We start from the raw sequence: 57,671 nt of genomic DNA on the forward strand, positions 1-57,671 counted from the left end.
CGCATCCAGTTTTCAATGTGTAATTCACATCGGAACGTTAGCTTTAAATAACAAGCCTGCCACTATTCATGTGGCAGGCTTGTTTATTTTTAAACGAAAACGAGTTTACCATTTGCCTAACTTTATACATAGCCGATATTGTATGAAAACACTCGTTAACGTTCAATAAATAGCTTAAACCCCCATGAAACGGGCGTACAACAGCATTTAAGGCTGTTTTCCAAACCGTTAACGCTTTCAGGCAACGTCTGATCGTCTGGCCCTTGTGCTAAAATGAACGGGAAAGATGAAGTTCATGTAAATAGAGAGAGGCAGGGACAGTATACATATGCGAACATGGCCGAGATTGGACTATTTTTTCAGCAGGGGAGCGACTATTCCACCTGAGAGAAGGCTAGGCAGGGAGGCCATTATCTCGATTGCCATTCATGGTTGTTTTCAATTTGGTGCATCCATGTCTGGATTGTTTCTTAATTTGTACTTGTGGCGGTTAACGCAGGATCTAACGGTAAATGCGCTCTACAACATTATTGTATTTATAATGACACCGATTACGTTTGCAGTTGGGGGCTGGATCGCAAAACGCAAAGACCGAATGGTGACTTACAGAATTGGCATCGTTTTAATAGCTGTCTTTTATTTAATGGTCGTTATTACTGGTGAGCAGGTTGTTAATTATTATGTTTTGTTCGCCATATGTAATGGTATTGCAGGGGGATTATATTGGACCGGATATTTAGTCATCCAATATGATGTTTCTACAGAGGCGAATCGGATTCGTTTTCTAGCGTTGAATATGATTGTGTTCAACACGGCGGGATTACTGGGCCCGGCACTGGCCGGATTTATTATTTCCCGTAATGAAGGGCTGCAGGGATATGTTACTATTTTTTTACTAGCCTTCGTTATGTTTGTTATAGCGGCTATTGTGAGCTTCCGGATTCCCATTGTGAAATCGCATCACCGTGCTTATTATTTAAAATTTATGGGGCTTGCGATGAATAAAAACAGGCGGTGGTTCAAGGCGCTCGTCAGCTTTTTTATACTTGGGCTTTTTCAAGGGATTATGTTGTTTTTACCGAATATTTTATTGTTTCAGACGGTGGGGCGTGAGGATCGGGTCGGTTACTTAGGTGTAGCCTTTTCAGCACTTACCGTCATAACGGGGTACGTCATATCTAGAAAAGCACAGAAGGAGCAAGTCCAGAAATATGTGCTATTTTCTACAACAGGAGTCGCCATAGGAGCTGCGTTGCTGCTAATTGAAGTTGATTTTTGGTCCGTGCTATTGTTTATGATTTTGTTCTCCATCTGCAATCCGCTTGCTGTCAATACATTGACCTCTTATTATTATCGGCTAATTGGCACGCTTCCTCTTAAAGGACAACTGCGTGTAGAATGCGTCGTTATGCGTGAGTTGTTTCTGAATGTCGGCAGAGTGGTGTCGATTGGCTGCTTGATCTTATTTGCTGGCGATGTGACGTCTGTCTGGCTGCCGGTCGTGCTGTTCGGGGCTGCACTCGCACAATATTTGCTATCTTTATTAATTAGCGAGAAGCAGCCCGATCATGCAAAATTATCTGAACGCGCAGGAGGCTAGACTGCATTTCAAGAACAGGCAATCGTAGGAAAAGCTAATCGTCTTTACGGCCATAGCTTCGGGCAAATCGCATAATCCGGTTGTAAGCGCGGCGATCAATCCATTTTAACGGACGAAATTGGGGATGATTGGAATTGACCTCCAGTATGAACAGATGCATGTTACGATCCAGGGCAAAATCGATACCCATTTCAAACATGCCCGCTTTATGCTTGCTGAGAACACGAGCTACTGTCAATGAGTGCTGAGTCAATCGGCTAATGAGCTCGGTGCCTTTGGCGTTTTCATATCCTTTGCGCTGCAGCAGCTTCCGCATCGTCCAAATTTCGCCGCCCTGATGATAGTTGGTGACGATTTTGCCTTTGGCGCCCACTTTAATAAGAAAACCGGTAAATGTCCATAGACCGCCCGGTTTTCGCTGCACCATGGCACGAATATCATAGGGACGATTATCAACCTGATCGAGGCTTATTGCTCGCTGAATAATAAGATGGGAAGGCGCTGCAGGCTTCAAATCATTATAAACGTCCGTTAGACTGTGTAAAAATTTGGAAATCTGTTTTTTGTTTTTTGTATAGAGCAGCTCGTAGCCATCGTTCATCGGCATAAGCTTATGCACACCAACGCCAAGCGAGCCGATATTTGGCTTAATATACAGCGCGTGATGGGCAGCAGCCATCATCTTCAGATTGGATAAGGTGAAGCTGGTGGTGCTTGGTATGAGCGATTTAGTTGAAGCATTATTTTGCAATAAACGGCATACCCTCAGCTTGCCGCGGATGGTCGCACTGCGATACGTTTTCGTATACATCGTTGTCACCTCGTAGCCAGTGTATGACAGCAGGAAACAACGTAATTGTACGGATAACTAGAATGTAAACGGAAAATAACGAAAATAAGCAAAAGCCCTCTATCGCTATGAATCAAGCGGTGGAGGGCTTTTGACTGAAGGAAGAAAAGTCCGATGTTTAATCTGATATAGGCTTAATGAGCGAGAGTTAAGCGATTAGCTCCAAATTTTTCTTCATAAGCATGAGCACATGGTTGCCAATCGTTGTGCAGAGCAGGGGGCAGGAAAAATATTTCCTCGGCAATATTTTTGAGCACGAACAGCTGCTCGCTCTTAAATTCGGTGATGCTTTCTTACTGGAACAAGAGTAGGCGGTCAGGTTGCTCCACCACGTAATAAATAGCATTTTCTAACTATGGCGAGCGACAGCTTAGGGATTTTACGGTGCAAGGCAATGCATAAATCAATCGAAAAGGGTACTATTAAAATTTGGTACTATGTCCAGCTATGCACCATCTAGTAAGATAAAGTAGCAATACACATTAAGATAGACAACAAGCTAATAGATGGCGGTGAGGGTTATGCATGCAAGAAACAAGCATAAGCAACAACGGAATGTACGCATATGGGGGACAGGCTCCTATTTGCCAACCCAAATGGTGACAGCTGAGCAGTTGGACAAAAAACTGAATAAGCCGCGAGGCTGGGTATATAAAAAATCAGGTGTGAAAGTCAGGCATTACGCAGCTGGCGAAGCAGCGTCTGTCATGGGCGCAAAGGCTGCCTTTGCCGCTTTGGAGGATGCAGGGCTTGAGCTTGACGATATGGACTGCATCATATGTGCTAATGCGATTCCCGAGCAGCTTATTCCATGCACGGCGTCGCTCATTCAAGATGAGATGTGGGCTGGCGAATCAGGCATTCCTTGCTTCGACATTAATACGACCTGCTTGTCGTTTCTAGCGGCGCTTGATATGGTGTCTTATATGATAGATGCGGGCAGATACGACACAGTGCTGCTCGTATCGCCGGAAATTGCATCAAGCGGCCTTAATGACAAGCATCCCGAAAGCGCGACTTTGTTCGGTGACGGGGCTGCAGCAGTAGTCATTGGCAGAAGTGGTGAAGGTGAAAGCTCAGCCATTATCGCTTCCCGTATGGAAACGTACGGATCGGGACGCGAGCTGTCGGAAATTCGCGGCGGCGGTTCAGGATTGCCATCCACACAGTATGGGTCGGCAAACGCGGAGCAATATTTGTTTGCGATGCAGGGCGAGGCGCTGTTTCGCAAAACGTCGAAGCTGCTGCCCGACTTTACCCGGCGGCTGTTTCAGGAGGCGAGCATCGAGATGTCCGAGCTGAAGCTCGTTGTTCCGCATCAAGGCAGCGCCCTTGCCATGCGGCTGCTTCAGAAAAAGCTGGGTATTGCGCCCGAGCAGTTCATGAATATTATTGAAAATCACGGGAATATGATTGCGGCTTCTCTACCGATGGGCATTCATCTGGCCATCCAGCAGGGCCGCTTGCAGCGTGGTGACCGCTTTGCGCTCATGGGCATTTCGGCGGGCATTTCGTTAGGCGGGATGATTATTGAATATTAAAACAGACCAAGAGCAGGAAATACGCACCGGGCGGCGCATCCTCATTACGGGAGGCAGGGCGCCAGCTGCGCTGGATTTAGCCCGTCAGCTGGCGGAGCAGGGGTATGAGGTTTATGCAGCGGACAGTATGGCGAGTCCGCTCATTCGTTTCTCAACCTGCATTAAGCGTTATGAGGTGCTTCCAGCGCCACGAGTGGACGAGGCGGCATTTGGCAAAGCGCTTGCGGCAATGGTAGAAAAGTACAGCATCGAGCTGCTTATTCCAATCTGCGAGGAAATTTATTATATTGCCAAGCTGCGCGGCAAGCTTGGACGCTGCATGGTTTTCACCGATGAAGCGGAAAGGCTCACTGCCCTGCACAGCAAATGGGCATTCATTGAGATGGTTCGGGAGGCGGGGCTTGCCGCCCCAGAGACGAAGCAGCTGCGTTCCTACACTGAGCTAAAACAGCTGCATAACCCCGCTTCAGAGCAAATATGGGTGCTGAAGCCGGTCTATTCCCGATTTGCAACGAAAGTGCATATATGGCATGCAAATGAGTCGCCGCCTCCTGCTGCGGAACTGCAGCTATCCGTTGATTCCCCTTGGGTAGCCCAAGCTTTCGTAGCAGGACAGGAATATTGCACGTATTCGATTGTAAAGGAAGGCAAGCTGCTTGCCTATTCCGATTACGCAGTCGACTTTACTGCTGGAAGGGGAGCCAGCACCTTCTTTAAGCCATGCCATCAGCCGCAGCTGCGGCAATGGGTGGAGACGTTCGCCGCGCATACGCAGTTTACAGGCCAAATCGCTTTTGATTTTATAATAGACGAAAGCGGCGCGGTATGGCCGCTTGAGTGCAATCCGCGAGCGACGAGCGGATTGCATCTGTTCGACAAGCGCGACCGGCTCGGCCGCGCCTTGTGGGGGACAGGCCAGTCCAGCAGCATCATTTTGCCGCAGCAATCGCGGGGCAAAATGATCGCGGCAGCGATGCTGGCCTATGGGCTCTCGCAGCAGCGGCGTCAGCGCGGGCTATGGCGCGGCTCTTGGCATTGGCTGGCGAGCATGGCAGGCGGCCGGGATGTTATTTTCAGCTGGAAGGACCCCGGTCCATTTCTGATGCAAGGTTATGTTTGGTTTGATTTATGGCGGCGGGCACGCAAAGCGGAGCAGCCGATTATTGCTTTTACAACTGCTGATATTGAATGGAATGGATGAGAAAGGAGGAGCGAGGATGAACATACTGGTAACAGGAGCTACCGGATTTTTAGGCGAAAATGCGGTCAAAAGGCTGCTGAAGGAAGGCCATTCGGTAACCGCTGCCGGGCGCAATCTAGAAACAGGGGTTCGGCTTGGCGAGGCAGGAGCGGCGTTTTTACAGCTGGATTTGGCTTCGAGTCAAATGAGCGAAGCCATTGCCGGGCATGACGCCGTGTTTCATTGCGGCGCCTTGTCTTCGCCTTGGGGCAAATATCGCGACTTCTATGCTTCCAATGTCATTGGCACGCGCAATGTCATACAAGGCTGCCTTAAACATAATGTCCAGCGGCTGGTGCATGTGTCAACGCCTTCGATCTATTTTGACTATCGCCACCGCTTTAATATTGCAGAGCATGAGCCGCTGCCGAAAGCAGCGGTCAATCATTATGCCGCGACGAAGCTGCTTGCCGAGCAAGAGGTTGATCGCGCATCTCGAGAGCAGGGGCTGCGCGTTGTGACGATCCGGCCGCGGGCGTTGTTCGGCCCTGGCGATAGGGCGATTTTTCCAAGGCTGCTGCGGGCAAATGACAAACGGTTTATTCCGATGTTCGGAAGCGGCCAGCCGCTTGTCGATATTACGTATGTGGATAATGTGACGGAAGCGCTCATGCGCTGTCTGTACGCCGATCCGATTGTGCTTGGACAGAAATATAATATTACGAATGGCGAGCCTGTGCAGCTGTGGGAAGCTATGGAGAGGCTGTTTGAAATGCTGAATAAACCGATCCGGACAAAAAAGATTGCATACCCCGCAGCATATAGTGCGGCCTCTTTGCTGGAGCTGGCGGCGAAGCTGCCGGGGCTTGCCAAAGAACCGCTGCTGACCCGTTATACGGTCGGCATTCTTGCGTTCAGCCAAACGCTTTCTATTGAGAAGGCGCAGCGGGAGCTGGGCTATCGGCCTCTGGTGAGTGTCGAGGAAGGACTTAGGCGGTTCGCGGCCTGGTGGAAAGAGCAGGAGGAGATGCGATGAAAACGACTTTTCATAATACGGGCTACTGCAAGCAGCTGGAGGCGCTGGCGATTAGCGGGGGGCGCTGGCGGCAGCAAGCCTTTCCAGGTATTTTTGCTATCATGGAACATCCTGTGCTGGGGCCGGTATTATTCGATACCGGCTATTCGCCGCGTTTTCTCGACGCGACGAAGCGGCTGCCTTATGCGCTTTATCGCTGGATGACACCCGTTACGCTTACTGGGGAGCGCTCGGCAGCGGAGCATGTGCAGGCGGCAGGCTATTCACCTCGCGAGGTCAAGCATATTATCGTCTCGCATTTCCATGCCGACCATGTTTGCGGCTTGCGAGACTTTCCCGAGGCGACTTTTATTTGCTCGAAGCCGGGGTATGAGGCTATCGAGCATCTTAACGGCTTTGCAGCGGTTAAAAAAGCTTTTTTGCCGGAACTGCTGCCGCCTGATTTCGCGAAGCGGACACGCTGGATCGAGCAGTCTAAGCAAGTGGAGCTGCCAGCGAAATACGCCCCTTTCCACAGCGGGTACGATTTATTTAATGATGGAAGCGTAACAGCTATCCGTTTGTCTGGCCATGCGGCCGAACAATTCGGAGTGCTGCTGCAGGGCGATACGGGGCAGGAACTGCTGCTCGGCGCCGACGCCAGCTGGTCGGAGGCGGCGGTGCGGGATAACCGCAGGCCTCATCCGCTAGCCTCCATTGTGTTCGACAATCGGGCAGAGTTTAAGGAGACATTCGACCGTCTCGTCGAGCTGAAACGCCGAAATCCGGAGCTGCAGCAAATTTTCACGCATTGCGAGGAAACGTGGAAACGCTGCACACCGTGGCAGGAGGTGGGAGCATGAGAGTGCTAAGGCTGCTGGTCTATTATGTGCTGACCCGGCTTCGCGCCCGGCGCTTTCGCAGCCGGAAGGCGCTGGAGGCTTGGCAGCACCGCAAAGTTGTGGCACTTGTTAAGCGGGTACGCAAGCAATCACCCTTTTTCCGAAGTTATTATCAAGGGCTGGATGCACAAAATTGGCGCAGCTTCCCGATGATCGATAAAGCGATGATGATGGATAATTTTGACCAGTTGAATACGGTGGGTATTACGAAGGAGGAAGCATTCCGAATCGCGCTGCGCGCCGAGCGGGAACGAGACTTCTCAGCGCAAATCGGCGATATTGCGGTCGGATTGTCGTCAGGCACGTCAGGCAGCCGCGGCTTGTTTCTGGTCAGTGCCAAGGAACGCGCAGCGTGGGCGGGAACGGTGCTGGCAAAGGCGCTGCCAGCTTCGCTGCTAGTACGGCAGCGAATCGCTTTTTTTCTGCGGGCGGACAGCCATTTATACCAAAGCGTGCGCTCCAAGCGGCTGCAATTTCGTTTTTACGACATGATTGATCCGGTAGCGGACAATGTGCGTTTGTTAAGCGAGCAGCAGCCAACGCTGTTGGTTGCACCGCCATCCATGCTGCGACTGCTCGCTGAAGCGCAGCTTGCCGGAGAGCTGTCCATTGCGCCGGGTAAAGTAATCTCGGTTGCAGAAGTGCTGGAGCCGCTGGACAAGCGGCTTATTGAGCAGGCTTTTGGCGTGCGCGTCGATCAAATTTATCAATGCACAGAAGGCTTCCTCGCTGCAACCTGCTCTCAGGGCACTCTGCATCTGAACGAGGATATACTCGTCATTGAGAAGGAATATGTGGACGAGGAGCAGCGTACCTTCTCGCCAATCATCACTGATTTTTCACGGGAAACCCAGCCTATCGTGCGATATCGGCTTAATGACTTGCTGACGGAGGCAAAGCAGCCTTGTGCTTGCGGCTCCAGCTTTACAGCAATTGCTTCTATTGAAGGCAGGACGGATGATTTATTTTATGGACGCGATGCGCAGACGCAGCGGCTGGTGCCGATTTTTCCCGATTTTATAAGGCGGGCGGTCATCATGACCTCGGAGCGCATTAAGGAATACAAGGTTGTACAGCAATCGGCTCGGCAGCTGGAAGTAGCCTTGCGTACAGATGGAGCGCAAGATGAGCTTCAGCCGGAGCTTGCCGCTGCACTGTCCAAGCTGTTTACTTCTCGCGGCTGCATGGCGCCGCTGATTGCATTTGTCCCTTATAAAACGAATGAAGGGCTGCGCAAGCTGCGGCGGGTGGAGCGAAGGTGGAAGGTTTAGAACGGAATATGGCAGGAAGGAAAGGATGGTCAGCTTTGCCCCTATCTAAGACGGTCGTTAAAGAGTTGAGCCTTACAGAATTAACAGAGCTTGACGCAACAAAAAAGGGGGAGAGAAATAAAGCGGCTGAATATTTGCTTCCTTTGATGCAACAGGGGGTGAATTTATTTATCCGCAACGTGCGCACGGAGCTGCGGCTGCTGCAAGCGGGCCAGGCTTGGCTGCCTATGACGGTTAATGAGCAGGAGTATGACAATTCCTACGTGTGCTCTCCCTATGGAACGTATGTCAAGTATGCGGAAGAGGAGCTTTATTTGTTGGAAAATCGGCTGCTGCGCTTCCTGTGCGGCTCCTTGCTTAAAGTGATTTCCCCGCTGCTGCGTCTGGCGCAAATCGACCGAAACGTCCATGTGAACAACTGGCTGCTTTCAACGAATTTGTATACCGAGATAAGCGCGGATGAGCTGGAGGGTGCCAGGCAGACGTTAATAGCAAGCTATCCAAAGCATGCGATTATTTATCGTTCGCTCAACAAGCGCACGAATGGGGAGCTGATGGAGCAATTGCTGCGCCAGGGCTATGTGCTGGTGCCGAGCCGGCAGGTTTATTTTTTCAATGGCGCCATTCCGCTGTACTTGAAGAAAAAAAATACGAAGTGGGATCGCAAGCTGCTCGCCCAGTCTGACTATCGTATCATACCGCATGCTGAGCTCGGCGAACCGGAATATGAGCGTATTGCAGAGCTGTATGACCTGCTGTATGTAGGCAAATATTCGGCGCTCAATCCCCAGTTTACCGCTGCATATATTCGCCACTGCCATCAGAAAGGTCTGCTGGAAATGACCGGACTCCGCGATAAGCAAGGGGTTTTGCAAGGCGTGATGGGCTGCTTTATTCATGGCGAGGTCATATCGGTACCGCTGGTCGGCTACAATACGGCGCTCCCCCAGTATAAAGGCCTCTACCGGATGCTGATGCACTTGGCGATGCAGACTGCAGCGGACCGGGGACAGCTGCTGCATCTCAGCTCTGGCGCGGCTGATTTTAAGCGCATTCGCGGGGCGGAAGCGGAAATGGAATATAGCGCGGTTTACATCAGGCATCTTTCGGCAGGTCGGAGAGCGGTATGGGGCGGTCTTAGCAAGCTTTTATTGGCGGCCGGCGTTCCGCTTATGAGAAAATATAAGTTGTAAGAAGAAAAATTTCGCTGTATGAGGAGATCATACAATAAAATTCAAAAAAGTTTCAAACCTGTAAAGTATAATGGAAGAGTACGTATAAATACATATTCTTCATTTGAGAGCGCAGGTGTTTTGAAGATGGACAACGGCAATCAATTGTTTTTGGGAAAGCAGCTGGCTCAGGATTTATTTAATCATAACGGGGTGCTGGTTGCTCCTGCCCATACCGTATTGGATCAGGAACAGCTGGACTTAATTTATCGTCATGCGATTGAACTGGAAGAAAGAGATATTAAGCGGGACAAGGGGAAATCGCAGGCACAGGGAAAAATGGACGGCTGTACACTGTATATGGCAGAGCTTTTCGAGCAAATTCGTTACGCGAAGCAAATTCCAGTGCTGCAGATTCGGGAAAAGATCATACCTTCTATTAACGAGCTGTCGGAGCTTCCTGATTTTTATGAATTGCTGGGTGCTCTGCAATCCAAAGATGATTATTCTTACCGCCATAATATAGGGGTAGGTGTATTATCTACCTTAATTGGAAAATGGTTGGATATGGATGAGCGCGATCTCATGCAGCTTACGATGGCGGCCACGCTCCACGATATCGGCAAAACGAAAATTTCTAATGAAATTTTGAATAAACCGGCATTGCTTGATCCAAAAGAGTTTGATCTGATGAAAAAGCATACGATATTTGGCTATGAGATGCTTAAAGAAACCGTTGGTATTAATCATATCCAAGCTTTGGTAGCGCTTCAACATCATGAACGGCAAGATGGCAGCGGTTACCCGCTCGGCTTGCGCTCGGAGCAAATCGCCCCACTTAGCAAAATCGTAGCGGTAGCTGATGTTTTTCATGCGATGACCTCAGATCGGCCCTATCGCAGGGCACTGCCTTTCTATGAGACGCTTATTCAAATGAACAACAATATTTTTGGCGAGTTTGATCCGCAAATCAGCAAGTTGTTTATGGACAAAATGATGCAGTCGATGCTAGGGCATCAAGTGCTGCTCACCAACAATGAAATTGGCTCCATCGTATTGATCAATCCGCAAAATGCGCTTAGACCGTTAGTAAAAATGAATGACAACTTTATTGATTTAAGCAGAGATACGAGTTTGCATATTCTCAAAGTTGCACCTTAAGGCAAGCCGCATGCTATTTTTGTGGAAAACGCCGTTGCAGCAAGGCAGGTAAAGGACATCTTATGACAATAATAACGATTTTATCCGTTACATTCACATTGTTTTTTTTCAGCAAGCAGCTCGTAAATGCTTTGCTTCATATGGACTTATTGCGTTTTGACGTTAGAAAGAGGCTCATGTTTGGCGTGGTATATGGGGTTTGCGGCATCTTGATTATGTTTTTTGGAGTGCCTGTATCCGATCACGGCATTATTGATTTTAGATATTTCTTTATTATTATCGCTGCCTATTATGGTGGTCTACATGCGTCTATATTGGCATCTGTTCTTATAGCAGGGGGACGGGCATTGTTGTTTGGCGGACTGAATGAGGCGGCCATTACTGCTGGAGCTTTCATTCTCTTGCTTGGAGTGCTTTCAGGCATCATTTTTGCATACAAGCGCTTTGGTGGGTACTGGGCAAAATGGATGGTTTCATTGCTGGTGCTAATGGCATTGCTTTATGGAAATTCTTGGTTTACATATGGATTGGTATGGTCAAGCTCACGGTATAAATTCCTGTTTCCACCGATGCTTGCCAGCGGCCTTATCGTCGCTTATTGCGTACGTTATTTAACGCAGCGCGATGAGCTGTTCCAGCAGAAGGATCAGGAAGCGACAACGGATTTTCTTACTCAGCTGGCCAATGTCAGAGCATTCGATGCGGCGTTTAACCGCTTGTTTATTCAGGCAGAGAGTGGAAAGGAGCCGCTTGCTCTCCTGTTTCTGGATATTGATTATTTTAAAAAAATAAATGATACCTACGGCCATCCCGCCGGAGATGCTGTTTTGCGCGAGCTTGCTGCTATTGTAAGGCGCACGGTTAGGGCAGAGGATGTAGCCTCGCGCTATGGCGGTGAGGAATTTTCCATTTTGCTGCCTAATTGTTCACCGTCCGGCGCATATGCTTTGGCGGAAAATTTACGCAGCAAAATTGAGAATTGCCAAATTGCCGTTAATGACAAGCAAACGGTAGGTGTGACCGTCTCGATCGGCATTGCCTGCTATCCGGAGGTTGAGCAGGAGTTTCTAATTGATTATGCCGATCAGGCCTTGTATCAGGCTAAGCTCTCTGGCAGAAACAAGACGATATTGTGGCGCTCTTGAAGCGCATGGTTTCATGCTTACCGTCTTGTAGTATGCTTGCTTTATGGCGCCAGTCTTATGGCTTCAACTTTTCGAAGCCAAGCTGGCGCGCAGTGCGGCTGCTAATCGTTCGATTCCTATTTCCATTTGCGCGGGCTCCGGCCGGGCATAGCTTAGACGAATGAAGCCTTCCTCCGAGCCATATACACTGCCAGGAACAAACACAAGCCCCCTCTGAATACTTTCTTCCAGCAGGCGATGATCACTGATGTTCTCCTTGGATTTACACCATAGATTAAGCCCTCCTGGGTGCGCGGTAAATGCAATTTTTTCTGAAAAATAATGCTCCAACGCACCGATCATTCGCTGCTGCTTGGCCTCAAGCGCCTTTCGCAGCATTTGCAAATGCCGAGGAAATTCGTTTGAAGCGAGCAGGCGGCCAGCCAGCCACTGAGGCAAAATGCTAGGGCCAAAGTCCATTTGCTGCCGGGCATCGGCGAGGCGGCTCACGACCGTTTGCGGTGCGACCAGCCAGCCGATTCGCAGGCCCGATGCAGCGATTTTGGATAATGAGCCAATATAGAGCACGATATCCTCCTTGTCCAGCGCTTTTAGTGATGGCAAAGCCTGATTGTGAAAGGAAGTCAGACTGAACGGGTCGTCCTCTACAATCGGAATACGCAGCTCGGCAGCAATGGCTAATACGCGCTGCCTTTTTTCCATGCTCAAAGAAGTACCTGTCGGATTTTGATAGTTCGGATTGAGAAAAAGCATGCGAATGCGATGCTCGCGATACAATCGCGCAATATCATCTGGATCAATGCCGTCATGATGAACCGGAAGACGGCAAATACGCAGTCCCGCAGATTGAAACATCGGCAGAGAATAGCAGTAGGAGGGATCTTCGATCGCAACGGCATCTCCTGGGGCAAGCAAACATTGCGTTATTAAATAGAGCGATTGCTGCGAGCCGGAAGTAACGAGAATAGAAGCTTCAGGAGCAGCAATTCCCTGTTTCCGTAAAAAAGCGCTTAGCTCCACCCGCAGCTGCGGATTGCCCTGTGGATGATCATAGCCGAGCGGCTCCGTGAATGGCTGCTCCTGCATAATGGACTGGAGCAGTCCGCTCGGAAACAGCGGCTCCGCCAGCTCGCCGCTCGCCATGTCAATCATTTGGCCATGGTGGTGCATGGATGAACGAATACGCCTCATAAAGGGCAAATTAGGCAGGAAGCTGCCTCCTTCTGCATATTGCCGCCAATTCGGCGTATGCGAAGGGGATATCCCCCATTTACTGCGGCTCACGGTAGTTCCGCTCCCTACTTTGCTTTCCACTAAGCCGGCTGAGCGCAGCTCGGCATACGCCTGTACAATCGTGCTGCGATTAACGCCTAATTGCTCCGCCAGTTTGCGTTCGGAGGGAAGCGGGCTGCCTGGCGGATATTCGCCGGAGGCAATGCTGCGTTCCAGCAGCTCGGCAATTTGCAAGTAAACTGGTGTTTTTAATGTTCGATCCAGCTTCCACGTCATACGTACACCCCGTTCATTATCACTTTGTCTAATGGGATTATCCATTCATTATAGTACATTTCGGCGAATTGGATGGTCATTTTAGTCGATAAATGGATGGTTACATGATCAGCCAATCCAATTATGATAATTAATAAGAGAGGTGGCTGCGCCTAGTTTATTGGAGTCGGCGTTCAAGCAAATAGCTGTCTATGCCGGCGAAGCAAGCAGACAAGGTGTCAAGCTGCTGATGTTTCCAGAAGTATTTATCTTCGGTTACCCGCGCGGCCTGACGTTTGGGAATCGCTCCACGCAGTATAATATGTTTTTTAAGAGCACATTGTAAGGGGAAAGGGCGGCTATACAGCAGAAGGGAGCAGTATAATGGACGTACCAGTTGGCGTATGGATTTCAGCGGTTGTTATCGTTGGCATTTTAGCATGGATAACTTTTTGGATTACGAACAAGGCTTACTCCAGAAAATGGGATGAAAATGACGAAGACAAGCTGAAAAATTAAAGCAGTGCAGCGAAAGCTTCAGCAGAACATGGTTACCTATATTTCAAGTTTTTCGAACGCTTTGCCGGGTTGTAATCAGCCTGGCAAGGCGTTTTTTTGCATTTATGAAATATAGGAAAGGATAGCATTGCGCGATACCTTCTCTATATTTCCCGGATTGAAACGCGCCGCGCCGCAAAAAACTGCCACAGCCGTTTCAACTTGTAAAAGCTCTTCCCAATAAGCGGTTTTTCGGTTAATATGAGAATATATGTTCGATATTGGGGGCGGATTGATGAATCAGGAGTCATACATGATGGATATCATTGGGGGAGACGATTGGATGATGGACATCTTGCATACGGTAAGGGGGCTCGATTTGCCGGACTGGTGGGTATGCGCCGGGTTTGTGCGATCTAAATTGTGGGATGTGCTGCATGATTTTAAGAAGCGGACGCCGCTTGCGGATGTGGATGTTATTTATTACGATGCCGCTTCTCTAAGTGAGCATATCGAGAAGCAGTTGGAGCAGCAACTGCGGAGTTTGAGACCTGAAATTCCTTGGTCAGTGAAAAATCAAGCGAGAATGCATGTCGTCAGCGGCTTGCCACCGTATTCCTGCTCAGTGGATGCGATTTCCAAATTTCCTGAAACGGCGACCTCGCTTGGCGTGGCACTGGATGCGAACGGCCAGCTTCAGCTAGCGGCACCATGGGGAGTAGCTGATGTCCTTCAAGCTGTGCTTCGGCCTACAGCTTATTATGAGCAGGGGACGGATAAGCACTGCGTATACGAACAAAGAATTGTTAAGAAAAATTGGCAGGCGACATGGTCAATGGTTCATAAGGCAGAGCAGTAGGAGAAATGACAACATTATATCTTAACAAAAATTAGTGCTGTAATTACGAGTTTACGCATTGACAGCCCGCTTTTTTTCACGTTTAATTAAATAGACCGTTCTCTATAATTAAGGTGGTGAAAAGGTGGCTTCAAAGCCGAATGCCCGCCAGCAGATCATAGATACAGCAATGAAGCTGTTTTGTGTGCAAGGGTATCATGCAACGGGGTTAAATCAAATTATTAAGGAAAGCTCCTGCCCGAAGGGATCCTTGTATTACTATTTCCCTGAAGGCAAGGAGGAACTGGCGGTTGAATGTATCTCAACGATTAAGAATTCTGTGCTGGAAAAATGGCGGATAAATTTTGAGCAGAATTCTAATCCAGTAGCAGCTATTCAGGCCCATATTTCCGACATCATTCAAGATGGGAAGCAATCGCAGTTTAGAGGATTTATACCGTTCAGCTTCTGGATGGCTGCTGAGACATGCTTGATCAGCGAAAGACTGAGATCAGCTTGCCAAGTCGTTTTTATTGAATGGCAGCAGTATATTGCCCAGCAGCTCGTTAACAATGGCACGAATGACAGCAGCGCTGCTGAAATAAGCAATGTTATTCTTTCCTTAGTGGAAGGTGCGTTTATTTTGGCCATCACTCATGGAGATGAGAAGCCGCTCGTCCATATTTCGCGTCTCGTGCCGTCAATTGTTAATGGTGGCCCAGCAAGCTAGAACAACAGGTTACAGCAAAATGAATTTTTAATTCGCAGGAGGATGACATAAGTGCAAGCAGGAACGATGCAAGAGACTTCAACTTCACCTAATAAGACTTACAAAGTAATGCCAATTATGATTTCGCTATTGCTTAGCGGATTCATCGGTTTTTTTAGCGAAACGGCGCTAAATGTAGCATTGACTGATTTGATGAGAGATTTGAGCGTCAACGAGGCAACGGTACAATGGCTTACGACTATATTTTTGCTGACGCTGGGAGTACTGGTTCCGGTATCAGGCATGCTGCTGCAATGGTTTACAACACGGCAATTATTTGTATGGTCATTGATTTTTTCTATTATAGGAACGTTTGTAGCGGCTATTGCACCGAATTTTGAAACGCTGCTTATTGCGCGTGTGCTTCAAGCAACAGGCACAGGGCTGCTGCTGCCGCTATTATTTAATACCATTCTCGTCATTATCCCGATTGAGAAGCGTGGCGCAGCGATGGGGATTATCGGACTCATTATGATGTTCGCACCAGCAACGGGGCCGACTTTTGCAGGCATTTTGATTGCGAACTTAAGCTGGCACTGGATTTTCTGGGTGTCCTTGCCGTTTTTGATTATTTCATTATTTGTAGGCCTTGTCTATTTGCAAAATGTTTCTACCTTGACTAGGCCGCGTATCGACATATTGTCGATTTGCTTGTCTACCCTTGGCTTTGGCGGTGTCGTATACGGCTTTAGCAGCGCTGGAGAAGGCGAGCATGGATGGGGAAGTGCGAAAGTAATTATAGCGATGACCGTAGGTATCGTTGCACTCATTTTATTTGTTATCCGTCAGCTCAAGATGAAAGAGCCTATGATTAATTTGACGACGTTTAAATACCCAATGTTTACAATCGGTTTGGTTATGGTGTTTATTTGCATGATGGTTATTTTGTCTTCCATGCTCATATTGCCTATGTATTTGCAGCGCGGCCTAATGATGAGTCCGTTGACCGTGGGACTGCTTCTTCTTCCAGGAGGGCTTATTAATGGCTTCCTGTCTCCTGTAATGGGAGGACTGTTCGATAAATATGGACCGAAATGGCTCGTACTTCCGGGTCTGCTCGTTGTAGCGGTTGTACTATGGTTTTTCTCTGATATTTCTACCGCGTCGACTACTGCGCTGATCATTGTGCTGCATTCCCTGCTAATGATTGGGATTTCGATGATTATGATGCCTGCACAAACGAATGGTTTGAATCAGCTTCCGCCTGAGCTGTATCCGCATGGAACAGCGATTATGAACACCTTGCAGCAGGTTGCGGGTGCCATTGGTACAGCGCTGGCAGTGAGTATCATGACAGCAGGAATGGAGAAATTCCTAAAGACAGCAGAAGGAAATCCAGAATCGCCAGCCAACTTGGTTAGCGGCTTGACCGCTGGTGTGCAAAATGCTTTTGTATTTGCGATGGTGCTTGCCCTTATTGGGCTTGCAATTGCTTTCTTCATTAAGCGAGTGAAGGTGACGGCAGCAGGTAAACAAGGAGCCTAATATCGGCTCTAAATAGAAGTGCCAATTATTTTTTTAAAACTTTTTTGAAAAATGCTTGCGTGATGCGATGTTTTCTGATATATTATATTTATTCGCTGTTAGCGAACATCGCGCGCGTGTGGCGGAATTGGCAGACGCACTAGACTTAGGATCTAGCGTTTCACGACGTGGGGGTTCAAGTCCCTCCACGCGCATTATGAATGGAAGAGTAAGGGCTGTTTCAAGTAGTTTTTAACTACTGGGAAACAGTCCTTTTCTTTTATGTTTTTTTTATTTGTTATCCGTCCCTTTTTTCTCTATAAGCTCCAAGCGATGTCATCCATTACATAACATGTCCGATTTTGCTATAATGGGACGATACTTGATAGCAGAAAGGAAGCGTTGGGCTTGAAACAGGTCACCATATATGATATTGCTAAAGAGGCCAAAGTATCGGTTGCCACCGTATCCAGGGTATTGAACGATACCGCCCCGGTAAAGGGATCTACACGAGCCAAGATTGAAGAGCTTATTCAAAAATACAACTTTCAGCCTAACGCAATGGCTAGAAGCTTACTAAAAAAAGAAACCGGCATTATTGGTGTCATTGTACCTGATCTGACCAATCCCTTTTTCCCGGAAGTATTCGCTGGTGCGGAGGAAGAGGCGCAGCACTCGGGACATACCTTTCTGCTTAGCAATTCTATCGGAGATTACGTTAAGGAATCGGAATATCTTAGCATTATGCGGGAGAAGCGTGTGGATGGTGTTATTTTTTTGGGGGGCAGGATTAATTTAAAGAACTGTGATGAGCATTTGGTGCAGGAGCTCGTGCAGCATGCAAGCGTTATTCCGACTGTGCTTGTTAACGGTGGGCTGCGCAACACGAAGTTGATTAGAGTTGCTACCGACGAATCGGTAGGCACAGCTCTCGCAGTCAGGCACCTGATTGAGCTGGGCCATACTGAAATCGGCTTTATTGGCGGGGAAAGCCATATGACGACAACCTCAATTAAGCTGCGCGCCTTCCGAAAGACGATGAAGGACGAGGGGCTGGAGATTCGGGACAATTGGCTGCTGCCGGACAGCTTTTCCATCGATTCGGGCAAGCGACAAATGCTGAAGCTGCTCGAAATGGGAGAGAGGCCGACCGCTGTTTTTTGCGTCAACGATTATACCGCCATCGGGGCAATCAAGGCGGCGACGGAGGCTGGACTGACGATTCCAACGGATATGTCCGTTGTCGGATTTGATGATATTCCTCTGGCGCATCATTTTATCCCTGAGCTCACTACCGTTTCCCAGCAGGCGCATGAGCTTGGGCGAATGGCGGTACAAGTGCTTAAAGCGATTATGAAGAAAGAAAAGGTCAAGCAGCTTACTTCTTTGGCGCCACAGCTTATTGTCCGTCAAAGTACAGGAGCCCGGAGTCTCTAAGAAGAGGATCCGTTTGAAGTAGAAGGCTCATATGGAGAGCCTTTCTCATATGATACAAGAAAGTCCTAAAAGAGCGGCAAGCCACATATTTCGGGCTTGCCGCTCTTTTTTTAGGTCTAATGGAATGTACGGGGTCGCGCTTACTTTTACCATGCCATATATGGATAATATAAACTTTAATGTTGACCATAGTAAGCAAGCGAGCTATACTGAAATGGGTTTCATGAAAGCCTTTACATTTAATTAATCATCTATCAAGGGGAGCGTGCTGAACAGTGAAACAGATAAAAAGGTTGAAGTCGATGTTGCTTCTTTTATTACCAGCTGTATTGTTGATTCTATCTGCTTGCAGTGGCAACAATACAGGAAATACAATAGCCACTGAGTCGCCTGACGCAACGGCAACACCAACGGAGGAAACGTCTGCGCCTACTGAGGAGCCTGAGCCTCCAGCCGCTGATTTGGGCGGCAGAGAAATTCGCATCTCGCATTGGTGGGATGCTTCCCCTAACGGAGATTCAGAAGCGGATGAATTGGCACGAGAAAGAATCAAAAAAGTGGAAGAAAAATATAACGTGAAAATCAAATACTTAAATACGGAATATTGGTCGACGACAGAGAAGCTATCTTCTTCTGTGATGTCCAACGATCCTTTCGCTGAAATTGTTAGGCTGCCTGACGGCTTCATATGGGGCCTTATGCAAGGGGGATTTTTGACGCCCTTGGAGGATTACCTCACCGATACGCGGATTGCGCCGGACGTCGTTGAATCGATGCGCTTTGGCGGCGACCATGTATACGGATTAGAAAGCTGGTATAACCCGAATGACACGGGGGTGTATTATAACAAAAGAATTTTCAAGGAGGCGGGCTTAAAGGATCCGCAGCAGCTAATGGACGAGGACAACTGGAATTGGACGACGATGCTGGATGCCGCGAAGAAGCTGACTGTAGACAATAATGGAGATGGAAAAGCTGACCAATACGGCCTTGCAGGCGCCCATTATGTTTTCTCGGAGCTGCTGATCGCCAGCAACGGCGGCATTATATACGACGAGGCGACCAAAAAGGTAGCTTTTGATTCACCCGAATCTATGGAAGCGCTTAACTTCCTTTATGGCCTGTATAACGAGCATAAAGTTGTGAAGAAAAATGAAGGTAACGACTGGGAGGACCCGGCGAAATATTTTGCAGAAGGCACGATTGCCATGTATCCGGGCGGCTTGTGGGAAATCGAGGGTCGCCTCCAGGATAAAATGAAGGATGAATGGGGATACGTTTACCTTCCTAAGGGGCCACAGGCGGACACCTATCTTGATCCGCTTGGTCAAACGGCCGCTTACGTTATCCCTAAAGGAGTTAAGGATGCAGATGTTATTGTGAAAATCTGGGAGGAGCTACAGGATTTCGATAACTGGCAGGAAAATCGCAGGCTATGGCAAGAAAATGTGCTGCCGGATGAAAGCTCTATCGCTAATGCCATGAATGACGCTGGAAAAGTACAGCGTGTGTTCGGTGGACGCTTCGGGGGGCTTGGTATTAAGGATCAGCTCGACTCTGTAACCGGGAAATTCGTCAAAGGTGAAATTACGCCGGCAACAGGCGTCGCCCAAGTCATTGGGCCTGCGCAAGCGGCTGCTGAAAAAGTGCTTAGAGGCGAGCAAGACAAGAAAGACGACAAAAAGTAAATGCCGAAAGCTTTGCCCATAAAAAAGCGCTCTGCCCGGCTTTCCAATTGGGAAAACCGGGCGGTTGCCGTCAAACAAAATTTCGCCAGTTTATCAAAGGGGGAAATGAGGTGGAAATCGTATTTACCAGAAAAACGGCCGCTAGGATCATGGTTATCGCTATGCTGATTTCGATATTGGTTTTCCCTATATCTCAGTCCGGCGCAGCGAGTGTTCAAGCTGACTCAACGACAGCAGCCGATCCAAACGGCGACCAGCGCTTTTCGACAAATGAATCGGAAAACAGCTACGGCCATTACTTGCAGCGCTACAAGGATGAAGAACGGCCTCAAGAGGAGATTGTCATTCAAGGGGCGGATTATACAAGCGCAAACGAAATGGAACCTGAGATCATGCATGAGCTCGGCGGCGTATCGGGCGACTTCGTCAAGACGGGAGAAAGCGGCTCCATGGAGTGGGAGCTTGAGGTGCCGAAATCCGGCTTGTATCATATCGCCATTCGCTATTTTCCGATCGAAGGAAAAAGCTCGGCAATCGAAAGGGAGCTGTTGATCGACGGCAAGCTGCCGTTTGCCAGCGCCAGAAATTTGACCTTTCACCGCATATGGAAAAATGAGAGCGATCAGATTTTGCAGGATAACCGGGAAAATGAGCTGCGGCCGCGCCAGATAGAATCGCCGATGTGGCAGGAGTCGCTGCTTCGAGATACAGAAGGATACTACGAGGAGCCGTACGTCTTTTATTTTTCGGCTGGCAAGCACACGTTGACGCTGGTATCTTCCAGAGAGCCGATGGCAATCGATTATTTAAAAGTGTATCCATATGATGAGCCTTCGCCTTATGAAGAGGTAGAGCGGGGCTACAAGTCCAAGGGCTATGCGGAGACTAGTGGACAATTAATTAAAATTCAAGGTGAAAATGCTGCCTACAAATCGTCTCCGACCTTATATCCGATTTCGGACCGTTCAAGCCCGTCTACCGAGCCTTATGACGTATCGAAGCTTAAAATGAATACGATTGGCGGCAACAACTGGCGGGTGCCGGGCCAATGGATCGCATGGGACATCGAAGTGCCAGAGGACGGACTATACCGGATTGCGATCAAGAACAGGCAAGAATTGCTGCGGGGTATTTATTCTACGCGCTCGCTTTGGATTGACGGCGTCATTCCGTTTCAAGAAATGACGCAAATTCCATTTTATTATGATTCGGACTGGCAGATGAATGTGCTGGGCAACGAGGAAAAGCCTTATTTATTTTATATGACGAAGGGGAAGCATGAGCTGAAGCTGGAGGTGAGCTTAGGGGCAATGGCGCCTTTGATACGCCAAGTAGAAGCAAGCTTGCTTGACATCAATGCCATGTATCGCAAAATCCTGATGATTACCGGCAATGTGCCGGATCCTTATAGGGATTATCAACTAGATAAACAAATACCCGATATGGTCGGCGTGTTTCAGAAGCAAAGCGACATTTTGTATGCCGTATCAAAGGAGCTAGTTCGCCTGACAGGCGAGAAGAGCGACAAGACGGCTATATTGGATAAAACCGCCTATCAATTAGCAGATTTGGCTCAAAAACCGGAAACGGTCCAGAAGCGGCTGTCCCAATTCAAAATTAATGTTGGCAGCGTCGGCGCCTGGATTCTGCAAGTGAGAGAGCAGCCGCTCGAAATCGATTACCTCGCTTTGGCTTCGGCTGATGTAGAGCTGCCCGGAGCCAATGCTTCCGCTTCAAAAAAAATCGTTCATGAGGTATCTTCCTTCTTTCATTCCTTCTTTGAAGATTACGATACGATCGGAAGCATGGCGAAGGATGAGCAATCGATAACGGTATGGATTGGAACCGGCCGCGATCAGGCACAAGTGCTGAAGGCGATGATTGACGATACCTTTACGCCGCTTACTGGTGTTGGAGTCAACCTTAAGCTGGTCAATCAGGATGTGCTGCTGCGTGCGTCTCTGGCAGGTGAGGGACCCGATGTAGCGATGCAGGTTGGCAACGATGTGCCGGTTAATTTCGGCATGCGGAACGCAGCGGAGGATTTGTCGCAATTTTCAGGCTATAGGGCGGTCGTGCAGCAGTTCAGGGACAGCGCGCTTGTCCCTTACCGATTTGAGGACCAGGTGTTTGCTTTGCCTGAGCAGCAAATTTTCAATATGCTTTTTTACCGGAAGGATATACTCGAGGAGCTGAAGCTTGAGCCGCCGCAAACGTGGGATGATGTATACGCAATGATTCCGGTTTTGCAAAAGCATCATATGGATTTCGCGCTGCCGATTGCCCAGACGACGGGTGTTCCTGTAATGGAGGCGAATCGTGCGTTTGCCATGCTTTTATACCAGCTGGACGGCTCCTTCTATTTGAACAATGGAGCCAAAAGCGGACTGGATACAGAGGTAGGACTAGCTGCATTCAAAAAATGGACCGACTTCTATACGAGCTACAAGCTGCCGCTCATCTTTGATTTTCCGATGCGCTTTCGAACGGGTGAAATGCCGGTAGGCATACAGGATTACACCTTTTACAACTATTTGAGCGTATCTGCACCAGAAATTAAGGGCTTGTGGGAGTTCGTTCCTGTTCCAGGCACCGTGCAGCAGGACGGTTCCATTCGCCGGGATGTGGCTAGCAGCGGGACAGCCGCTATCATGCTCAAGCAGGCTAAAAACAAGGACGCAGCTTGGGAGTTTATGAAATGGTGGGTGGGTAAGGATGCCCAGGTTCGCTTCGGCAGAGAGATGGAGGGGCTGATGGGCGCTGCTGCACGTTATCCGACTGCCAATATTGAAGCGCTCAAGGAGCTGCCTTGGCCAGCGCGCAATTATCGCAGCCTGGAAGAACAATGGCAATGGGTACAGGGTGTGCCGGAGGTTCCGGGCGGCTATTTCACAGGTAGGCACTTGGACAATGCTTTGCGTGAAGTGATTAACAACGGCACGAATACAGCCGACTCCTTATACGATTATGTTCAAGAAATCGACTATGAAATTACTCAGAAAAGAAGCGAGTTTCATTTGGAATGAGGGGACTTAAGGAGGGACTCTTTTGCAGAAAACGAAAATCGCGGCTGAGATTATACGCCAGCCGAAGGGCCGCCTTGCTGGGCCGCAGCGGAAATGGGAGCTGTTCGTTAAGGATATGAAGCGGGATAAGCAGTTGTTTGTCCTGCTGATTCCTTATATGGTGCTGTTTCTGTTATTTACGGTGCTGCCGGTCATCATTTCCATCTTTTTCAGCTTTACGCATTTTAATATGCTTGAATTTCCGCGCTGGGTCGGATGGGATAATTATTCCAAGCTGCTTTGGAATGACGATGTGTTTCTCATAGGACTTAAAAATACGCTTATATTTGCAGTTATAACTGGTCCGGTCAGCTATATCGCTTGTTTCGTCTTCGCATGGCTTATTAATGAGCTTAATCCGAAAATCAGGGCATTTATGACGCTTGTGTTTTTTGCTCCTTCGATTTCGGGCAACGTCTTTTTTATTTGGCAAATTATTTTTTCAAGCGATTCGTATGGCATTATGAACGGCTTTCTGATGAAGATCGGATTTATTTACGAGCCGATTCAATGGCTGCAAAATCCTGACTACATGCTCACGATAATTATTATCGTCCAGCTGTGGCTCAGCCTCGGGACCAGCTTTCTGGCGTTTATTGCCGGCTTGCAGACGGTTGACCGCACATTGTACGAGGCAGGGGCGGTGGATGGCGTGAAAAATCGCTGGCAGGAGCTTTGGTTTATTACCCTTCCTTCCATGAGGCCGCAGCTGATGTTTGGCGCCGTCATCCAGATTACGTCTTCCCTTGCAGTAGCCGACGTGGCGATGGCTTTGGCTGGCTTTCCGAGCGTGCAGTACGGAGCACATACGGTTGTGACTCATTTGGTCGATTACGGCACGATTCGTTTTGAAATGGGCTATGCGTCTGCTATCGCGACCGTACTATTTATGCTGATGCTGGGCACCAATCTGGCCGTTCAAAAGTTGCTGAAGAGGGTGGGGGAATAGGCGAGATGAAGCTGGCCATGCGTCTGAAAAAAAGAGTGAACCGCTCCTGGCAGGTGGATATCATGCTGCTCCTTGTACTGGGCTTGTTTGGCTCCTTTATGGCAGTTCCGTTGATCTATGTCATTAATAATGCCTTTAAGCCGCTTGATGAGTTGTTTATATTCCCGCCTACGCTGTTTGTCAGAAATGCAACGCTTGAAAATTTTGCAGATTTGTTTCAAGTCATGAAAAACTCGTGGGTTCCATTTTCCAGATATATTTTCAATACCTTTTTTATTACGGCGGCAGGAACGGCAGGACATATTTTGCTGGCATCGGCGGCGGCTTACCCGCTGGCCAAGCATAGGTTTCGCGGGCATAAAGTGCTGTTCACGGTAATTGTCCTCTCGCTGATGTTTTCCCCGCATGTGACGGCGATTCCCAATTATATGATCATGTCCGTGCTGGGGTGGATGGATTCGTACCAAGCTGTTATCGTTCCGGCGTTTGCCTATCCGCTTGGGCTATATTTAATGAAACAATTCATGGAGCAAATACCAGATGCTTTGCTGGAAGCCGCCAAGATTGACGGCGCCAGCGAATACCGGATATTTTGGCAGGTCGTTATGCCGCTCGTCAAGCCTGCCTGGCTGACGCTGTTAATCCTGATGATGCAAATGCTTTGGGGAACGGATGGCGGCAGCTTTATTTACAGCGAGCAGCTCAAGACGATGCATTACGCGATGGGTCAAATCATTCAAGGCGGTATTGCCCGCGCCGGGGTTGGCGCCGCGGTTGCCGTCATTATGATGACCGTGCCAATCGTGACGTTTGTTTTTTCACAGAGCAATGTCATTCAGACGATGGCTTCGTCTGGGATGAAGGACTAAAGCGATGGGGGCGTATGGATTGAAAATAAAGCGAGTGATTCTGTTATTGGCTGCTGTGCTGCTCTTCGCCGGCTTAAGTCCGAAGCTGGCCCACGCGTCGCCGTATGAGGGATATACCTATTCTTATTGGGGGGAGTCGGTTCATTCGCCAATCGCGTATCTTCCTTCCAAGACGATAACAGGTCAAGAAATTGGGATTGGGCCGTGGAGCTCTCCAGCTGATATGTTTGCTGCACTTGACGGTTATTTGTACGTTCTGGATTCAGGAAACGGGCGAATTGTCGTGCTTGACAGCGAGTGGAAGGCAGTCCGTGAAATTAAGGAGTTTCAGAATAATGGAAAGCAGGATGGTTTCAATAATCCTGAAGGCCTTTTCGTGACGGAGAGTGGTCATATTTTTGTGGCGGATACCGAGAATAGGCGCGTGGTTGAACTCGACAGCAGCGGAGCGTTCGTCAGAGAAATTTCCGCTCCGAAGTCGGAGGTCATCAGCAGCCAATTCGAATATTTCCCGCGAAAGGTCATCGTTGATAAAGCCGGCCGCATTTACGTTGTTGCCAGAGGCGTCTTCGAGGGGATTATCGAATTCGACAGCGAGGGCGGCTTTACTGGTTTTATGGGGACGAACCGGGTGCAGTTTGATCCTGTGGATTTGTTCTGGAAAACGGTATCGACACAAGAGCAGCGGGAAAAGCTGATCCGGTTTGTTCCCATTGAATTTAACAATCTAGATGTGGATTTGGATGGATTCATCTTTACGACTACAGCTGACAAGCAAACCTTAGCCCCAGTCAAAAAGCTGAATCCATCGGGCATTGATGTTATTCGGATAAACGGATATATAGGACCTGTGGGCGATTTGAGCAGAAATCGCTCGGCCTTCATTGACATTGATGTTAGCGGCAATGGCGTATACCGGACGCTTGATTCGACCCGGGGACGGATTTTTACTTATAACGAAGACGGCAATTTATTATACGTGTTTGGCCAATTGGGCAATCAGCAGGGCACGTTCAAAAATCCGGTTGCGGTTGAAAGCCTGGGCAATCGGGTGTTTGTCCTAGACCGCGATCAGGGGAAAATTACCGAGTTTTCAGCGACCAAATTCGGAAGCCTCGTTAACGAGGCGAATGGATTATACAGCATAGGCAAGCACGATGATGCAGCAAAGCTGTGGAAGGAAGTGCTCCGGCTCGATGCAAATTACGAAATGGCCTATATTGGCATCGGCAAGTCGATGCTGCGCCAAGGCGAATACAAGCAAGCGATGACTTTTCTGAAGCTGGGTAATGACAGAGAATATTATTCCAAAGCATTAACCAAATATCGCAGGGAATATATGCGTGAGCACTTTGGAATCTATATGACGGTACTGATCCCGCTGATCTTGGTCGTTATATTCGTTCGTCGAAGCATGAGGCACAGAAAGGGGGAACTGAAAAAGGATGCGGTTTCTCAAGGAGGCTAGGTACTCGCTGCACGTTGCATTCCATCCCTTTGACGGATTTTGGGACCTGAAATACGAAAGCAAAGGAAAGCTCCGGATCGCGCTTGTCATTTTGCTCGCCGTTACGGTTACGATGATTCTCAAACGCCAGTATGCTGGCTATGTCGTCAACTTTAATCACCCGCTGGAGCTAAACAGCTTTGATGAATTAAAGTACATTGTACTTCCATTCCTCCTGTGGTGTGTGGCGAACTGGTCGCTCACTACGCTGATGGATGGAGAAGGGAAGTTTGAAGAGATTGTCATCGCTACGGGCTATGCGATGCTTCCTTTGATTTTGATTTATTTGCCCAATATGCTGCTTAGCAATGTGATTACGCTGCGCGAGGCCTCCTTCTATTATTTGCTGGAATCTGCGGCAGCATTATGGTTTGTTTGGCTGCTGTTTATTGGAACGATGACGGTTCATCAATATACGGTTACGAAGACGATTATGACGATGCTGCTAACGGTTGTAGTGATGGGCGTCATTATTTTTCTAGGGCTGCTCTTCTTCAGCCTGATCCAGCAAATCGTCAGCTTTGTGTACACGATTTATCAGGAACTTTCATTGCGAGCATAAGAAAGGGGGCCAAGCGGTGAAGCGGAAGCTTGTGATCATCATGACGGCAGCCATTATCGGCTGCTTGCTTATAGCTCAAGGCACCAATTTCGCGGAATATGCATCCGAGGTCGCAGCTGAGCCTGCGCCAAGCAACGGACTAAATAGCGGGCTTGCTGCCTCAAGCAGCCATTCCGGCCAGGTGCCTATATTGCCGCCTGAAGGGATGGAAATGGCGGCTGAAAATGAATATTTAGCCTTGTATGTCAATGCGGAAACGACGGAGATTGCGGTTAGGGACAAGCGCAGCCAAGCGATCTGGTATTCCAATCCGCAAAATCGCGAAGCGGATCCGGTCGCAACCGGCTATAACAAGACGAAGCTGAATGTGCAGGTCGAGATCGGTTATTTTGACAGCGCAGGAAATGCATTGAAGTATGACAATTACACCCACAGCGTTCAGAACGGCCAATATGCCATAGAGAAGACAAAAGACGGACTGAACATCATTTATACGCTAGGGGAGGTTAAAAGCGACATCGATGCCATTCCTAAATATATTAGCGCGGAGCGATTTCAAACCGTCATTCTGGATCAAATCGAACAGTCGGCGGACAAAAGAGAGGTTGAAAAACGCTTTAAATATGATGAGGAAAACCAGCGTTATGAAAGAAGGGACTCCTCCTTTAAAGGAATCGGATTGTCCAAGGTGACCGAAATCTTCAAGCGAATCGGTTATGACGAGGAGCAGAAAGCAATCGATAAGGCTTCCTATGGCGAAGCGTCTACCGGCAGCGCCAACGTTCAAATTCCTTTGCATTATCGGCTGGATGGTGAGCATCTGTTGGTGACAGTGCCTGCGGGCGGGATCGAATATCCGGCTAATATGAAAATTCAGACGCTGTCCCTGCTTCCGTTTTTTGGCGCGAGCGGGCGCGAGGATGAAGGCTATACGTTCGTTCCAGATGGCTCGGGTTCGTTAATCCGTTTCAACAATGGCAAAACCTACGATGCGCCATTTCGTACGGCCCTTTACGGTTCCGATGCGTCTATTAGCCAGCCCATCAAAATTCAGAAAGAGGAAGCTGCACGCTTGCCTGTATTCGGCATGAAATATGAGGACCGGGCATTTGTCGCGATTATTGAGAAGGGTGACGCTGTCGCCGCGGTGGAAGCGGACGTGAGCGGCAGGCTGAACGATTACAACACCGTGCTTCCCAGTTTTACGCTGACTAATTTGGAGGAGGTTACGTTGACGAACGGTTGGCGCTCCAGTACGGTCAAAAAGTTTCAAGCGGCGCCCTATGATGGGGAAATGACGGTTCGTTACGGCTTTCTCGGCACGAAGGAGGCCAGCTATTCGGGCATGGCGGCGCATTACCGCCATTATTTAATCAAGCAAACGGGCCTAACGAGGCTGCCGGATGAAGGGGAGGTTCCGTTCTATGTCGAGCTGATTGGCGGCATACCGAAGAAGAAATTTTTCCTGGGCATTCCTTATAACGCCTATGAGCCGCTGACGACCTTCAATCAGGCGGAGTCTATTTTGGGTCAAATGCTGGATAGGGGAATTGGCGGCATCAAGCTGCGTTACACGGGTTGGTTTAACGAAGGGTTAAACCATAACCTTCCCAAATCGATTGCCGTCGACAAGAAGCTCGGTGGAAGCAAAGGCTTAAACGAGCTAAAGGCATATGCCGATGCAAGCGGTATAGGGCTGTTTCCTGATGCGGCCTTTCTTGAGGCAGCTCCGCAAGCGGATGGATTCAAAAAGTCGAGCGAAGCTTCTCGATTTATTACGGGGCGGCTGGCGGAAATTTATTCTTATAGCGCGGCTAGCTTCAGTCAAGAGGATGAGAGCGAGCCGGGTTATGTAGTAAGTCCAAAATCGCTGCCGAAAATAACAGCTGGATTTATGGACGATTACGGGAAGCTGCAGCTCTCGGGATTGTCTCTGCGCGATCTTGGCAGCGAGCTGAATTCCGATTTCAATCGTTCCGAGGTCATTAATCGCGAGGAAGCGAAAGAAATTGTAACGCAACAGCTGAAGCAAATGAGCGGCTCCGTCAAGGAACTGCTGGTGGAGGGCGGAAACGCCTATACGGTTCCCTATGCGCGGCATATTGTGGATGCGCCGATATCGAGCAGCGGCTTTAATATGACCGATGAGAGCGTTCCATTTTTTCAAATGGTGTATCACGGATACGTTCATACGGCTGGAAGCGCTTGGAACATGGCCGATGATCAAGATGCCTCCTACAACTTTCTGAAAGCACTTGAAACGGGCTCATCTTTGCATTACACATGGTTTTTTGCTGATTCATCCGCGATCAAAATGACGGAGTTCGACCATTTGTATTCCGCCGATTATCGGGGCTGGATCGACGAGGCAGCAAAGAGGTATGACGAACTGAATAACGTTCTCCACGATGTGCAAGCCCAAGCGATTATTGATCATCGGGCACTGGCTGACGGGGTGTACCAGACCACTTTCGAACAAGGGAAAACCATTATCGTCAATTATAACGACGTCAATTATAACGATGCGTTGGCGGAGGTGGGCGGAATTACAGTTAGGGCAAAGGATTATTGGGTGGGAGGTGAAGCTCAGCGATGAGGTTGAGGAAGCTTTCGCTTGAGCAAAAAAACAGATATTACGGGCTGTATTTCATTCTTCCCTGGTTTGCAGGCTTTTTATTCCTGTTTGTCGTTCCGCTGCTGTCATCGCTTCGCTACAGCTTTAGCAATCTGCAGGTCACGAATGACGGCTTTAGCCTAGACTTTATCGGACTGTCCAATTACCGGGAAGCCTTGCTGTCACATGAATCGTACGTCAGAATATTGACGGAATCGGTCGTGGATATTGCGGTCAACACACCGCTGATTATCATATTCAGCTTATTTTTTGCGGTGCTGCTTAACCAGAAATTTAGAGGACGGGTACTGGCCCGGGCGATTTTCTTCCTGCCCGTAATTTTGGCATCGGGCATCATCGCCAGTATCGAAAATGGAGATTTGATGCAATCCGTCGTGCGAAGCGCCAACGATACAGCCGGCGGGGGCCTGTCCATTATGAAAAATCTAGAGCTCGCTGTCCTGCTCATCGAATCAGGTGTGAGTATGACCTTTGTCGAATATTTGACAGGTGCCGTCAGCCGAATTTATGAGATTATCAGCCAATCGGGTGTCCAAATCCTTATTTTTCTGGCTGGTTTGCAATCGATATCTCCTTCTTTGTATGAGGCAGCTAAAATTGAAGGCTCGACTGGCTACGAAGCGTTCTGGAAAATTACGTTTCCGATGATCAGCCCGTTAATTTTGACGAATCTGGTTTATACCATAATCGACAGCTTCATCAGTGATGAAACAAGCCGGCTTGTGGTGGATACGGCATTCAAAAGCTATAATTTTGGCCTTAGCGCAGCAATGGCGTGGATGTATTTTGTTGTCATCGCGCTTGTGCTGTGGATTACAACGTCAATGGTTTCACGAAAGGTTTTTTATCAAGATTAGCGGCCTGAAGGAGGAAGGACATGAAGAAGGAAGTCGCTGAGGTGGGACAGCCTACGAATGATGAATTACAGCATCGCATGGCGTCTGCTGCCTATTGGTTGGAATTTGTGAAAAAATGGCTGTGGGTAACCGTCCGATTCGTACTCATTTTCGGCATATCGTTTGTCATTGTCTACCCGATTCTATTGAAGCTGTCGATTGCCTTCAAAAGCATGGATGATTTGTATGACTCTACAGTCATTTGGGTGCCGCATACGCTGACGCTCGACAATTTCAAGCTCGTATTCCAAGCAATGAACTATCCGCAAGTGCTGCTCAACACGCTGCTGCTGTCTTCTGCGGTCATGCTGCTGCAAACGGCTACCTGCGTGCTTGCCGGCTACGGCTTTGCAAGAGTGAAGTTTAGGGGAAGCGGCCTTTTGTTCTCAGGCGTTATTTTTACGATTTTGGTGCCAGCCCAAACGATGATGGTTCCGCTTTATTTGCAATTTAAAAATTTCGATCTATTCGGACTGATTAAGCTGATCCAGGGCGAGCCCGCCAATCTGATTAACACCTATTGGCCGTTTATCATTTCGGCAGCGCTGGGCATGGGTGTGAAGACGGGTTTATATGTGTATATTTTTCGCCAGTTTTTCAAAGGGATTCCGCGAGAGATTGAAGAAGCCGCCTATGTAGATGGAGCCGGCTACTTTTCAACCTTTAGAAGGGTCATTCTGCCTAATGCGGTCCCATCGATGGTCACTGTTATGCTGTTCTCGTTTGTCTGGCAGTGGAACGATTCTTTTTTTACGAACATGTATTTGAATGAGCCAAAGGTCATGTCGTCGATGATGGCTTCTTCCGGCTATGCCATTGCTACGTTTCTTAGCGGAGGGGGACAGGCGGAAACCGCTTCCTACGTCCAGGACCCGTTCTTTATGTCCATGATGATGAATACGAGCGTCCTGATGGCTATACTGCCGCTCATTATTTTGTATTTGTTTGTGCAAAGGCATTTTGTAGAGAGTGTCGAACGATCAGGCTTGGTCGGATAGGAGAGGCGGATGAAAAAGAAATTGATCATTGTTATCGTTGTGGCGTTTACGTCGACTCTAGGCTTGTATTATGCTTTCAACTCAAATCGGTCTGATAGCGCAAGCAGCCCGAAAAAAGAAGAAGCGAAGGTTCAGCAGCTGATGCCGCCGGATGCTTATGTATCGCTCGATGGGGCGGTTCGCTACCAAACGATTGATAATTTTGGCGCTTCCGACGCGTGGTCGATGGACCCTCTGGGCAAATATTGGACAGAAGAAAATAAAAATCGCGTTGCGGATTTGCTTTTTTCACGAGAGAAAGGAATTGGTTTGTCAGCCTGGCGTTTCAATATTGGTGCAGGCTCGATTGAAACGGACCAGTCGCGTATTCCAGATCCATGGAGGCGAGCAGAAACGTTCAAGCTTTCACAGGAAGGGGAGTATGATTGGAGCAGACAGGCGGGACAGCAATGGTTTCTTCAGGCGGCGAAGGATCGAGGGGTGGATACTTTGATCGCATTCGTGAACAGCCCGCCGATCTGGATGACCAAGAATGGTCATGCCCAGCCGGATGAGGAAGTGGGCTCCACCAATTTGAAAGAGGCTTATGAGGATGAGTTTGCGACATTTTTAATCGAGGTTTTGGAGCATTTTAGAGAGGAAGGCTTGGAATTTGAGTATATAAGCCCGATTAATGAGCCGACCTGGGATTGGAATCTGGCCCAGCAAGAAAGCAACCGTTATAACAACGACGATCTTAAGCGTGTCATACTTGAATTGCATCGGCAATTGAAAGCAAGCGGCCTTGATGCGCAAATCAGCGCCCCAGACGGCGTGGAAATTACAGCGCTGCTGGATGATGAATATTATGAGCAGTTTGCAGGGGGCGGGACCTATTCGGGCGGCGCCAACAGTCTGGGAACAGGAAAATACCGGGAATATGTGAAGGAGCTGCTCGGTGATCCTGTGCTTAAGGAGGCGATTGGCAATAAAATCGCTTCGCATTCCTACTGGTCCGATTACAGCAAGCCAGGCGATGATCGGTTGGGCAAGCTGAGACAATTGCTGGATGCCAATCTGAAAAAATACGACGATGAGGCTAAATATTGGGTGACTGAATATTGTATTCTTGGCGATTATGGTCCGGGGCGTGACCTTGGCATAGAGCCTGCTCTGCATGTGGCCCGTACGATTCATTTTGATTTGACGGAGGCAAATGCAGCGGCATGGCAGTGGTGGACAGCGGTGTCCAAGGTCGATTACAAGGATGGACTGATCTATACTGATTTTAATGAAGCGGGTGATGAGCAAAATATTTTGACCTCCAAAATCATGTGGGCGCTTGGCAATTACAGTAAATTCATACGTCCAGGTGCACAGCGCATCTCGCTTGCAGGACTGGATAAAGAAGCGCGCAGCGGCTTGCTCGGATCGGCTTATGTTCATGTTGGAGAACAGACGGTTACGGCTGTGTTTATCAATGACAGCGAAGATGCTAAGCGTGTTCAGGTTTCATTGGACGGCATGGATCAGCACCATTCCATTGCATTCATGGAACCGTATATTACGTCGGCTGGCCAAGACCTTGTACGTGGGGAAAGCATTCCCGTGCTGGATGATCATTCGTTTGAGGCGGTTATTCCGGCGAAGTCGGTCGTCACCTTGACGGGAGGCGGGGCAGACGGCACCGTGGAACAATAAGTCAAAGTAATAAGTCAAAACGATAAACAGGAAGCAGAAGGCGTTGATGGCCGTTCATCAATGCCTTTTTGTAGTACGCCCAGCATGATCGTCATCTCTAGGGTGAAAGTCCCGAACGGGGCTGGAGAACGCGCCATAGAAGCGGTAACACGCCTCGTAGAAATCTGGTATGTATAAATTCAGCCTCCAGCTTTCATATTAACAACTATAAATTGAGAAATTACAAAGAGGAGAATTGATGATGCAGCAGCAAACTACAGCGAATAACGATACACAGAAGGCAATGAACAAAAATCACGGGGGACATGAGCTATTTGATTTGCAGGAGGTATTGAATTGCAGCATTAGTGCAATGGATCAATTTATGATTTTCAGACAATATGCACAGGATCAGGAACTGCTTAATCTTATCGACAAGCAATATCAATTTATGCAATCGCAATACAATGTGACGGCTGAATGTTTTAAGACTGGTCAGGAGCCAAGTCAAAAAACATCAACGTATTTGATTAAAGAGGTAACACCGATCGTATACGGCATGAAGCAAAGCTCGCCGAAAAAACCGATACAATCACTAGCTGATGTCAACGATGCCGGAGTATGCGGTTTTATGCAAGGCATCGTTAAAAGCCATGCTTCGCTGTTAACGACGTCTGCTCTTGAAGCAACGAACCCGATTGTCCGTCGTGTACTCGCTTCCCAAGTGCAAAATTTTATTGAAATGTCCTATGAGCTCTTTCTGTATCAAAATAAAAACGCTTATTATCAGGTGCCGCAATTAAATGATGCTGATATGCAGCAAATTTTGAATACATTTTTACCAGCCGCCGAAACACCGCAAATGCCAGAGCCTAATAAAGGAACAGCCCTTCATTAACAGCAACATTCAGAAAAAAATAAAAGTTTACTATTGAATAAAGTACCCATATCCAAGTGAAAAGACGTCCGGTTCCCATTCCGGTCGTCTTTTTACTAAATAGAACTGGAGGCTGGCTAATTATGGTGAAAGAGCGGAATAAACTATCCGTTGCTGCATTAGGCGGTGTTAATGAGATCGGGAAAAATATGTACATTTTACAATACGGGGACGATATCATCGTTATTGACTGTGGATCTAAATTTCCTGATGAGAGTTTTTTGGGCATTGACCTCATTATTCCAGATATAACCTATTTGTTAAATAATACAGAAAAGGTAAAGGCTTTAATCATAACACACGGACATGAGGATCATATTGGCGGCATTCCTTATTTTTTGAAACAACTGAATATCCCGATTTATGCCTCTAGATTAACAATTGGGCTGATTGAAATAAAGCTGAAGGAGCATGGCCTTCTTCGTACAACACAGCTAAACTTAATTGATTCGAATTCACATATCGCCTTCGGTGCGATTCAGGCGTCATTTTTTAGCACCAACCATAGTATTCCGGATTGCTTGGGAATTGCCATGCATACACCAGAAGGAACGGTTGTACATACAGGCGATTTCAAATTTGATATGTCACCCGTCAATCATCAATATCCTGATCTTCATCGAATGGCGGATATTGGTAAAAATGGCGTGCTGCTGCTGCTGTCTGAAAGCACGAATGCAGAACGGCCTGGTTTTACGCCATCGGAACGGCTTGTTGGAGATCACATTACAGAAGCATTCAGCAAAGCGCAGCAGAAGGTGTTTATTTCAACTTTCGCGTCTAACGTCCATCGAGTTCAGCAAATTGTTGACGCGGCCGCTAAAACGGGCCGAAAGCTTGTCCTGCTTGGCCGAAGCATGGTGAATGTAACTTCTGTAGCCAAGGAGTTAGGCTATTTAAACATTCCAGAGGATATGCTTCTAGATGCAGGAGATACAGATCGTTATGCCCCTGAAAATATTGCTGTCCTATGTACAGGAAGCCAGGGAGAGCCTATGGCTGTACTCTCACGATTGGCAAGCTCGAATCATCGGCAAATCGAAATTATGCCGGGCGATACGGTCATTATTGCCGCAACCGCTATTCCGGGTAATGAACGAAATGTTGCGCGTATCATTGACAATCTTTATTTGCTTGGGGCGAATGTCATCTATGGCTCGGGTAGCTCAACAGGGATGCATGTATCCGGGCACGGCAATCAGGAAGAGCTGAAATTAATGCTTACCTTAATGAAGCCCCAGTATTTTATTCCGGTTCATGGCGAGTTCCGCATGCTTTATCAACACCGATTGCTTGCGGAATCGGTGGGAGTTGCCGAGGAGAACATTTTTATCGTTAACAATGGGGAGACCGTGGAGATCCAAAACAATATCGCGCGTAAAACTGGCAAAATCCCTGCGGGTAATATGTTAGTGGACGGATTAGGGATTGGAGATATTGGGAATGTTGTACTCCGCGACCGTAAGCAGCTCTCAGCTGACGGCATTCTTGTTGTTGTCATCACGCTTAGTAAAACGGAGGGGCATGTTCTATCCGGTCCGGACATCATTTCCCGGGGATTTGTTTATGTTCGTGACTCTGAAGCGCTCATGCGAGATATCAATCAACTCGTGGTATCGACGATTGAAAAGCTGCTGGAGGAGCACGGAAGCCAGTGGAATATGATGAAGCAGACGTTAAGGGACACCTTGGGTCGGTTCTTATTTGCCCAAACCAAAAGAAGGCCAATGATCCTCCCGATCATTATAGAGGTGTGAATAATAATGCTTTATTTTGCAAATCATATATGGATGTTTTTCGAAAGGAGGGATATGTTTTGGCTAAGCAGCAAGGGCATGGAGCACAAAATACAACGACTCGCACCTCGGACAAGCAAGGCAGTAAAGCCAGCAAAGGCGGAAATAAATCATAGTCTGTAACATTTTTGGGCAAGAAAGCTTCAATCCCGCATGACCTTGTAAAAAAGAGTTTAGCTGCTATCGACCATTAATCGACAATTACAGCCTTTGGATCAGCGATGATCTAAGGGCTAGTTTGTATTTCATAACACAGGTGCGTAAAGGGCAAGGGATTGGTGGCAATCGAATACTTTATCTCTGTGACGCATCATATAGGGGCATTTCCTGAATAGTTCGACATATATGTAACAATTAAAGGTGATAAAAATTTATTTAGTGTGTCATAAAAATATTTATGTTGTATTATAAAAGTACATTGATGTATGCTATTAGCAAATAAGCGAAGGGGGAATGCGGAAATGCACCGGGGGGTTGGCATTAGTGGAATGGGGAGAATCGGACGGCTGCTCGTTAGGCAGATGTTGTCTGAGCCGAATCCGGCAGTAAGGTTGAGGGCCATTAACAGCGTATATCCTGTGGAGACGATTGCTCATCTATTGAAATACGATTCGGTCCATGGGAGCTGGAAAGCAGATATACAGGTTCGCGGTCAACAGCTAGTCATTAATGGTCATTCCATACAAGTCGTATATGAAAGAGCGCCGGAGAACATTAAGTGGCATCGTTATGGCGTCGAGCTTGCTATTGACGCAACCGGGAAATTCAATGATCGGCAGGGTGCGCTGAAGCATATCGCTTCAGGAGCGGCACGGGTGCTGATAACAGCGCCTGGCAAGCAAATGGACTTGACGATTGTGATGGGTGTGAATGATCATCTTTATCGCCCGGAGGAGCATCGGCTGTTATCGGCTGCTTCCTGTACGACAAACTGTGTGGCTCCGGTTCTTCATGTGCTGGATCAAGCGTTCCATATCCAGTCTGGCTGGATGACGACGGTGCATTCCTATACTTCCGATCAAAATCATTTGGACAATCCGCATGAGGATTTGCGCAGGGCTCGGTCCTGCACCCAGTCTATTGTCCCTACGACGACAGGCGTCGGCAAGGCGCTTGCAGATGTGCTGCCGCATTTGTCCTCGCGCATTCAGGGCATGTCGCTGCGGGTTCCGACGCAGGATGTATCGTTAATTGACCTAACCGTTCAAGCCGAACGGCCTACAACTGCCGCGGAAGTAAATGCGGTTTTGAAAGCGGCTGCAGAAGGCAGCAAATCTTCTTATATCGGTTTTGCCCAGGAGCCGCTCGTATCGGCCGACTATATTGGCTGCTCGAAATCAGCTATGGTAGACGGGCTTTCCACAATGGTCATGGACAATCAGATTAAAGTCATTGCTTGGTATGACAATGAGTGGGCATATGCATGCCGCGTTATGGATGTTGCCAATCTAATAATGGAAAGGGTGAATGATTCATGCGAAATCACGGTATAGAAATGGGAGCCATTTATTGCAAGCACTGCATGACGCTGATAGATACACAACCAACGAAGAAGGTAACTAATTATTATTCGGAATGCAGGGAGGATTCATGCGTAAGGACGAGATCGGAGAGCAGCCTGAGCAGTCAGGGACAATGGCAAGCAAGTGCAAAATCAGCAGGAGGATACAAGGGGACAGGAGGAAGTCAGGCATGAGCATCATGGAGTCGAGGCTGCGCCAGCAATCAGGCGCACATTATCAGTTAACGACGGAGCAGCTAATGGAGCATGCGATTAAACGCGGCGAAGGAACGAAGCTGGAATCGGGAGCGCTGCGAGTGCTGACGGGGCAATATACAGGCCGTTCGCCGAAAGACAAGTTTATTGTATGCGAGCCATCTTCACTGCCGCGAGTCGCTTGGGGCAAAGTGAACCAGTCGCTTTCGCCGGAGCATTTTAACCAGTTGTATGAAAAAGCAAAGCGTTACATGGAGCGGCAAGAGCTGTTCGTCTTTGACGGCTATGCTGGAGCAGATGAATCGTACCGCCTGCCCATCCGCGTTATTAATGAATTTGCTTGGCATAATCTATTTGCCCGCCAGCTGTTTATTCGTCCAAGCAAGGAGCAGCTTGCCACCCATAAGCCGGCGTTTACCGTCATCGCCCTGCCGGGGCTCAAGGCAGATCCCGCGTGTGACGGGACGGCGTCCGAAACGTTCATTTGCATCTCTTTTGAGCAAAAAATCGTGCTGATTGGCGGAACGGAATATGCGGGCGAGATGAAAAAGTCGATTTTCAGCGTGCTTAATTACTTGCTGCCTTTGCAGGGCGTCCTGCCGATGCATTGCTCGGCAAATGTAGGAGAGCAGGGTGATACGGCGCTGTTCTTCGGCCTATCGGGCACAGGCAAGACGACGCTTTCTGCCGATCCTTCGCGCCGCCTCATCGGAGATGACGAGCATGGCTGGTCGGAGGATGGTGTGTTCAACTTCGAGGGCGGCTGCTATGCGAAATGCATTGGGCTGAGCGAAGAGAAGGAGCCGCAAATTTGGCAGGCCATCCGCAGCGGCGCTGTGCTGGAAAATGTAGCGCTAGATGCGCAGACAGGGCAGCCTGATTATAACAGCAATCATCTGACGGAAAATACGCGCGCTGCTTATCCATTGGAGCATATTCCAGGAGCTGTGCTGGCCGGAAAAGCAGGCCATCCGAACGTTATTTTGTTTCTGACTGCCGACGCTTGCGGCGTATTGCCGCCGATTGCCAGGCTGACGAAGGAGCAGGCTATGTATCATTTCCTATCGGGCTATACGTCCAAGCTTGCGGGTACGGAGCGCGGGATAACGGAGCCGGAAGCGACGTTTTCCGCTTGCTTCGGAGCGCCATTCCTGCCGCTCGCGCCAAGTGTATATGCGGAAATGCTTGGTGAAAAAATCGCCCAGCATGATGCCAAAGTGTATTTGGTAAATACGGGCTGGTCCGGTGGGCCGCACGGTATAGGGCAGCGGATGAACCTGCGATATACGCGGGCGATGGTAACGGCCGCGATTGATGGCAGTATTGAGCAGGCTGAATTTATCGCTGATCCGGTGTTTGGCCTGAGCTGCCCGCTGGCGGTCGAAGGCGTGCCGGATGCGGTGCTCCTGCCCCGTGAAGCATGGCAGGATAAGGCGGCCTATGATCAGCAGGCGGCCAAGCTTGCCGCACAATTTGAGAATAATTTCCGCAAATTCGTTGGCGTAAGCGCGGAAATTGCCGCCGCTGGTCCAGTGGGACTGCCAGACGAGCGCTGATAGAAGAACGGGATAGTGGTGAAACAAGGGACTGCTTTAAGGCTGCAAAAGCCTGGAAGCAGTCCCTTGTTATTTTTCTGTTAAGTTCAATCCTAGTTCACTTCTGTCTTAGTTAAGTTCTATCCTAGCATGGCGGCTTGCCGCTTGTACTGATCCTCCACTACGAGGCAGACCATCGCTTCCACAACGGGAACGATTCTCGGACAAATGCAAGGATCATGTCGTCCCTCGGTTCTAATTTCCTGCTCCTCGCCGTGGATGTTGACCGTTTGCTGCGGGACCGAAATGGAGGAGGTCGGTTTAACGCTTATGCGAAAAATAATGTCCTGTCCCGTACTGATGCCACCTATGATGCCGCCCGAATGATTGCTGAGAAACCCGTCGCTTCTCATTCCGTCATTATGCTCGCTGCCGAGCATGGAAGCGGCAGCGAAGCCAGCGCCAAATTCAATGCCTTTCACGGCGCCGATCGATAGCATCGCTTTCGCAAGCTCCGCGTCCAATTTGTCAAATACCGGCTCTCCCAAACCAGGCACTACGCCGCGAATCCGGCATTCTACAATGCCGCCGCAGCTGTCGTGGGTGGCTGCGAGCTGTTCAATTTTACGGATCATTTTCGCTCCTGCGGCGGCGTCGCAGGCACGAACCGCATTTTGTTCAATGACGGCTTCATCGAAGGTTTCGCATTCAATGCCTCCGATAGCCTGCGTGTAGGCAAGCACCTGCACACCCCTTTGCTCCAGCAGCTTGCGGGCAATGGCGCCGCCCGCTACTCTTCCCGCCGTTTCTCTGCCGGAAGCCCGTCCACTTCCTCTGTGATCGCGAATGCCATACTTTTGCAAATAGGTGAAATCGGCATGGCCCGGGCGAAAAGAATGCTGGATATCGCTATAGGCATCCGGCCTCATATCCTGATTGTGCAAAATAACGAAGAGTGGTGTTCCAGTCGTTTTTCCCTCGAACATGCCCGATAAAATATGAACGATATCATATTCCTTGCGCGGGGAAGTGACGGACGATTGCCCAGGCTTGCGCCGGTCCATTTGCCGCTGAATGTAGGCTTCATCGAGTTCGATGCCCGGCGTTACGCCATCGACAATGACACCAACCGCCTCGCCATGGGACTCGCCAAAGGTAGTGATTTTAAAAGCTTCTCCGAATGTATTTCCTGCCATAATGGATCATCCTCTGCGTCTATTCGTTTATTTGAAAGCCTAGTGCAGCTAATTGCTCAAAATATTTCGGGTTTGTTTTGGAGACACAGCCCGGGTCGGAAATTTGTAGATTAGAAACTTTCGAAGCGATTAAGGAAAGGGCCATAGCCATGCGATGGTCATCGTGGCTATTTAATAAAGCGGCTTGTGGCTTGCCGGGAAAAACGGTTAGGCCGTCTTCAAATTCCAATACGCGAATGCCTAGCTTGCCCAATTCCGTGCAAATAGCAGATATCCGGTCACATTCGTGATGTCTGATATGAGCGGCATCTTTAAGCGTAATGGGGCCATCTGTAAAAATAGCAAGGACAGCGAGCGTCAGCGTTTGATCCGACCATTTTTGCATGCTGACGGTAAAGCCGCCCTTCAAACGCTCTGGCCCTTGCACTTCAACAAAGGTTTCTCCGAAGGCAATGGTACATCCCATCTGCTCCAGCACGCCGAGCATGGCAATATCTGGCTGGCTTGTACGGCTTGCGTCAATGCCTTCCGTTCTTATGCGCCCTGCGCTAAGCGCGGCGAGCGCCCAGAAATAACAGCAGGTGGATACATCAGGCTCCAGAAGGATGGAGCGAGCTTCATATTTTCCCGTAGGTATCGTAATGCAGGGGTCGTTTGTGTCCAGAGATGCAGCAGGTGCTGCACCAAACAAAGCCATCATCGCAAGTGTCATTTCGACATAGTCTTTTTGCACGATTTCCCCATCTATGCGCACGGTAATCGGCGCTTTCGCATAAGGGGCGGCTAACAGCAAACCGCTTATGAATTGACTTGATGTAGAGCCAGGCAGCAGCACAGTCCCGCCCTGCAATCCGGTTGCCCGAAGGACGAAGGGAAGTGAGGGCTCGGCTTGCTCGTATTCAAACGCTGCTCCTAAATGCGTCAGTGCATCCAGCAAGGGAGCCAGCGGCCGCTCGTGCAACCGTCTAGTGCCATTAATCGACCAAACGCCGTCTCCAATGGCTAAGGCTCCGGGCAAAAAACGCGCAATCGTGCCGGCAGCTCCGACGTACAGCTCGCCAGATGAGATAGGCCAGTTTCCTCCGCAGCCATCGACATAAGCGGTTTCTCCTTCAATAGTTATCTTTACTCCGAGCTGCTTTAATGCTGCAATGCACCAGTAGGAATCATCGCTTAATAATAAACCGCCAATTTGTGATTTTCCTACGGCAAGCGCGGCTATAATGAGGGCACGGTTAGTTAAGCTTTTGCTTCCCGGTATGCGCACCGTTCCTTCCAATGCTCGGCTTGGGGGATTCAGGGTCACCTGCTGTTTATCGCTATTGACCGACCAAGGGGAGCGTGCAGCTAGATCGGGCTGGAATCCGTTCATATTTCCACCTCTTTTGTTTTCTTGTCTAAACCCGATTATAATGAAGAAAATGAAATAAGTGAAATTGGATTTTATCGAAAATGATATAGAGGTGGTCTATACCAAATGTTCAATCTGGAATGGTACCGTATTTTTCTGCATACAGCACGCTTTAAAAATTTAACAAGAGCGGCGCAGGAGCTGCATATTACGCAGCCATCGGTCAGCTATGCGATTAAGCAGATGGAGGAGGCTTTGCAGCTCAAGCTTTTTCATCGGCTGTCGAAGGGCGTCGAGCTTACCGAAGAAGGGCAAGCGCTGCAAGGCTATGTAGAGCAATCCTTTTCCATGCTGGATTCTGCCCAAAAGCATTTGCAAAATATGAAGCTGCTGAATGAGGGAGAAATCCGCATCGGAGCGAGCGATTCGCTGATTAAGCATCTTTTGCTGCCGCAATTAAATACCTTTCATCGCGATTATCCGGGTATCCGAATCCGTCTTTCGCATGGGAAAACGCCTGATCTTACGCAGCGCTTAAGGGAAGGCGAAATCGATTGTGCGATTATCCATCTACCCATAAACGATTCACAGCTGAATATTCAGACGCTTGCGGTGCTGGAGGATTGTTTCGTAGTTGGGGAGGCTTATGCGGAGCTGGCCCGCCGTTCGGCCGCGAATGGAGCTTTGTCGATGCAGCAGCTGGCTGAGCTGCCGCTCCTGTTATTATCTCCGGGCAGCAGCACGAGGGAGTTTGTTGAACAATGGTTTGCGGGCAAGGGACAGGTGGTAAAGCCGGATATCGAGCTTGGAAGCATTGATCTGCTCGCCCAGTTCGCCAGGCTAGGTTACGGGGCCGCCTTCATTAGCCGTTCTTTTGTACAGGAAGAATTAAATAATGGCATGTTGTTTGAATTATTAGTAGAAGACCCGCTTCCACCGCGCAGCATCGGGCTTGCCGTACGTCTGGACAGAAAGCTGTCGGTTGCGGCTGAACGCTTCGTCGAGCTGTTCATGCCCGCTGTCGATGAGGGACATTAGAATAGTATGGATTAGAATACTTCTGATCAGATGAGACTTGCTAAGCGTGCCTGATACATCACCTGTTAAATCCGAATATGTTCCATCAGCATCCGTACATTGTTCATGGCGCCTGCCGACGTGAACCATGTACCATAAAGAAAAAGCGTTCTCTGCACAAACGGGTGCGGTAGCGGATGATCGGATGATCACCCTATCCATAGAGGACAGAAAAGGTGGCCATATGAGCACAGCGAGCAGGCAGCTGCCCCGTAAATTGACAATTACAATGTGGGATTTTTCTTGGTATACGATGACGACGCCCGGTGAGCCTTACAGCGATTTAGCTGCAAGATATAAAGAAGCGGTAGAGCGGGGATATAACACGATCCGCATTTGTGCGATGCCACTCATGCTGTTTACGGAATCGGGCGTACGCCCTGGACCGCTGCGCTTCGGCAATTTGGGCGAGGTGGGGCAGCGGACGCGCTGGTATAATTGCAAGGGCGGGGCCGAGCTGGATGGGCATGCGCAGCTACTCAAGCTGTTCAAGCAAGCGAAGGCTCACAACTGCTTTATTATTCTTTCCTCGTGGGAATACCAGCAAAGTCCGAGCTTTCTGGCGGAGCCCTATTTGCGTGATTTGCTAGCGGATATTCCGCCGGACCAGCGGTTTATGGCGCTGGCGAAGTCGATGGATCAGCTCATTCAATACGTGAAGGCAGCGGGCTATGGCGAGCAAATCGCTTATGCCGAGCTGCATAATGAGGTCGAATTTGGACAATTGACCGACATTGCAACTGAGCAGGGCGTTGCCAGCTCCAATACGCCGGGCCTTGTGCAGATTATGCAGCCCTACATTGAAGAAGCGGTCGCGTTTCTCCGCGAGCAGCATCCCGAGCTGCTAATGACGGCAAGCTATACGCTGAATGAGGCTTACCCGAAAGCTTATGTGGCGCGAAATATGCAGGTGGCTCATTTTCATCTGTATATAAAAGGCGTGCTGCAGGAGCTGATGGACCGGACGGGCATCGACAATGAAGCGGTGCCGTTTCCAAATGAGCTGGTGCAATCGCTGCTGCGGGAGGACGCGCCACCGTTCGAGAGCTGGCAGCTTCCGGCAGGGCAGGAATGGCGGATGCAGGGCAATCCGGTCGGCATGAAGCTGCTTTATCTCCACGATTGGGCCGATCCGGATCAATGGGATTTGTATTTGTACGACCATTATGGCAGCCATAAGCTGGCGATGCTCCAGAAGGCGGATTTTCGTTTTGAGGAGCTGCATGAATGGGCGGGGCAAACGGAGCTTCCTATTGTCATTGGCGAAGGTTATGTGGGCTATACCCCGCTGCATGCGGGCTTTGAGGAAGGGCCAGTCGGCAAATTTATTGCCGAATATGCGATTCGCAAAGGGATGAAGCTGGGCTTCTGGGGCATGGTGCTCTGCTCCAACTGTGCTCCTCATCATCCGTTCTGGAACGATGTTGCGTGGCAGCAAAAGTGGAACCGGTTTATTTTGGAATCGGAATAAAAGAATGCGGTAAACATACCTCAAGCAGAATTCAAATAGAGCGGGATGAAAGCTTCTTTTTCAAGCATGCCGGGGCATGCGGGGAAAGAGGCTTTTTCTCTCTCCTATCGCGCGCCTGTTTGCTATAATCGGTATAGATGATCTTATTTACCATTCTACTAGGCGAGAGGAAGATCCATATATGCAATTGCTGAAGGGGCAAAAAGCGGACGTCACCAAAGGGAGAAGCATCGGCAAGCTGGCTGTCCAGTTTGGCTGGAAAGCGGGCAGAAGCGAGCTTGGCATCGATGCTGCGGCGTTTCTGCTGTCAGAGCGCGGCCGCTGCGAGCGGGATGAGGATTTTATTTTTTATGGCAATCCATTAGCGGCCAATGGCGCTGCCGAGCATAAATCAAGCGGCCAGCAGCTTGGCAAGGAAGCAGGCGATCAAGAAGGGATTGAGCTTGTGCTTGGGCGCCTGCCGGAGCAGATTGCGAAAGCTGCTTTTACGGTGACGATCTATGATGGCGAGCAGCTCGGACATGCTTTTCAGGATGTAACGGGGCTTTATGTGCGGCTGGTTAACCTGGATACGGGGGAAGAGCTGCTGCGCTATGAATACGGTGCGGATTTGGTGAAGGAGACAGCGGTCGTAGCGGGGGAGCTGTATCGTCACAATGGCGAGTGGAAGTTTAGCGCGATTGGCAGCGGCTTTAACGGCGGGCTTGCCGCATTATGCTTGAATTATGGGCTTGAGCTGGAAGGAAATGCGGCAGCGGGCGGGGATGAGTCATCCCAAGCTTCAGCTCAGGATCAGGCTCGGGCAGAGGCTGCTGCGGCTGCGACAATGGAAGCACCTGTACAAACCGCCTCGCTGAGCAAAATCGATTTCCGCAAAAAGCTCGTGCAATACACACTGGAGAAAAAGCAGCTGACGAACGTCGTGGCCAGAGTAGGCGTTGTGCTGGATATTTCCGGCTCTATGATGGCGCTGTATAAAAACGGCACCGTTCAGGAAGTCGTGGAGCGGATTTTGGCAGTTGCCTGCAAGTTCGATGACAATGGCACGCTCGACGTCTGGGTATATGATAATGAATACAGCCGTTTGCCGTCGGTAACGGAGCGCGATTTTGGACAATACGTCGATAAGCATATTTTAAATAATGACCGCATTCATAAGTTTGGGCGCAATAATGAACCCCCGGTTATGGAGGATGTGATTCGCAAATATACGGTGGAGGAAAATGATCCAACACCTGTGTTTATTATTTTTATTAACGACGGCGGGGTAGTGAAGTCGATTAAGCATACGATTACCCGCTCCGCGGTACAGCCGATTTTCTGGCAGTTCGTCGGCATTGGAGACTCTAATTTTGAAGTATTGAAGCGGCTGGATACGATGGAGGGGCGAATCGTAGATAATGCGAGCTTTTTCCATTTGGACGATATTGCGGCCGTATCGGATGAGGAATTGTATGATCAATTGCTGAATGAGTTTCCGATGTGGATAAAAGCAGCGAAGGAGCAACGCATTATTCGGTCATAACGATAAGGTAACCCTGCTCTGCTCTGAACTGGGACAAAGCGACTCAAGTGGCCATTGCCGCTGGCTGGAGCGCCCAGGTTCAGAGCCTTTTGCATGCGGGGAATTCAAAATAACCGATTTCCATATGAAAATATATCCATTTTATATAGTGCTTGGCTTATATTTTATGTGCTAGAATGAAAGCGTATACATTTGGAAGGGAGTGGTTGCTCATCCATATTTATATGCTAAGTGTTTGTGTTATATCATTCCAATTGAGGAGGGTATTCATTTGATCAAACATTCAATGCGCAAGCTGGGCACGCTGGCCCTAGCGATTACAGTTGTAGCCGGCACCGCAATAATCGGAAATCCGCTGCAGGCGCAAGCTGCACCAAGTGAAGCATACACGTGGAAAAATGTAGTGACTGGTGGGGGAGGCGGCTTCGTCCCGGGGTTTGTTTTTAATAAAAAAGAGCCCGGACTGCTCTATGCCCGTACGGATATAGGCGGTGCGTATCGTTACAATGCGTCGACAGGCAGCTGGAAAGCGCTGCTGGACCACGTGGGCTGGGATGAGTGGAATAAGACTGGCGTGGACGCTCTGGCTACCGACCCGGTCGATCCGAATCGCCTGTACATTGCGGCTGGCACCTATACGAATAATTGGGACCCGCATAACGGCTATATTATGCGCTCCATGGATAAAGGAGACACCTGGCAGGAAACGCAGCTGCCTTTCAAGATTGGCGGCAATATGCCAGGGCGATCGATGGGCGAGCGGCTGATGGTAGATCCGAATAAAAACAATATTCTTTATTTTGGCGCACGCAGCGGCAATGGCCTGTGGAAAAGCACCGACTATGGCGTGACGTGGAGCAAGGTAACGGCGTTCCCGAATCCGGGCAATTTTGTCGAGGATCCCACTTATGAATACACGGCGGATATTATGGGGCTCGCCTGGATCACCTTTGACGAGTCGACGGGTTCGCCAGGAACGGCGACGCAAACGATTTATGTCGGAGTAGCAGATACAGCGAGCAGTATTTATCGCAGTACGAATGGCGGAGTAACCTGGTCTGCCGTTGCAGGACAGCCGACAGGCTATTTGCCGCATCATGGCGAGCTGGATTCGAATGGGCAGCTGTATGTTACATATAGCAACGGTACCGGTCCATATAACGGCTCGAAGGGCGATGTATGGAGGCTGAATACAGCAACTGGCGTGTGGACGAACATTAGCCCTGTACCTTCTAGCAGCGCGGATAATTATTTCGGCTATGGCGGTCTTGCGGTGGATGCTCAGAACCCGGGCACATTGATTGTCGCAACGCTAAATTCATGGTACCCGGACGCAAACCTTTATCGCAGTACGGATAGCGGCGCAACGTGGAAGCCGATTTGGCAGTATAGCTCTTACCCGAACCGCGACTTCTGGTACACACAGGATATTTCGGCTGCTCCATGGCTCGATTGGGGCGTAAGCTCTGCGCCGCCGGAAGTATCGCCTAAGCTCGGCTGGATGATTGGCGATATTGAAATTGATCCTTTCAACTCTGATCGCATGCTATATGGTACAGGCGCTACGGTGTACGGCACGACGAACTTGAGCGCTTGGGATAGCGGCGGCAAAGTGGCGTTGTCCGTTATGGCCAAGGGCATTGAGGAAACGAATGTAAATACGCTGCTTAGCCCACCGACTGGTGCTCATCTTCTTAGCGGCGTATTTGATGTATCAGGCTTCCGTCATGATGATTTAACCGTATCGCCTGCCAAAATGTTCATAAATCCAAGCAGCACGACAGACATGGATTTTGCCGAGCTGAATGCCGGATTCATTGCGCGAGTTGGAAAGGCAGACAAAGCGAAATATCCTAATGAAAAATCGATTGCTCTGTCCTACGATGGCGGAACGAACTGGTATAGCCCGAATGCAGAGCCCTCTGCAACAACGGGCGGCGGCTTCATAGCGGTTGCGGCTGACAACAGCTCGCTCGTATGGAGCACATCCGATGTCGGTGTTTATTATTCCAAAACGACCGGCAACTCATGGACAGCGAGCACAGGCATTCCAGCTGGCGCAAAAGTTGTTTCAGACCGCGTCAACAAAAACAAATTTTATGCGGCGGCGGCGGGCAAGTTCTATGTGAGCACCGATGGCGGAGCAACATTTGCAATGACCGCAGCTGCGGGGCTTCCAGCAGAAGGAAATATAAAATTTAAAGCGCTTCCAGGCGTGGAAGGCGATATTTGGCTGGCTGGCTGCAACGAGGCGAGCGGTGTATACGGTTTGTGGCATTCGACAAACTCGGGCGCATCGTTTACGAAGCTTAGCAACGTCGAGGAAGCAGATGTCGTTGGCTTCGGAATGGCAGCGCCAGGCCAGACGTATCCTGCGCTATATGTATCGGCGCAAATCGATCAAGTCAGAGGGTTTTTCCGCTCCGATAATGGCGGGGCAAATTGGGTGAGAATTAATGATGACCAGCATCAATATGCGTATACAGGCGAAACGATCACGGGCGATCCGCGCATCTTCGGACGCGTATATATCGGCACGAATGGCCGTGGTATCATCTATGGCGATACGGTGAATGGTCCAACTCCTACACCGACGCCAACGGCGACACCAACGCCAACAGTGACTCCGACACCAACGCCGACACCAACACCAACGGCGACGCCGACGCCGACACCAACACCGACGCCAACAGCGACACCGACGCCGTCCCCGTCCCCGGCAGGCAGCTTTAAAGTGCAGCTGTTTAACGGCGGTACAGCGGCAACAACAAACACGCTTAATCCGAAAATCAAGCTGGTTAATACGGGCACAAGCCCACTTAATTTGGCCGATGTGACGCTCCGTTATTATTACACGATTGACGGCGAGCAAGACCAAAGCTTCTGGTGCGATTGGTCAACAGTTGGCAGCACCAACGTTCATGCATCCTTCGTCAAACTGCCGACGGCTGTAACGGGGGCAGACTATTACGTTGAAATTAGCTTTGCCAGCGCAGCGGGCTCGGTGGCGGCGGGCCAAAGCATCGAGCTGCAGACGCGGATATCAAAAAACAATTGGACCAACTACACCCAGACTGGCGATTATTCGTTCAATTCCAGCGCAACAAGCTATGTAGATTGGGACAAAGCTACCGGGTATGCAGCGGGCAGCAAGCAATGGGGCATAGAGCCAACTTAATGTAAAACAGCAAAAGGCTCATGCACCGGTTTGTAAGGTGCATGAGCCTTTTATGGTGGCGCTGCCGCTGTTTTTGGTCACCAAAGTGATAGGAAAGAGGTAACGATTCGACTAGTTTCGAGGTCTTCCTGCTAGATAATAGAAGGATAGCGATTCCATTTCAGATGAAAAAACTAAAGGAGGCTATTTCGAATGAAGCAGCAGCTCAAACGGCTCATGATTTTTTCACTGGCGCTAGCTATGGTGTGCGGGTGGACGACGGCTGATACGAAGGCCAACGCCGCAGATAGCGATGCATTCGTTACGACAGCAGGAAGCAAGTTTCAGCTGGATGGCGAAGACTTTTATTTTGCCGGAACGAACAACTATTATTTCCACTATAAGTCACAAAAAATGGTCGATGACGTATTTGCGGACATGGTGGCGATGAACCTCAAGGTCATTCGGATTTGGGGCTTTCATAATGGACAGCCGCAGGACAATGCCGTCCTGCAGCCGACCCCCGGTGTATATGACGAATCGGGATTTACCAAGCTGGATTATGCGATTTATAAGGCTGGACAATCGGGCGTTAAGCTGGTTATTCCATTCGTGAACAACTGGGATGATTTTGGCGGCATGAATCAATATGTTGCTTGGTTTAATGCCGGCTCGCACGATGCCTTTTATACGAATGCTTCTATTAAACAAGCTTATAAAAACTATGTAAACTACATGCTCAATCGGGTGAATGCGTACTCAGGCGTTAAATATAAAGATGATCCTGCCATTATGGCATGGGAGCTGGCGAATGAGCCGCGGGCCCAATCCGATACAACGGGCAACAAGCTGGTTGCTTGGGCGGATGAGATGAGCACCTATGTCAAATCGCTAGATGCGAATCATTTGGTCGCTGTAGGCGATGAAGGCTTTTATAACATTCCGGGGCATTCGGACTGGATGTATGGCGGCGGGGAAGGCGTTGATTGGGAAAGGCTGATTGCGCTGCCGAATATTGATTACGGCACGTTTCACCTATATCCGGATCATTGGAACCGTACAGCGCAGTGGGGTACGCAGTGGATTATTGACCATATCGAGGACGGCAATGCGGCGCAGAAGCCAGTCGTGCTGGAGGAATTCGGCTATCAAAATCAAGCGACCCGCAATCAGGTTTATGCCGAATGGCTTGGTGCAGTTGAGCAATATGGCGGTGCGGGCAGCCAGTTTTGGATTTTAACCGGCATTCAGGATGATAATACGCTGTATCCCGATTATGACGGCTTCCGCATCGTATATCCAAGCGCGACGGCTACGCTGCTGACTAATCACGCAAATGTGATGAATGCCAAATCGGGTGGCGGGGGAACCGGGCCCATACCGACAGTGCCAGCAGCACCGCAAGGCGTAACAGCTACGGCAGGCAATAGCCAGGCGGCGCTGTCCTGGCAGGCGGTCAGCGGGGCGACCAGCTATAACATTAAGCGCGCAGCTTCAAGTGCGGGCCCCTTTGCCACAGTAGGCACGACAAGCAGCACCAGCTATGTGAACACGGGGCTGGCCAATGGGACGACTTATTATTATGCCGTTAGCGCGGTGAACACCGCGGGAGAATCGGTAAATTCCTTGCAGGCAAGCGCAACGCCGGCCCTTCCGAGTACGGGGACGGGCGAGCTTAAGGTTCAATACAAAAACGGCGATTCTGCCGCGTTGGACAGTCAATTAAAGCCGCAAATTCGTATCGTTAATTCGGGAACAACGGCTGTGCCGCTTCATGAGCTCACCATTCGTTATTGGTATTCGTCAGATGGCTCGCAGCCGCAAATTTTCGATTGTGATTATGCGACCGTAGGCTGCTCCAACCTTAGTGGCAGCATTGCTGCGTCAGGCAAGACGAGCGCAAATGCCGACACTTATTTGGAAATCAGTTTTGGCACGGGAGCTGGGAATATTTCAGCTGGCGGCGGCCATACCGGCGAAATGCAGAACCGCATCCATAAAAACAGCTGGACCAACTATGATGAGACCAATGACTATTCGTATAATGCGGCAAATACAGCTTTTGCCGATGCCAGCCGCGTCACCTTGTATCGCAGCGGGGTGCTCGTATGGGGGGAAGAGCCGTCGTAATGACGGCTCTTTTTCAATTATTTCTTCGAATATGTTCAGAAAAGGTTCAGAATAGAAGTTATAATAGAAGAAAGAAATAATAACGATAGTTTGCACGATTAAGCAGTGCCTGGTGAGTGTGACTCAGCAGGCTTTTACATTGTATAAACGATATATAAGGGGCTTTGTAACGCTGCGGGGAGAGACTATGAATGCTTAATCGAAAGAACATCGGCATGTTCCTGATGATAATAGGAATTATGGGCACAATTTTCGCGCTTATTTTCCATACTGTTGCAGATAAACAGGATGTGCGTGCTGTAAATGGCGTGTTGGACTTGAGTAACTGGAGTTTTGTAGAAAAGGGGGCAGTGAAGCTGGATGGCGAGTGGGAGTTTTATCCGAACCAGCTGCTGACTCCGAAAGATTTTGCCATAGCTAACCAGCTGCCGCAGGAGCAGGCTCTACCGAGCAGGCTGGTGAACGTGCCAGGGAAATGGAATGCTTATTTGTCTGGAGAAGGAAGCAGGGCGGGTATTGGCTACGGCACTTACCGTTTGAAAATTCAGCTTCCCAGCCATTTGCGGGAAATCTATGGGGTGTACACCTCCAATATTCGCATGGCCAATCGCATTTATTTAAACAATCAAATGATTGGTGCCAGCGGTGCCCCAGCGACCAATGAATACGATGGCGTTCAAAACAATGTGCCTTATATTGGGCTTGGCACCGTTGCGGGCGATTCGGTCGAGCTCATTGTGCAGGTGGCGAACTACAGCTATGCAACAGGCGGCATCATTTATTCGATCACCTTCGGGGACCAGCATACGATTATTAAAAACCGGGAGAGGGATATTTTACAAGGGGCGCTGACGATTGCCGGATTTTTGATCCCAGGCTTGTTTTGCTTGCTGCTATACGCGCTTAGAAAACAGGAGAAGGGGCTGATGCTCCTCGGGCTTTTTTGCTTATCATCCATGATATTTATGATGACCCAAGCGGAGCGGCTCATTTCCCAGATTATTCCTGATATTCCGTATTCCTTCGTGCTGAAGCTGCAGCCAATCTCATCGGTATTTGTGTATTATTTTTTATTATGCATCGTGAATGAAATGCTGCCAGGCATCGTGCATGCCAAGGTGATGCGGTTTTTGAAATGGCTTGCTGGCATTACCATTTTGCTGGAGCTCATTGCGACGCCATTATTTATATCGAAGCTGGAAGTATTAATTATGGCTCAAGGCTTGTTGATGATCGTATATTATATTTATGTCATTATCCGCGGGGTAGGACGCAAAGCGTATACGGATCCCTACTGGTTTTTAAGTCTTCAGAGCATTGTCATGATGATGCTTGCTTCCATGATGCGGGCCTACGGATTTTTGGAAAGCACCATGCTCATTTCCTTCGAAATGCTGCTGTTTGTGTTCGCCCATGCGGGCTTGTTTGCGAAACGCTTTACGAAATCCATTCGCGAGGTGGAGCAGCTTTCAGAGAAGCTGCTGACGCTTGATGGGCTCAAGGATGAATTTATGACGATGACCTCGCACGAGCTGAGGACACCGCTGCACGGCATTATTAATATGGCAGCCTCCATGCTGGAAGGCGCTGCCGGACCGCTGAACAATACGAAGCAGGCGGAGCATTTATCGATGATTGTCTCGACGGGCAAGCAGCTGTCCGCCCTTATTCAGGATATTTTGGAATTCGCAGAGCTGCGGGGCGGTGTGATGAAGCTGGCGAAGCGAAAAATTTATTTTCAGCCGGTGCTTCATGCGGTCGTGGAGGTTGTGGAGCATCTGCTCATCGACAAGCAGGTGCAGATTCAGCAGCGGCTGCCCGCCAATTTGCCTTTGCTGGATGCGGATGAGGATCGGCTGCGGCAAATTTTGTACAACTTGCTGGGCAATGCAGCCAAGGCGACCATTCAAGGGAAAATTACAATTAGTGCGGTGACGCAAGGGAATAAGGTGAGGGTGGACATTTCGGATACAGGAATGGGCATGTCGCCTGAGCAGCTGGAGACGATTTTTCTTTCTGCACGTAAAGCAAAGGCTGAGCTGCCGGGCTTTCAAGGCTCGGGCTTCGGACTGCGCATTACAAAGCAGCTTGTGGAGCTGGGTGGTGGAAGCATTAGTGTCCATTCAATTGCGGGACAAGGGACAACATTCAGCTTTACCATTCCGATCGCCGCGGGCCAGCAAACAGACGAAGCGGATATCGCCTATCAGGAGCAGGCCGCCGCAATCGAGCTTACTGCTTTGCTGAATATACCACCGCCCGCTGCTGAATTTCGCGTACTCGTCGTTGACGATGATCCGATTAATTTGCAGGTGCTCATTAATTTGCTTTCTATCGAACGCTGTGAGGTAACAGCGGTAAGAAGCGGGGATGAAGCGCTTGAAGAGGCGCTTGCTGCTCCGGCCAAATATGATTTGGTCATTACGGACTGGATGATGCCGAAAATGTCGGGCATTGAGCTTTGCCGCAAAATCCGCGAGCGCTTCCTGCTGTCTGAGCTGCCAGTGCTGCTGCTCACGGCCAGAACGAAGCCGGAGGACATTAAGCTTGGCTTTGAGGCAGGGGTCAACGATTATATCGGCAAGCCCGTTGATGCAGGCGAGCTGCGTGCCCGGGTTCAAACGCTGCTGGCACTCCGCAAGTCGGTTAAGCTGGCTGTACAGGCGGAAATGGCATTTTTACAGGCGCAAATCAAGCCCCATTTTTTATACAATGCTTTGAATACGATTATTGCGGTTTGTCCGGTAGATCCGTATAAAGCAATGGAGCTGCTGATTGAGTTAAGCCAGTTTTTGCGCAGCAGCTTTGATTTCCATAATCGCGATAAAATGACGACAATCGAACGTGAGCTGGAGCTGGTCAAGTCCTATTTGACGCTGGAAAAAGCGCGTTTTGATGAAAGGCTGAAAATTGAATACGAAATTAGCTGTGATGAGCTTGCGCTTATACCTCCGTTGACCATTCAGCCGATTGTGGAAAATGCGGTTAATCACGGCGTCATGAAAAAAGAAGAAGGCGGTACCATTAAGCTGAAAATTTCTGAAGTGGATAACTGTATTATGGTTCTTGTAGAGGACGATGGTGTAGGCTTTTCCCCTGAACGATTATCGCAGGTGCTTTCGGACAAAGGGACGGGACGCGTAGGCTTGAGCAATATTCATCAAAGGCTGGTTAATTTGTACGGCAGCGGTTTGGTCATTGATGGACAGCGGCAGCAAGGAGCGGAGGTAAGCTTCCGCTATCCGAAAGAGCTGCGAGCAGGCACGTATAACGAAGCATAAAAGGGAGTCGGTGGCGATGAGAGTCATTTTAATTGATGATGAAAAGCCGGCGCTCGCTCACATTGAATGGTTGTTCGAGCGGGACGGACGCTTACAGGTGGCAGCAAAATTCATCTCGGCCAGAGATGGCATTCAGGATGTGCGGAACACGCCCGCCCAAATCGTCTTTCTGGACATTAATATGCCGGGGCTGAATGGGCTTGAGGCGGCGGAGCATATCCGCAGCATTAACCCTGACATACGCATCGTATACATAACGGCCTATTCGGAATACGCGATTGAAGCGTTTGAGCTCAATGCACTCGATTATTTGCTGAAGCCGGTTCATCCGGAACGGTTTAAGAAGACGATTACTCGCATTATAGAAGATTACAGTCGGGGTAAGCCGGAGCAGCAGCAGCTGCCCGGCAGGCAGGTGCTCTGCTTCAAGCGGCTGGCGTTTCATGACGATGGAAAAACGAATACGAGCCTCCGCCTGCGGACGCTGAAAGCGCAGGAGCTGTTTGCTTTTTTACTGCATTATAAAGATCAATGGGTCGCCAAGCAGCAGCTTCTGGACACGTTATGGCCCGATTCGGATTATGAGAAAGCGATGATGCTGCTTCATACGTCCGTCTATCAAATTCGCAAGCTGATGAAAGATTGGAAAGCAGAGGCGCTCGTTGAGTTTGCGCTCGACAGCTATCGTCTGACGAGCAATGGATTAGAGCTGGATGTCGAGCAGTTTGAGCAGGGAGCTGCCGCAATCCGCGCCATTGAGACGGAGCAGCAGCGTATTGCGGCGGAACAGACGCTCAGCCTGTATGCCGGGGACTATTTTGAAGAGCATGATTTTCTGTGGGCAAGGCAGCGCCGGGATGAGCTTAGAGCGAAATATGTGCGGCTTGTCCGCAGCCTTATCCACTATGAGAAGAACGCTGGGCACGAGCAGGAGGCGCTTAAGAGACTGCTGCTGCTGCATGAGCAGGAGCCTTATTCGGATGAGCTGTGCCGGCAAATATTAAATCTGCTAGGCCAGATGGGTGACCAGGAGGCACTTGTTCTCTATTACGATGATTTTGCGCGATTGCTTCTCGAAGACTTAAATTGTGAGCCGGAGCCAGAGACACAGCAAGTGATGAAGCATTTTAAAGGCACTATATAAAAGAAAACGGAGGTTCAGCTGGATTTGCTGTTCCTTTATTGGAGGGCAGCGTGGCTGAGCCGCTTTTTTTTATTTTAACTAGGATGTGCATAGGCAAACGGGAGCCCTTCCTGCTGCTGTGTCTAGCTTAGCGCTATTTTGGCTTTTGCTGCGATTTTGGGCCTTAAGCGGACAGGAGATCCGCTATTGCCTTCGTAATCCCTTCAAAATGACGACTTTCAGCGCATTAACGGCTCCTGAGTCCGCAGCCTGTGCAAAAACCTTGATTCTGTTGAAATAGCGGCTGCTGTGTCCGCCCAATTGTGTCAACGAAGTATAGATTTGGTATTCGTCTTTGAGTCTTTGTGTCTACGTGTTTTTGTGTATAGGTGTTTTTGTGTATAGGTGCAGGGAGCAAGCCCCTGAAACGAAGAGCCTGAAGCTGACCTTCGGCACGTATGTTCAACTTCATGAGTGGGAACCTCTCCGTTAGTAAAGGGAATACGTTTGCCGCTGGCTACTATCAGGGTCGGGTTGGGGAAGGACGGAGATGTTACGGGTACAATCCAGTTAAAAATTTAAATGCAATTGGATAAAATGTCTAGTTTTTAATCAAACAGCTCTGTTTTTTGGCGTGGTTTATTTCGGGAAATTCCCTATAATTGGAGAAGTATTCTCCAGACAGGCAAGGGTGCCTAGTGTATTTTCGCAGGCTTGGCAGGTTTGCCTATTTTGGAAAGCGCTTTATTTCTGCAAGGGAAATAGCAGCCCTGCTGGAGAATGGCGGAATACAAACCTAATTTCAGGGAGGTAATAACGGTAATGCGAATGCGCAAGAAGGGGAAAGGAACCGCAGCGATGTCAAAGTTCCTGTCATGTCTTTTAGCACTTACTCTCTTAGTCCCAGCTTTTTCTATACCTGCCGCGGCAGCTGATTCGGTGCTTGTAGCCGATAATTTCAGCAGCTATGCGCTTGGCGATCTAACAATTGGAAGCGGTAACACTTGGACGAAGGAAGGCGCTGCGCCAGCTTTTAAAGTCAAACAGGATTCCGTTACAGGTTCTACTTATGGAGCGATTACGAATGAATCGACTGGCTCCTCTTATATTGGCCAACGCTTTGCCGGAGAAAGCGGCGGTTTAATCGTTGAGTTTGATGTCAATCTGCCAACGAATAAAGGAGGTGCGCTATGGGTTATGGATGGCAAGGTGAATGCTACCAATTCCGCCGCTGCTCGCTACCAGCTGGATGCTGGCGTTATCAAGCAGCATAATGCAGCTGTGGATAAGCAGCTTGCTTACGATGTGACGCATTGGTACCGTTTCAAAATGGTATTTAATGTGCCAAGCAAGCAATATAATGTAAGCGTTACCGATTTGACGACGGACGAGATGGTAAATTGGCCGTCCGCTTTTTACAGCAATCGGGAGCGGATCAGCAGCTTTGGCTTCTATGTCAACCCGAATGGCGGTCAAATCAATGTGACGAATGTGCGTGTAACCGCGCTTGACGTGAAGCTTGCTGGCCTGGTGCTTGGCTCAGGCGACTTTGCACCTGTGCTCAATCCGCCATTTGATCCAGGCGTGTACGATTATTCGGTAGAGGTGCCGTATTCGGCGACTTCGCTGGATGTAACACCAACGGCAAGCAACGCTGGATTTGTTGGATTGAAATTGGATGCCAATTCAATTGCCAGCGGACAGCAGAGCACGATTCCTTTGACAGGCGACGAGACGGAGTTTGGCGTTTCGGTAGGCTCGTCTGCTTTTACAGACATTAGCCGTACGTACAAGGTGAAAGTCAATAAGCTGGAAAAGGCGCCAAATGTGACGTATGTCGTCACCGAAGCGCATGATGAAACAGTCAAAATCGGCTGGGAACAGCCTCAGGACCCTGCTTTTAAGGAAACTCGCGTTTATTTGAAAAATGAAGACGGTTCCTTGACACTGGCCGATACGGTGCCAGCGGGCAAATACATTTCGACTATAGCGGGGCTATCGAATGGAACGACCTATTCATTCGTGGTCAAAGGCGCTTATGAATATGCGGGTGAAGCGGTTAGCGAGGCAAGCGGCGTGGAAATAAGCGAAACGCCAATCAAGCTGGCACCTCGCCAAATGGAAGCGCTCGACCGCGGCCTCGTTGCGGTAAGGGAAACCGACCATGTGTATGTAGGCTGGCGCTTGCTGGGCACCGATGCAGAGGATATTGCCTT

The 57,671-nt window shown here is 49.3% G+C and carries 41 protein-coding genes, 1 tRNA gene and 2 pseudogenes (1 of these 44 running past the window's edge); 40 read left to right on the plus strand and 4 right to left on the minus strand.

What is annotated here, in order from left to right:
• Window positions 1–328 precede the first annotated feature (328 nt).
• Window positions 329–1,600, plus strand: coding sequence for an MFS transporter (locus tag ABEW34_RS25325; RefSeq protein WP_430162538.1), 1,272 nt, complete (start codon window positions 329–331; stop codon window positions 1,598–1,600).
• Between the two features lie 34 nt (window positions 1,601–1,634).
• On the opposite strand, the gene ABEW34_RS25330 is transcribed toward ABEW34_RS25325, so the two are convergent.
• On the minus strand, window positions 1,635–2,411 hold the full coding sequence (locus ABEW34_RS25330; RefSeq protein ID WP_430162540.1) for a YheC/YheD family protein: 777 nt from the start codon (window positions 2,409–2,411) through the stop codon (window positions 1,635–1,637).
• Between the two features lie 560 nt (window positions 2,412–2,971).
• Between ABEW34_RS25330 and ABEW34_RS25335 the strand changes: the two genes are divergently transcribed.
• The 8 genes from ABEW34_RS25335 (at window position 2,972) to ABEW34_RS25370 (ending at window position 11,837) form a co-directional block, all read left to right on the plus strand.
• The gene (locus ABEW34_RS25335; protein ID WP_430162542.1) at window positions 2,972–3,991 is read left to right on the plus strand and encodes a beta-ketoacyl-ACP synthase III; all 1,020 of its coding nucleotides are present in this window, start codon (window positions 2,972–2,974) and stop codon (window positions 3,989–3,991) included.
• On the plus strand, window positions 3,981–5,192 hold the full coding sequence (locus tag ABEW34_RS25340) for an ATP-grasp domain-containing protein (RefSeq protein WP_430162544.1): 1,212 nt from the start codon (window positions 3,981–3,983) through the stop codon (window positions 5,190–5,192). Before ABEW34_RS25335 ends, ABEW34_RS25340 begins: the two co-directional genes overlap by 11 nt.
• 16 nt (window positions 5,193–5,208) lie before the next feature.
• Window positions 5,209–6,207: an NAD-dependent epimerase/dehydratase family protein gene (locus ABEW34_RS25345; RefSeq protein WP_430162546.1), complete on the plus strand. Its 999-nt coding sequence runs from the start codon at window positions 5,209–5,211 to the stop codon at window positions 6,205–6,207.
• Window positions 6,204–7,049: an MBL fold metallo-hydrolase gene (locus tag ABEW34_RS25350; protein WP_430162548.1), complete on the plus strand. Its 846-nt coding sequence runs from the start codon at window positions 6,204–6,206 to the stop codon at window positions 7,047–7,049. The genes ABEW34_RS25345 and ABEW34_RS25350 overlap by 4 nt, the downstream gene beginning before the upstream one ends.
• Complete coding sequence (locus ABEW34_RS25355; RefSeq protein WP_430162550.1) at window positions 7,046–8,359, plus strand: F390 synthetase-related protein; 1,314 nt, start codon at window positions 7,046–7,048, stop codon at window positions 8,357–8,359. Before ABEW34_RS25350 ends, ABEW34_RS25355 begins: the two co-directional genes overlap by 4 nt.
• Window positions 8,360–8,394: 35 nt before the next feature.
• Complete coding sequence (locus ABEW34_RS25360; protein ID WP_430162552.1) at window positions 8,395–9,552, plus strand: GNAT family N-acetyltransferase; 1,158 nt, start codon at window positions 8,395–8,397, stop codon at window positions 9,550–9,552.
• Window positions 9,553–9,678: 126 nt separating this feature from the next.
• Entirely contained in the window at window positions 9,679–10,692 is a 1,014-nt protein-coding gene (locus ABEW34_RS25365) for an HD-GYP domain-containing protein (RefSeq protein ID WP_430162554.1), read from the plus strand.
• A 62-nt stretch (window positions 10,693–10,754) separates the two neighbouring features.
• Window positions 10,755–11,837: a GGDEF domain-containing protein gene (locus tag ABEW34_RS25370; RefSeq protein ID WP_430162556.1), complete on the plus strand. Its 1,083-nt coding sequence runs from the start codon at window positions 10,755–10,757 to the stop codon at window positions 11,835–11,837.
• 63 nt (window positions 11,838–11,900) lie between these two features.
• Here the strand turns inward: ABEW34_RS25370 and ABEW34_RS25375 are convergent, their stop codons facing one another.
• On the minus strand, window positions 11,901–13,346 hold the full coding sequence (locus tag ABEW34_RS25375) for a PLP-dependent aminotransferase family protein (RefSeq protein WP_430162558.1): 1,446 nt from the start codon (window positions 13,344–13,346) through the stop codon (window positions 11,901–11,903).
• Between the two features lie 142 nt (window positions 13,347–13,488).
• On the opposite strand from ABEW34_RS25375, the gene ABEW34_RS25380 reads away from it, so the two are divergent.
• The 21 genes from ABEW34_RS25380 to pckA all read left to right on the plus strand — a co-directional run bounded on the left by ABEW34_RS25380 (window position 13,489) and on the right by pckA (window position 39,165).
• Window positions 13,489–13,671 (plus strand): nitrilase-related carbon-nitrogen hydrolase, encoded by a 183-nt coding sequence (locus ABEW34_RS25380; RefSeq protein ID WP_430162560.1) that lies wholly within the window; start codon window positions 13,489–13,491, stop codon window positions 13,669–13,671.
• A gap of 38 nt (window positions 13,672–13,709) precedes the next feature.
• Window positions 13,710–13,844 (plus strand): hypothetical protein, encoded by a 135-nt coding sequence (locus ABEW34_RS25385; RefSeq protein ID WP_257790757.1) that lies wholly within the window; start codon window positions 13,710–13,712, stop codon window positions 13,842–13,844.
• Between the two features lie 274 nt (window positions 13,845–14,118).
• Window positions 14,119–14,682 (plus strand): nucleotidyltransferase family protein, encoded by a 564-nt coding sequence (locus ABEW34_RS25390; protein ID WP_430162562.1) that lies wholly within the window; start codon window positions 14,119–14,121, stop codon window positions 14,680–14,682.
• Between the two features lie 124 nt (window positions 14,683–14,806).
• A complete protein-coding gene (locus ABEW34_RS25395; RefSeq protein ID WP_430162564.1) occupies window positions 14,807–15,391 on the plus strand; it encodes a TetR/AcrR family transcriptional regulator in 585 nt (194 codons plus the stop codon).
• Between the two features lie 66 nt (window positions 15,392–15,457).
• On the plus strand, window positions 15,458–16,915 hold the full coding sequence (locus ABEW34_RS25400; RefSeq protein ID WP_430163187.1) for a DHA2 family efflux MFS transporter permease subunit: 1,458 nt from the start codon (window positions 15,458–15,460) through the stop codon (window positions 16,913–16,915).
• A 112-nt stretch (window positions 16,916–17,027) separates the two neighbouring features.
• Window positions 17,028–17,109, plus strand: a tRNA-Leu gene (locus tag ABEW34_RS25405).
• Between the two features lie 193 nt (window positions 17,110–17,302).
• Window positions 17,303–18,331, plus strand: a complete 1,029-nt coding sequence (locus ABEW34_RS25410) for a LacI family DNA-binding transcriptional regulator (protein ID WP_430162565.1) — start codon at window positions 17,303–17,305, stop codon at window positions 18,329–18,331.
• Window positions 18,332–18,606: 275 nt separating this feature from the next.
• Window positions 18,607–20,019 carry an extracellular solute-binding protein gene (locus tag ABEW34_RS25415; RefSeq protein WP_430162567.1) on the plus strand — a complete coding sequence of 471 codons (1,413 nt, stop codon included), beginning with the start codon at window positions 18,607–18,609 and terminating at the stop codon, window positions 20,017–20,019.
• 110 nt (window positions 20,020–20,129) lie between these two features.
• The gene (locus ABEW34_RS25420; protein WP_430162569.1) at window positions 20,130–23,045 is read left to right on the plus strand and encodes an extracellular solute-binding protein; all 2,916 of its coding nucleotides are present in this window, start codon (window positions 20,130–20,132) and stop codon (window positions 23,043–23,045) included.
• A 115-nt stretch (window positions 23,046–23,160) separates the two neighbouring features.
• Window positions 23,161–24,033 carry a carbohydrate ABC transporter permease gene (locus ABEW34_RS25425; protein ID WP_430163190.1) on the plus strand — a complete coding sequence of 291 codons (873 nt, stop codon included), beginning with the start codon at window positions 23,161–23,163 and terminating at the stop codon, window positions 24,031–24,033.
• A 5-nt stretch (window positions 24,034–24,038) separates the two neighbouring features.
• Entirely contained in the window at window positions 24,039–24,902 is an 864-nt protein-coding gene (locus ABEW34_RS25430; RefSeq protein ID WP_430162571.1) for a carbohydrate ABC transporter permease, read from the plus strand.
• Between the two features lie 19 nt (window positions 24,903–24,921).
• On the plus strand, window positions 24,922–26,370 hold the full coding sequence (locus ABEW34_RS25435; protein WP_430162573.1) for an SMP-30/gluconolactonase/LRE family protein: 1,449 nt from the start codon (window positions 24,922–24,924) through the stop codon (window positions 26,368–26,370).
• Window positions 26,348–26,971: a Yip1 family protein gene (locus ABEW34_RS25440; RefSeq protein WP_430162575.1), complete on the plus strand. Its 624-nt coding sequence runs from the start codon at window positions 26,348–26,350 to the stop codon at window positions 26,969–26,971. Before ABEW34_RS25435 ends, ABEW34_RS25440 begins: the two co-directional genes overlap by 23 nt.
• Before the next feature lie 16 nt (window positions 26,972–26,987).
• The gene (locus ABEW34_RS25445) at window positions 26,988–29,567 is read left to right on the plus strand and encodes a DUF5696 domain-containing protein (RefSeq protein WP_430162577.1); all 2,580 of its coding nucleotides are present in this window, start codon (window positions 26,988–26,990) and stop codon (window positions 29,565–29,567) included.
• Entirely contained in the window at window positions 29,564–30,463 is a 900-nt protein-coding gene (locus ABEW34_RS25450) for a carbohydrate ABC transporter permease (protein ID WP_430162579.1), read from the plus strand. The genes ABEW34_RS25445 and ABEW34_RS25450 overlap by 4 nt, the downstream gene beginning before the upstream one ends.
• Window positions 30,464–30,483: 20 nt before the next feature.
• Entirely contained in the window at window positions 30,484–31,500 is a 1,017-nt protein-coding gene (locus ABEW34_RS25455; protein WP_430162580.1) for a carbohydrate ABC transporter permease, read from the plus strand.
• Window positions 31,501–31,509: 9 nt separating this feature from the next.
• A complete protein-coding gene (locus ABEW34_RS25460) occupies window positions 31,510–33,180 on the plus strand; it encodes a glycoside hydrolase (RefSeq protein ID WP_430162582.1) in 1,671 nt (556 codons plus the stop codon).
• A 241-nt stretch (window positions 33,181–33,421) separates the two neighbouring features.
• Window positions 33,422–34,057, plus strand: a complete 636-nt coding sequence (locus tag ABEW34_RS25465; protein ID WP_430163193.1) for a spore coat protein — start codon at window positions 33,422–33,424, stop codon at window positions 34,055–34,057.
• Between the two features lie 122 nt (window positions 34,058–34,179).
• Window positions 34,180–35,853, plus strand: a complete 1,674-nt coding sequence (locus tag ABEW34_RS25470; protein WP_430162584.1) for a ribonuclease J — start codon at window positions 34,180–34,182, stop codon at window positions 35,851–35,853.
• A gap of 500 nt (window positions 35,854–36,353) precedes the next feature.
• Window positions 36,354–37,385, plus strand: a complete 1,032-nt coding sequence (gene gap, locus ABEW34_RS25475) for a type I glyceraldehyde-3-phosphate dehydrogenase (RefSeq protein ID WP_430162586.1) — start codon at window positions 36,354–36,356, stop codon at window positions 37,383–37,385.
• Window positions 37,386–37,593: 208 nt separating this feature from the next.
• A complete protein-coding gene (pckA, locus tag ABEW34_RS25480; RefSeq protein ID WP_430163196.1) occupies window positions 37,594–39,165 on the plus strand; it encodes a phosphoenolpyruvate carboxykinase (ATP) in 1,572 nt (523 codons plus the stop codon).
• Window positions 39,166–39,284: 119 nt separating this feature from the next.
• Here the strand turns inward: pckA and aroC are convergent, their stop codons facing one another.
• The gene (gene aroC, locus ABEW34_RS25485; RefSeq protein WP_430162588.1) at window positions 39,285–40,340 is read right to left on the minus strand and encodes a chorismate synthase; all 1,056 of its coding nucleotides are present in this window, start codon (window positions 40,338–40,340) and stop codon (window positions 39,285–39,287) included.
• A gap of 19 nt (window positions 40,341–40,359) precedes the next feature.
• Window positions 40,360–41,712, minus strand: coding sequence for a 3-phosphoshikimate 1-carboxyvinyltransferase (aroA, locus tag ABEW34_RS25490; protein ID WP_430162590.1), 1,353 nt, complete (start codon window positions 41,710–41,712; stop codon window positions 40,360–40,362).
• Window positions 41,713–41,817: 105 nt separating this feature from the next.
• On the opposite strand from aroA, the gene ABEW34_RS25495 reads away from it, so the two are divergent.
• From ABEW34_RS25495 to ABEW34_RS25540, 10 genes and pseudogenes are all read left to right on the plus strand, one after another.
• The gene (locus ABEW34_RS25495; RefSeq protein WP_430162592.1) at window positions 41,818–42,729 is read left to right on the plus strand and encodes a LysR family transcriptional regulator; all 912 of its coding nucleotides are present in this window, start codon (window positions 41,818–41,820) and stop codon (window positions 42,727–42,729) included.
• Between the two features lie 223 nt (window positions 42,730–42,952).
• Window positions 42,953–44,239: a cellulase-like family protein gene (locus ABEW34_RS25500; RefSeq protein ID WP_430163199.1), complete on the plus strand. Its 1,287-nt coding sequence runs from the start codon at window positions 42,953–42,955 to the stop codon at window positions 44,237–44,239.
• A gap of 181 nt (window positions 44,240–44,420) precedes the next feature.
• Window positions 44,421–44,954 (plus strand): annotated as a pseudogene (locus ABEW34_RS25505) (TerD family protein); the annotation flags it as partial.
• A 111-nt stretch (window positions 44,955–45,065) separates the two neighbouring features.
• Window positions 45,066–45,764 (plus strand): vWA domain-containing protein, encoded by a 699-nt coding sequence (locus ABEW34_RS25510; protein WP_430163201.1) that lies wholly within the window; start codon window positions 45,066–45,068, stop codon window positions 45,762–45,764.
• Window positions 45,765–46,050: 286 nt separating this feature from the next.
• Entirely contained in the window at window positions 46,051–48,942 is a 2,892-nt protein-coding gene (locus tag ABEW34_RS25515) for a cellulose binding domain-containing protein (protein WP_430163204.1), read from the plus strand.
• Window positions 48,943–49,134: 192 nt separating this feature from the next.
• Window positions 49,135–50,277, plus strand: a pseudogene (locus ABEW34_RS25520) (glycoside hydrolase 5 family protein); the annotation flags it as partial.
• The gene (locus tag ABEW34_RS25525) at window positions 50,263–51,051 is read left to right on the plus strand and encodes a cellulose binding domain-containing protein (protein WP_430163207.1); all 789 of its coding nucleotides are present in this window, start codon (window positions 50,263–50,265) and stop codon (window positions 51,049–51,051) included. The pseudogene ABEW34_RS25520 and the gene ABEW34_RS25525, both read left to right, overlap by 15 nt.
• Window positions 51,052–51,242: 191 nt before the next feature.
• Window positions 51,243–54,332: a hybrid sensor histidine kinase/response regulator gene (locus ABEW34_RS25530; RefSeq protein ID WP_430162594.1), complete on the plus strand. Its 3,090-nt coding sequence runs from the start codon at window positions 51,243–51,245 to the stop codon at window positions 54,330–54,332.
• Between the two features lie 16 nt (window positions 54,333–54,348).
• Window positions 54,349–55,476 carry a response regulator gene (locus ABEW34_RS25535; RefSeq protein WP_430162596.1) on the plus strand — a complete coding sequence of 376 codons (1,128 nt, stop codon included), beginning with the start codon at window positions 54,349–54,351 and terminating at the stop codon, window positions 55,474–55,476.
• An 801-nt stretch (window positions 55,477–56,277) separates the two neighbouring features.
• On the plus strand, window positions 56,278–57,671 hold the 5' end (the start) of the coding sequence (locus ABEW34_RS25540) for an S-layer homology domain-containing protein (RefSeq protein ID WP_430162598.1). 3,202 nt of this gene lie beyond the right edge of the window; only the first 1,394 of its 4,596 coding nucleotides appear in the window; its start codon is at window positions 56,278–56,280; its stop codon lies off the right edge, out of view.

This window comes from Paenibacillus algorifonticola, from assembly GCF_050481745.1.
Classification (GTDB): Bacteria; Bacillota; Bacilli; order Paenibacillales; family Paenibacillaceae; genus Pristimantibacillus; species Pristimantibacillus algorifonticola_A.

Bases quoted from the DNA above. Each gene is read 5' to 3' on its own strand.
- ABEW34_RS25530 (WP_430162594.1), top strand. From the start codon at position 51,243: ATGCTTAATCGAAAGAACATCGGCATGTTCCTGATGATAATAGGAATT.
- ABEW34_RS25325 (WP_430162538.1), top strand. From the start codon at position 329: ATGCGAACATGGCCGAGATTGGACTATTTTTTCAGCAGGGGAGCGACT.
- ABEW34_RS25365 (WP_430162554.1), top strand. From the start codon at position 9,679: ATGGACAACGGCAATCAATTGTTTTTGGGAAAGCAGCTGGCTCAGGAT.
- ABEW34_RS25465 (WP_430163193.1), top strand. From the start codon at position 33,422: ATGCAGCAGCAAACTACAGCGAATAACGATACACAGAAGGCAATGAAC.
- pckA (WP_430163196.1), top strand. From the start codon at position 37,594: ATGGAGTCGAGGCTGCGCCAGCAATCAGGCGCACATTATCAGTTAACG.
- aroA (WP_430162590.1), bottom strand. From the start codon at position 41,712: ATGAACGGATTCCAGCCCGATCTAGCTGCACGCTCCCCTTGGTCGGTC.
- ABEW34_RS25450 (WP_430162579.1), top strand. From the start codon at position 29,564: ATGAGGTTGAGGAAGCTTTCGCTTGAGCAAAAAAACAGATATTACGGG.
- ABEW34_RS25500 (WP_430163199.1), top strand. From the start codon at position 42,953: ATGAGCACAGCGAGCAGGCAGCTGCCCCGTAAATTGACAATTACAATG.
- ABEW34_RS25425 (WP_430163190.1), top strand. From the start codon at position 23,161: ATGAAGCGGGATAAGCAGTTGTTTGTCCTGCTGATTCCTTATATGGTG.
- ABEW34_RS25400 (WP_430163187.1), top strand. From the start codon at position 15,458: ATGCAAGAGACTTCAACTTCACCTAATAAGACTTACAAAGTAATGCCA.
- ABEW34_RS25455 (WP_430162580.1), top strand. From the start codon at position 30,484: ATGAAGAAGGAAGTCGCTGAGGTGGGACAGCCTACGAATGATGAATTA.
- ABEW34_RS25335 (WP_430162542.1), top strand. From the start codon at position 2,972: ATGCATGCAAGAAACAAGCATAAGCAACAACGGAATGTACGCATATGG.
- ABEW34_RS25525 (WP_430163207.1), top strand. From the start codon at position 50,263: ATGAATGCCAAATCGGGTGGCGGGGGAACCGGGCCCATACCGACAGTG.
- aroC (WP_430162588.1), bottom strand. From the start codon at position 40,340: ATGGCAGGAAATACATTCGGAGAAGCTTTTAAAATCACTACCTTTGGC.
- ABEW34_RS25375 (WP_430162558.1), bottom strand. From the start codon at position 13,346: ATGACGTGGAAGCTGGATCGAACATTAAAAACACCAGTTTACTTGCAA.
- ABEW34_RS25460 (WP_430162582.1), top strand. From the start codon at position 31,510: ATGAAAAAGAAATTGATCATTGTTATCGTTGTGGCGTTTACGTCGACT.
- ABEW34_RS25370 (WP_430162556.1), top strand. From the start codon at position 10,755: ATGACAATAATAACGATTTTATCCGTTACATTCACATTGTTTTTTTTC.
- ABEW34_RS25515 (WP_430163204.1), top strand. From the start codon at position 46,051: ATGCGCAAGCTGGGCACGCTGGCCCTAGCGATTACAGTTGTAGCCGGC.
- ABEW34_RS25535 (WP_430162596.1), top strand. From the start codon at position 54,349: ATGAGAGTCATTTTAATTGATGATGAAAAGCCGGCGCTCGCTCACATT.
- ABEW34_RS25390 (WP_430162562.1), top strand. From the start codon at position 14,119: ATGAATCAGGAGTCATACATGATGGATATCATTGGGGGAGACGATTGG.
- ABEW34_RS25440 (WP_430162575.1), top strand. From the start codon at position 26,348: ATGCGGTTTCTCAAGGAGGCTAGGTACTCGCTGCACGTTGCATTCCAT.
- ABEW34_RS25385 (WP_257790757.1), top strand. From the start codon at position 13,710: ATGGACGTACCAGTTGGCGTATGGATTTCAGCGGTTGTTATCGTTGGC.
- ABEW34_RS25350 (WP_430162548.1), top strand. From the start codon at position 6,204: ATGAAAACGACTTTTCATAATACGGGCTACTGCAAGCAGCTGGAGGCG.
- ABEW34_RS25510 (WP_430163201.1), top strand. From the start codon at position 45,066: ATGGAAGCACCTGTACAAACCGCCTCGCTGAGCAAAATCGATTTCCGC.
- ABEW34_RS25470 (WP_430162584.1), top strand. From the start codon at position 34,180: ATGGTGAAAGAGCGGAATAAACTATCCGTTGCTGCATTAGGCGGTGTT.
- ABEW34_RS25355 (WP_430162550.1), top strand. From the start codon at position 7,046: ATGAGAGTGCTAAGGCTGCTGGTCTATTATGTGCTGACCCGGCTTCGC.
- ABEW34_RS25330 (WP_430162540.1), bottom strand. From the start codon at position 2,411: ATGTATACGAAAACGTATCGCAGTGCGACCATCCGCGGCAAGCTGAGG.
- ABEW34_RS25345 (WP_430162546.1), top strand. From the start codon at position 5,209: ATGAACATACTGGTAACAGGAGCTACCGGATTTTTAGGCGAAAATGCG.
- ABEW34_RS25430 (WP_430162571.1), top strand. From the start codon at position 24,039: ATGAAGCTGGCCATGCGTCTGAAAAAAAGAGTGAACCGCTCCTGGCAG.
- gap (WP_430162586.1), top strand. From the start codon at position 36,354: ATGCACCGGGGGGTTGGCATTAGTGGAATGGGGAGAATCGGACGGCTG.
- ABEW34_RS25495 (WP_430162592.1), top strand. From the start codon at position 41,818: ATGTTCAATCTGGAATGGTACCGTATTTTTCTGCATACAGCACGCTTT.